General features: G+C 65.2%; 50 protein-coding genes and 1 tRNA gene (1 of these 51 only partly in view). 23 read left to right on the plus strand and 28 right to left on the minus strand.

Translation table 11 applies throughout. The features are described from left to right. Positions 1–76: 76 nt before the first annotated feature. The 3 genes from fecA to POF53_RS10275 all read right to left on the minus strand — a co-directional run bounded on the left by fecA (position 77) and on the right by POF53_RS10275 (position 4,170). A complete protein-coding gene (fecA, locus tag POF53_RS10265) occupies positions 77–2,386 on the minus strand; it encodes a TonB-dependent Fe(3+) dicitrate receptor FecA (protein WP_498967574.1) in 2,310 nt (769 codons plus the stop codon). 148 nt (positions 2,387–2,534) lie between these two features. Then, positions 2,535–3,461, minus strand: coding sequence for a FecR domain-containing protein (locus POF53_RS10270; RefSeq protein ID WP_254464507.1), 927 nt, complete (start codon positions 3,459–3,461; stop codon positions 2,535–2,537). 214 nt (positions 3,462–3,675) lie between these two features. Then, a complete protein-coding gene (locus POF53_RS10275; RefSeq protein WP_232855701.1) occupies positions 3,676–4,170 on the minus strand; it encodes a sigma-70 family RNA polymerase sigma factor in 495 nt (164 codons plus the stop codon). Positions 4,171–4,349: 179 nt separating this feature from the next. On the opposite strand from POF53_RS10275, the gene POF53_RS10280 reads away from it, so the two are divergent. From POF53_RS10280 to POF53_RS10305, 6 genes are all read left to right on the plus strand, one after another. Beyond that, positions 4,350–4,655, plus strand: a complete 306-nt coding sequence (locus POF53_RS10280; protein WP_186712930.1) for a DUF3649 domain-containing protein — start codon at positions 4,350–4,352, stop codon at positions 4,653–4,655. After that, the gene (locus POF53_RS10285; RefSeq protein WP_254464508.1) at positions 4,652–6,214 is read left to right on the plus strand and encodes a PepSY-associated TM helix domain-containing protein; all 1,563 of its coding nucleotides are present in this window, start codon (positions 4,652–4,654) and stop codon (positions 6,212–6,214) included. The genes POF53_RS10280 and POF53_RS10285 overlap by 4 nt, the downstream gene beginning before the upstream one ends. Then, positions 6,214–6,540, plus strand: coding sequence for a DUF3325 domain-containing protein (locus POF53_RS10290; RefSeq protein ID WP_254464509.1), 327 nt, complete (start codon positions 6,214–6,216; stop codon positions 6,538–6,540). The genes POF53_RS10285 and POF53_RS10290 overlap by 1 nt, the downstream gene beginning before the upstream one ends. Before the next feature lie 4 nt (positions 6,541–6,544). Further along, a complete protein-coding gene (locus POF53_RS10295; protein WP_244670957.1) occupies positions 6,545–7,096 on the plus strand; it encodes an RNA polymerase sigma factor in 552 nt (183 codons plus the stop codon). Beyond that, the gene (locus tag POF53_RS10300) at positions 7,093–8,064 is read left to right on the plus strand and encodes a FecR family protein (protein WP_254464510.1); all 972 of its coding nucleotides are present in this window, start codon (positions 7,093–7,095) and stop codon (positions 8,062–8,064) included. Before POF53_RS10295 ends, POF53_RS10300 begins: the two co-directional genes overlap by 4 nt. 180 nt (positions 8,065–8,244) lie before the next feature. Next, complete coding sequence (locus POF53_RS10305) at positions 8,245–10,647, plus strand: TonB-dependent siderophore receptor (RefSeq protein WP_254464511.1); 2,403 nt, start codon at positions 8,245–8,247, stop codon at positions 10,645–10,647. 114 nt (positions 10,648–10,761) lie between these two features. Here the strand turns inward: POF53_RS10305 and POF53_RS10310 are convergent, their stop codons facing one another. After that, a complete protein-coding gene (locus tag POF53_RS10310) occupies positions 10,762–11,637 on the minus strand; it encodes a helix-turn-helix domain-containing protein (protein WP_254464512.1) in 876 nt (291 codons plus the stop codon). A gap of 222 nt (positions 11,638–11,859) precedes the next feature. Between POF53_RS10310 and POF53_RS10315 the strand changes: the two genes are divergently transcribed. After that, positions 11,860–12,762 carry a DMT family transporter gene (locus tag POF53_RS10315; protein ID WP_203650618.1) on the plus strand — a complete coding sequence of 301 codons (903 nt, stop codon included), beginning with the start codon at positions 11,860–11,862 and terminating at the stop codon, positions 12,760–12,762. Positions 12,763–12,874: 112 nt separating this feature from the next. On the opposite strand, the gene POF53_RS10320 is transcribed toward POF53_RS10315, so the two are convergent. Further along, on the minus strand, positions 12,875–13,849 hold the full coding sequence (locus tag POF53_RS10320) for a 2-hydroxyacid dehydrogenase (RefSeq protein WP_254464513.1): 975 nt from the start codon (positions 13,847–13,849) through the stop codon (positions 12,875–12,877). Between the two features lie 225 nt (positions 13,850–14,074). Beyond that, on the minus strand, positions 14,075–15,022 hold the full coding sequence (locus POF53_RS10325; protein WP_028689548.1) for a LysR family transcriptional regulator: 948 nt from the start codon (positions 15,020–15,022) through the stop codon (positions 14,075–14,077). A 180-nt stretch (positions 15,023–15,202) separates the two neighbouring features. Here POF53_RS10325 and POF53_RS10330 point away from each other — a divergent pair, with 180 nt between their 5' ends. Genes POF53_RS10330 through POF53_RS10345 form a run of 4 tightly spaced genes read left to right on the plus strand, consistent with a single transcriptional unit; the run spans position 15,203 to position 19,964 of the window. Further along, complete coding sequence (locus POF53_RS10330; protein ID WP_254464514.1) at positions 15,203–16,729, plus strand: efflux transporter outer membrane subunit; 1,527 nt, start codon at positions 15,203–15,205, stop codon at positions 16,727–16,729. Continuing rightward, positions 16,726–18,903, plus strand: a complete 2,178-nt coding sequence (locus POF53_RS10335) for an FUSC family protein (protein ID WP_254464515.1) — start codon at positions 16,726–16,728, stop codon at positions 18,901–18,903. The genes POF53_RS10330 and POF53_RS10335 overlap by 4 nt, the downstream gene beginning before the upstream one ends. Beyond that, positions 18,893–19,093, plus strand: a complete 201-nt coding sequence (locus tag POF53_RS10340; RefSeq protein ID WP_028689551.1) for a DUF1656 domain-containing protein — start codon at positions 18,893–18,895, stop codon at positions 19,091–19,093. Before POF53_RS10335 ends, POF53_RS10340 begins: the two co-directional genes overlap by 11 nt. A gap of 10 nt (positions 19,094–19,103) precedes the next feature. Further along, complete coding sequence (locus POF53_RS10345) at positions 19,104–19,964, plus strand: efflux RND transporter periplasmic adaptor subunit (protein WP_254464516.1); 861 nt, start codon at positions 19,104–19,106, stop codon at positions 19,962–19,964. A gap of 44 nt (positions 19,965–20,008) precedes the next feature. Here POF53_RS10345 and POF53_RS10350 read toward each other — a convergent pair whose 3' ends face one another. From POF53_RS10350 to POF53_RS10360, 3 genes are all read right to left on the minus strand, one after another. Continuing rightward, positions 20,009–20,506, minus strand: coding sequence for a type II toxin-antitoxin system YhaV family toxin (locus tag POF53_RS10350; protein ID WP_203650632.1), 498 nt, complete (start codon positions 20,504–20,506; stop codon positions 20,009–20,011). After that, on the minus strand, positions 20,503–20,829 hold the full coding sequence (locus tag POF53_RS10355; protein WP_050704328.1) for a type II toxin-antitoxin system PrlF family antitoxin: 327 nt from the start codon (positions 20,827–20,829) through the stop codon (positions 20,503–20,505). Before POF53_RS10355 ends, POF53_RS10350 begins: the two co-directional genes overlap by 4 nt. Before the next feature lie 87 nt (positions 20,830–20,916). After that, complete coding sequence (locus tag POF53_RS10360) at positions 20,917–21,363, minus strand: universal stress protein (protein WP_498967581.1); 447 nt, start codon at positions 21,361–21,363, stop codon at positions 20,917–20,919. A gap of 241 nt (positions 21,364–21,604) precedes the next feature. Between POF53_RS10360 and POF53_RS10365 the strand changes: the two genes are divergently transcribed. From POF53_RS10365 to POF53_RS10380, 4 genes are all read left to right on the plus strand, one after another. Continuing rightward, positions 21,605–22,525 carry a LysR family transcriptional regulator gene (locus POF53_RS10365; RefSeq protein ID WP_498967583.1) on the plus strand — a complete coding sequence of 307 codons (921 nt, stop codon included), beginning with the start codon at positions 21,605–21,607 and terminating at the stop codon, positions 22,523–22,525. Positions 22,526–22,763: 238 nt separating this feature from the next. Further along, positions 22,764–24,287: an MFS transporter gene (locus POF53_RS10370; RefSeq protein WP_203650638.1), complete on the plus strand. Its 1,524-nt coding sequence runs from the start codon at positions 22,764–22,766 to the stop codon at positions 24,285–24,287. 27 nt (positions 24,288–24,314) lie between these two features. Continuing rightward, positions 24,315–25,376, plus strand: coding sequence for an HlyD family secretion protein (locus tag POF53_RS10375; RefSeq protein WP_475859603.1), 1,062 nt, complete (start codon positions 24,315–24,317; stop codon positions 25,374–25,376). A gap of 134 nt (positions 25,377–25,510) precedes the next feature. Beyond that, complete coding sequence (locus POF53_RS10380) at positions 25,511–26,920, plus strand: efflux transporter outer membrane subunit (RefSeq protein ID WP_498967585.1); 1,410 nt, start codon at positions 25,511–25,513, stop codon at positions 26,918–26,920. A gap of 75 nt (positions 26,921–26,995) precedes the next feature. Here the strand turns inward: POF53_RS10380 and POF53_RS10385 are convergent, their stop codons facing one another. The 15 genes from POF53_RS10385 to yaaA form a co-directional block, all read right to left on the minus strand. Next, complete coding sequence (locus POF53_RS10385) at positions 26,996–27,808, minus strand: SDR family oxidoreductase (RefSeq protein ID WP_203650642.1); 813 nt, start codon at positions 27,806–27,808, stop codon at positions 26,996–26,998. A gap of 134 nt (positions 27,809–27,942) precedes the next feature. Next, on the minus strand, positions 27,943–28,407 hold the full coding sequence (locus POF53_RS10390; protein WP_203650644.1) for a multidrug transporter: 465 nt from the start codon (positions 28,405–28,407) through the stop codon (positions 27,943–27,945). A gap of 166 nt (positions 28,408–28,573) precedes the next feature. Next, positions 28,574–30,028, minus strand: coding sequence for a mannose-1-phosphate guanylyltransferase/mannose-6-phosphate isomerase (locus tag POF53_RS10395; RefSeq protein WP_203650646.1), 1,455 nt, complete (start codon positions 30,026–30,028; stop codon positions 28,574–28,576). A 34-nt stretch (positions 30,029–30,062) separates the two neighbouring features. Further along, positions 30,063–30,710, minus strand: coding sequence for an alginate O-acetyltransferase AlgF (locus POF53_RS10400; RefSeq protein WP_203650648.1), 648 nt, complete (start codon positions 30,708–30,710; stop codon positions 30,063–30,065). Between the two features lie 20 nt (positions 30,711–30,730). Then, on the minus strand, positions 30,731–31,882 hold the full coding sequence (locus tag POF53_RS10405; protein WP_203650650.1) for an alginate O-acetyltransferase: 1,152 nt from the start codon (positions 31,880–31,882) through the stop codon (positions 30,731–30,733). 10 nt (positions 31,883–31,892) lie between these two features. Continuing rightward, positions 31,893–33,350, minus strand: coding sequence for an MBOAT family O-acyltransferase (locus tag POF53_RS10410; protein WP_232855685.1), 1,458 nt, complete (start codon positions 33,348–33,350; stop codon positions 31,893–31,895). Positions 33,351–33,528: 178 nt separating this feature from the next. Beyond that, entirely contained in the window at positions 33,529–34,632 is a 1,104-nt protein-coding gene (locus POF53_RS10415) for a mannuronate-specific alginate lyase (RefSeq protein WP_475859599.1), read from the minus strand. A gap of 7 nt (positions 34,633–34,639) precedes the next feature. Further along, the gene (locus POF53_RS10420; RefSeq protein WP_203650669.1) at positions 34,640–36,085 is read right to left on the minus strand and encodes an alginate O-acetyltransferase; all 1,446 of its coding nucleotides are present in this window, start codon (positions 36,083–36,085) and stop codon (positions 34,640–34,642) included. 13 nt (positions 36,086–36,098) lie between these two features. Next, complete coding sequence (algG, locus tag POF53_RS10425) at positions 36,099–37,655, minus strand: mannuronan 5-epimerase AlgG (RefSeq protein WP_186712910.1); 1,557 nt, start codon at positions 37,653–37,655, stop codon at positions 36,099–36,101. Between the two features lie 19 nt (positions 37,656–37,674). Further along, positions 37,675–39,153, minus strand: coding sequence for an alginate export family protein (locus tag POF53_RS10430; RefSeq protein ID WP_203650671.1), 1,479 nt, complete (start codon positions 39,151–39,153; stop codon positions 37,675–37,677). After that, positions 39,150–40,583, minus strand: a complete 1,434-nt coding sequence (algK, locus tag POF53_RS10435) for an alginate biosynthesis TPR repeat lipoprotein AlgK (RefSeq protein WP_498967591.1) — start codon at positions 40,581–40,583, stop codon at positions 39,150–39,152. The genes POF53_RS10430 and algK overlap by 4 nt, the downstream gene beginning before the upstream one ends. A gap of 114 nt (positions 40,584–40,697) precedes the next feature. Next, positions 40,698–41,864 (minus strand): alginate biosynthesis protein Alg44, encoded by a 1,167-nt coding sequence (locus POF53_RS10440; RefSeq protein WP_232855682.1) that lies wholly within the window; start codon positions 41,862–41,864, stop codon positions 40,698–40,700. Positions 41,865–41,898: 34 nt separating this feature from the next. Continuing rightward, positions 41,899–43,380: a glycosyltransferase family 2 protein gene (locus POF53_RS10445; RefSeq protein WP_203650674.1), complete on the minus strand. Its 1,482-nt coding sequence runs from the start codon at positions 43,378–43,380 to the stop codon at positions 41,899–41,901. A 71-nt stretch (positions 43,381–43,451) separates the two neighbouring features. After that, positions 43,452–44,768, minus strand: coding sequence for a nucleotide sugar dehydrogenase (locus POF53_RS10450; RefSeq protein ID WP_050704345.1), 1,317 nt, complete (start codon positions 44,766–44,768; stop codon positions 43,452–43,454). An 861-nt stretch (positions 44,769–45,629) separates the two neighbouring features. Further along, positions 45,630–46,409: a peroxide stress protein YaaA gene (gene yaaA / locus POF53_RS10455; RefSeq protein ID WP_498967594.1), complete on the minus strand. Its 780-nt coding sequence runs from the start codon at positions 46,407–46,409 to the stop codon at positions 45,630–45,632. Positions 46,410–46,558: 149 nt separating this feature from the next. On the opposite strand from yaaA, the gene POF53_RS10460 reads away from it, so the two are divergent. Then, the gene (locus POF53_RS10460; protein ID WP_498967595.1) at positions 46,559–47,677 is read left to right on the plus strand and encodes a polysaccharide deacetylase family protein; all 1,119 of its coding nucleotides are present in this window, start codon (positions 46,559–46,561) and stop codon (positions 47,675–47,677) included. A 411-nt stretch (positions 47,678–48,088) separates the two neighbouring features. Here POF53_RS10460 and POF53_RS10465 read toward each other — a convergent pair whose 3' ends face one another. Then, the gene (locus tag POF53_RS10465) at positions 48,089–48,979 is read right to left on the minus strand and encodes a bestrophin family protein (protein WP_280082702.1); all 891 of its coding nucleotides are present in this window, start codon (positions 48,977–48,979) and stop codon (positions 48,089–48,091) included. A 192-nt stretch (positions 48,980–49,171) separates the two neighbouring features. Between POF53_RS10465 and POF53_RS10470 the strand changes: the two genes are divergently transcribed. Continuing rightward, the gene (locus POF53_RS10470; RefSeq protein ID WP_157763504.1) at positions 49,172–49,333 is read left to right on the plus strand and encodes a helix-turn-helix domain-containing protein; all 162 of its coding nucleotides are present in this window, start codon (positions 49,172–49,174) and stop codon (positions 49,331–49,333) included. Between the two features lie 156 nt (positions 49,334–49,489). Here the strand turns inward: POF53_RS10470 and POF53_RS10475 are convergent, their stop codons facing one another. Together POF53_RS10475 and POF53_RS10480 are read right to left on the minus strand one after the other, a co-directional pair. Then, the gene (locus POF53_RS10475; protein WP_232855677.1) at positions 49,490–49,969 is read right to left on the minus strand and encodes a GNAT family N-acetyltransferase; all 480 of its coding nucleotides are present in this window, start codon (positions 49,967–49,969) and stop codon (positions 49,490–49,492) included. A 417-nt stretch (positions 49,970–50,386) separates the two neighbouring features. After that, positions 50,387–50,471, minus strand: a tRNA-Leu gene (locus tag POF53_RS10480). A gap of 108 nt (positions 50,472–50,579) precedes the next feature. Here POF53_RS10480 and queA point away from each other — a divergent pair. The 6 genes from queA (at position 50,580) to POF53_RS10510 (ending at position 56,652) form a co-directional block, all read left to right on the plus strand. Then, complete coding sequence (gene queA / locus POF53_RS10485) at positions 50,580–51,629, plus strand: tRNA preQ1(34) S-adenosylmethionine ribosyltransferase-isomerase QueA (RefSeq protein WP_498967598.1); 1,050 nt, start codon at positions 50,580–50,582, stop codon at positions 51,627–51,629. After that, the gene (gene tgt, locus POF53_RS10490; RefSeq protein WP_028689580.1) at positions 51,626–52,759 is read left to right on the plus strand and encodes a tRNA guanosine(34) transglycosylase Tgt; all 1,134 of its coding nucleotides are present in this window, start codon (positions 51,626–51,628) and stop codon (positions 52,757–52,759) included. The genes queA and tgt overlap by 4 nt, the downstream gene beginning before the upstream one ends. Positions 52,760–52,802: 43 nt before the next feature. Then, positions 52,803–53,138 carry a preprotein translocase subunit YajC gene (gene yajC, locus POF53_RS10495; protein ID WP_110735801.1) on the plus strand — a complete coding sequence of 112 codons (336 nt, stop codon included), beginning with the start codon at positions 52,803–52,805 and terminating at the stop codon, positions 53,136–53,138. Positions 53,139–53,202: 64 nt separating this feature from the next. Further along, complete coding sequence (secD, locus tag POF53_RS10500) at positions 53,203–55,065, plus strand: protein translocase subunit SecD (RefSeq protein ID WP_203650709.1); 1,863 nt, start codon at positions 53,203–53,205, stop codon at positions 55,063–55,065. Positions 55,066–55,075: 10 nt separating this feature from the next. Further along, positions 55,076–55,984, plus strand: coding sequence for a protein translocase subunit SecF (gene secF / locus POF53_RS10505; protein ID WP_110735797.1), 909 nt, complete (start codon positions 55,076–55,078; stop codon positions 55,982–55,984). Positions 55,985–56,103: 119 nt separating this feature from the next. Beyond that, complete coding sequence (locus tag POF53_RS10510; RefSeq protein WP_050704355.1) at positions 56,104–56,652, plus strand: glycine zipper 2TM domain-containing protein; 549 nt, start codon at positions 56,104–56,106, stop codon at positions 56,650–56,652. A 197-nt stretch (positions 56,653–56,849) separates the two neighbouring features. Here POF53_RS10510 and suhB read toward each other — a convergent pair whose 3' ends face one another. Continuing rightward, positions 56,850–57,048: the final stretch of a type III secretion system regulator SuhB gene (suhB, locus tag POF53_RS10515; RefSeq protein ID WP_110735793.1), read on the minus strand. Its footprint extends 620 nt past the window's final position; 199 of the gene's 819 nt are visible here — the last part of the coding sequence; its start codon lies off the right edge, out of view — the gene reads right to left on this strand; it ends in the stop codon at positions 56,850–56,852.

Here is a 57,048-nt window from a genome sequence, read left to right on the forward strand (position 1 = left end):
CCACGCTGCTCCAGTCAAATCACAGAATTATGTTTTGTTCCATGAGAGCGGCGTCATATACCTCTGCCCTAGGCCGTCAGAACGCTACCGACGTCTGCACATACAGCGTCCGCGGCTCGCCCACGTACTTGCCCTTGTTGTTGTCGTCGAACGAGCGGGTGTAGTACTCGCGGTTGAACAGGTTCTTCACTCCCACCGCCACCTTCAGGTTCGAAAGCGCAGGGCCGAAGTCATAGCCGGCGCGGGTGCTGACCAGCATGTAGCCGGGGATGCGCCCGGTGCTGCCGTCGGCGCTCTCGCCGCCGGTGTTGGCGTTGTCGGCGTACTGGCTGCTCTGGAAGCTGCTGTCCAGGTTCAACTGCCACGGGCCTTCGGTGTAGCCGATCCCCAGCGTGCCCTTGTGGCGGGACGAGAACGGTACCTGGTTGCCCTTGTTCGGGCCGTCCTCGCGGATGGTGGCATCGACGAAGGCGTAGCCGGCGTGCACGTCGAAACCGGCCAGGGCCGGGCTCAGGCCGTCGAGGGCGTAGCGCACGCTGGTTTCGATGCCCTGGTGACGGGTTTCGCCACGGGCGATCACCGAGTCGTTGGTCTGGTTGCTTTCGTACTGGTTATCGAAATTGATCAGGAATGCGCCGATCTCGGCCTGCAGGTCGCCATTGTCGTAGCGAGTGCCGACTTCCCAGGTGCGCGCCTTCTCCGGTTTCACCTCGCCGCTGCTGACCCGGTTGGGCATCTGGCTGTACTGCACGCTGCCGAACGAGCCTTCGGTGTTGGCGTAGAGGTTCCAGTTGTCAGTGAGGTGGTACATCACGTTCAGTGCCGGCAGGGCGGTGTTGTAGCTGCCCTGGTACTGCTGGCCATTGAGCTTGTTGCTCTGCTCGGAGTCGATCATCTCGTAGCGGATGCCCGGGGTGATGGTCCAGCGGCCGATGTCGATGCGGTCGTCCAGGTAGATGGCGTGGGCTTCGGTGCTGCCGCGGGTGTCACGGTCGTTGCGGCTGGCGGTGGTCGGCAGGGCGCCGTTGACCGGCTCGCGGTAGCGCAGTTCATGCCCGGCCTCGTTGACGTAGCGGTAGCCGATACCCAGCTCGTGCCAGCTGTCGCCCAGGGCCACGCCCTGCGAGAAGCGGGTCTCGATACCGCGTACCCAGTACTCGCGTGGCGACAGCGAGACGAAGCTGCCCTGGTCGAGGTAGCCGCTGCGCAGGGTCTTGGTGAAGAAGCTGTTGACGCTGAACTGGCGGTCGTCCTGCTTGTAGTCGTAGCCCAGGTTGAACAGGGTGCGGCGGCCCCAGAACTTGTCCTTCAGGCGGGTCGACTGGTACGGGTCGGCGTCGAAGGCGGCAGTGCTCAGGCCACCGGGCATCTCGGCTTCACCCTCGTAGTACTGGGCCATGGCATGCAGGCTGTTGGCTTCGTCCAGTTGCAGCTTGCCCTTGAGCATCAGGTCGTCGATCTGCGTGTCGCTGTGTTCGCGCCAGTCGCTGCCGCGGGTGCCGGAGTAGAGCAGGGCGCCGCCCAGACCGTTGGCATTGGTGCCGCCGATCAACAGGTTGGCGCTGTTCTTCAGGCCATCCTGGCTGGACGAGGGGCTGATCTGGTTCTGCATCGCCGCCTTGAAGGTGGCTTCTTCAGGGATGGCGCGGGTGACGAAGTTGACGATGCCGCCGACGTTCTGCGGCCCGTAGCGCACCGCGCCGCCGCCGCGCACCACGTCCACGGCGTCCATGTTGCCCAGGCTGATCGGCGCCAGTGACAGCTGCGGCTGGCCGTAGGGGGCGAAGGGCACGGGGATGCCGTCCATCAGCACGGTGGAGCGCGAGGCCAGGCGCGGGTTCAGGCCACGGATGCCGAAGTTCAGCGCCAGGTCATGGCTACCGGTACCGTTGTTTTCCGGGGCGTTAACGCCGGGGATGCGGTTGAGCACTTCGCGGGCGCTGCTGGCACCGCTGCGTTCGAACTCCTCACGGCGCACCACGTCGCGGGCGCCGGCATGTTCGAAGACGTTGTCCTGGCGGGCCTCGGCCAGCCAGTCGCCGACCACGGTCGAGGCGCCCAGCTCGACCGGGGCGTTGCCGCCTATGGCCGGCAGCGGTTGCAGGCTGTAGGCGTTGTCGGTCTCCTGGCGCGCCTGCAGGCCGCTGTCGCGCAGCAGGGCATCGAGCCCCTGGCTGACCTCGTACTGGCCCTCCAGGCCCGGGCTGCTCAGGCCCTGGGTCAGGCCCGGGCTGAACGAGATCAGCGCGCCGCTTTCACGACCGAACTGGTTCAGGGCCTGTTCCAGTGTGCCGGGCGCGATGTGGTAGGCGCGGGGCTCGCCAGCCAGGGCGAGCGGGGCGGCGAGGATCAGGGCGTAGGCTAGGGGGCTGAGGCGCAGGGGCATGTGACGGAGGTCCTGTGACAAGGGGTTCTGTCTTCTCTGTCACGCGAGGTTTGGAAAATGGCTCAACTGATTTGAAATAATTTTGGGTTGGAGCCGATAATCGTGGGAGCGGGCTTGCCCCGCGATGGCCATGTCGGTTGCTTGCCTCTCAACCCGTTGACGCAGCCTCGAGCGACACCCAGTACCGGGTGAACCGCCGCACCTTTACCGGCAGTGTCACTTCCAGCATCTCCAGGATCTGCTCACTGTCTGCCAGCGGATACGATCCGGAAATCCGTAGATCGGCCACCCGCTCGCTGCATCCCAACTGCCCGAGTCGATACCGCGACAGCTCGGCGAGAAAGTCACCCAGGCGCATCTGCGACACCACCAGCATGCCCTCCACCCAGGCCGCCCGGTTAGGGTCCAGCGGTGCGATTGCCTGCCAGCCGCCTTGCGCGAAACGTGCCTGATGCCCGGCCAGCAGCGGTGTGCCGGCCACGCTGGCGCTGCCGCTGAACACCGATATCAGGCTGAAACCGTCGAACTGACGGACGTCGAAGCGTCCGCTGTGCAGATGCAGCTCGCCCTGGGCCGTGGCCAGGCGCAGTGGGCGTGGATCGTTGATCACCTCGAGCAGCAGTTCGCCTTCCTGCAGGCGCACCAGGCGTTGCCGGCCGTCGAAGCGCACATCGGCGGCGCTGCGGGTGTTCAGGTGCAACTGGCTGCCGTCGTCGAGGGTCAGGCGGCGGCGCTGGCCGACCGGGCTGCGGTAGTCGGCCATCAGTCCGGGCAGTGGATTGTGCGGGTGCAGGCCCAGCCCGGCGGCACTGGCCACCCCTGCCAGCAGCAGCGCCTTGAGGGCGCGGCGCCGGGCCGGCGAGGGAGGCGCCTGCAGGGTGGCGTGGACCACCGGGGCGGCGACGCCGCGCAGGCGCTGGTTGACCTGCTGGATATGGGCCCAGGCCCGCTGGTGTTCGCTGTCGGCCTGCAGCCAGCGCTCCAGGGCCTGGTGTTGGTCGAAATTGTCGCTCTGCGACTCGATCAGCCAGTGTACCGCCTGTTCGGCGATCTGCGAGGAAAAGGCAGCGTTCACAGGGGCAGCCCTTCCAAAGTGTTGAAAATTGGCGTCCGGTTTGGATTTGCCGGGGCCGCTGTGCGGCCCTTTCGCGGCGCAAGGCCGCTCCTACAGGTGACCGCGCCCCCTGTAGGAGCGGCCTTGTGCCGCGAAAGGGTCGCAAAGCGACCCCGGCAATCTTGAATTGGAGCGTTCATATCCAAAAAATCGCAAAAACCTCGAAAGGCAGGATTCACAAGGCGAAATAGCAGCGCAAGGCTGCCTTGTGCAGGTAGCGCTTGACCGTCGCCAGGGAAATGCCCAGCTCGCGGGCGATATCCCCCTGGCCCAGGCCATCGACCTGGGCCAGCAGGAAGGCACGCTTGACCAGCGGTGGCAGGCTATCGAGCAGGCGGTCGAGTTCGAGCAGGGTGTCGAGGATGATGGCTTTGTCTTCCTCGCTGGGGACCACCTGCTCGGGTAACTGGGCCAGGGCCTCGAGGTAGGCGCGCTCCAGCTCCTGGCGGCGGAAGTGATTGCACAGCACGCGCTTGGCCACGGTGGTGAGGAAGGCACGGGGTTCGATCAGCTGCGGTGCCTCGCGGGCCTGGAGCAGGCGCAGGTAGGTGTCCTGGGCCAGGTCGGCGGCACTCTGCGGGCAGCCCAGGCGTCGTCGCAGCCAGCCGGTCAGCCAACTGTGATGGGCGTGGTAAAGGCCTTCGACGGTGGAAGAGAGGGCACTGGACACCGATACGACTCCGGCGCCGCAAAGCGCAACTGGAAGTAAGAATTGTTCGCATTGTATTCATGCCACCGGTGTTCGGCAATCGCTGCCGACGCAAGGCATGCCTACCGCTGGCGCCGGCATGCTTTGCTTATGAGAATTGAAATCATTAGTATTGCAACCCCAATTCCCGGACCCTCGCCATGAAGAGCAAAGCCGCCGGCCTTCCCCTGAGCTACCGCCTGGCCGTGACCTCACGCAGCCTGGCCGCGTTGCTGGGCGGTTACCTGCTGGCGTCGATGGCCAGTGTCTGCATAACCCTGCTCGCGCCGATGACCCAGGCCGACGCGACGATGACCGGGATGATGCTGTCGTTCGTCTTCTACCTGATCGCCTTCATCTGGTGCTTCGCCTGCCGCAGTGCCTGGCGCGCCTGGTTGGGCGTGCTGCTGCCAAGCCTGGCCCTGGGGCTGATCAACGCGCTGGCCTACTGGATGAACCTGCCATGAAAGAAGGCTTCCGCCAGGCCATGGCCTGGCTGCATACCTGGACCGGCCTGATCTTCGGCTGGCTGCTGTTCGCCATCTTCCTTACCGGGACGCTGTCGTACTTCAAGGAAGAAATCAGCCACTGGACCCAGCCCGAGGTGCAGAGCCATCCGCTTGACCCGGTGAGCAGCCTCGGGCTGGCCCAGCGTTACCTGGAATCCAATGCCGGCCACGCCAGCACCTGGTTCATCCGCCTGCCCAGCGAGCGCGAGGCGGCGCTGAGCGTCAGCTGGCGCGACCCGAACGGCGGCGGGCGCCGCGGTTTCACCGACAAGGAACTCGACGCCCGCTCCGGCGAGGCGGTCGAGGCCCGTGACAGCCGTGGCGGCGAGTTCTTCTACCGCTTCCACTTCCAGCTGCAGATGCCCCACCCCTGGGGCCGCTGGCTGTCGACCTTCTGCGCCTTCATCATGCTGCTCGGGCTGGTCACCGGGATCATCACCCACAAGAAGATCTTCAAGGAGTTCTTCACCTTCCGCCCGGGCAAGGGCCAGCGTTCCTGGCTCGATGGCCACAACGCCATCGGCGTGCTAGTGCTGCCGTTCCACCTGATGATCAGCTACAGCAGCCTGGTGATCTTCATGTACATGGTCATGCCGGCCAGCATCCTGGCCAGCTACGGCGACAGCAGCGGCTATTTCAACGATGTGTTCGGCCGCGACGAAGTACCCAAGACGGCGGCTCAGGCCGCGCCGTTGGCACCACTGACCGAACTGTACGCCAAGGTCCAGGAACAGGCGCCGGGTGCACGCATGGGCTACATCCAGGTGCACAATCCCGGCGACCGCAACGCCCGGGTCACCTTCACCCGCGCCTCGGCCGACAGCGTCGCCTACCAGCGCAGCGCCATCTGGACCTTCGATGGCGTCAGTGGCGAACTGCTGCGACGTGGCGCGCCGGAAAGCGCGGCGATGACCACCTCCTTCACCTTCGTCGGCCTGCACATGGGCAATTTCGCCGGGCCCTGGCTGCGCTGGCTGTACTTCGTCTTCGGCGTGGCCGGCACGGCGGTGATCGGCACGGGGCTGGTGATGTGGCTGGGCAAGCGACAGCTCAAGCATGCCAAGAGCGAGCGCATGCCTGGCGAGCTGCGCCTGGTCGAAGTGCTGAACATCGCCAGCATGAGCGGCCTGTTGCTGGGCGTGGCGGCGTTCTTCTGGGCCAATCGCCTGCTGCCGCCGGCCATGGACGGGCGGGCCGACTGGGAGATAAACGCCTTCTTCCTGGCCTGGGGCGCGTCATTGCTCCACGCCATGCTACGCAGTGGACGCCGCGCCTGGGGTGAGCAACTGACCCTGGGGGCGCTGGCGTTCGCCGTGCTGCCGGTGCTCAACGCGCTGACCACCGACAAGGGGCTTGATCATTCCATCGCCGCGGGTGACTGGGCGATGGCAGGTTTCGACCTGACGGCGCTGGCCACCGGCCTGTTCCTGGCCTGGGCCGCCGGCAAGATGTTGCGTGCGCCCAAGCCGGTCGCCAAGCGTGCGCCACGCGCCGCCAAGACCGTGGAGGCGAGCTGATGCTGGGTGTCGCGCTGATGGGCTTCGCCGGTTTCGCCAGCCTGTGCCTGGCCATGGAAAAGCACTTCAACGACCTGCTCGGGCGCAAGCCTACGAGCCGGCAACTGCGAGCCCTGAAGGTCGGGGGCTGGGCGTTGTTGTTGCTGTCGTTGATCCTCGCCGTGCACGGGCGCGGCTGGGCCCTGGGCCTGGTGGAGTGGATCGCCGTGCTGATGGCCGGGGTGACGCTGTGGGTGTTCGGCCTGCCTTACCAGCCGCGCCTGCTGCTCGGCGCGGCGCTCGCCAGCCTGGTGCTCGGACCGCTGCTGGCCGTGTTGGCGGTCTAGGCCCTTGAGCGACTCCGAGGCTGGCGGTGGTCGGGCGCGCTTTCTCCAGGTGTTCCTGGCCCAGCGCGCACGCATGGAGGCGCTGGTCAGCCGGCGCGTCGGCTGCCGCGCCACGGCGTCGGACCTGGTCCAGGACCTGTTCCTGCGTTTCTGGCGGCGCCCCGAGGTGAAGGTCGAGGCGCTCGACACCTACCTGCTGCGCAGCGCCAGCAACCTGGCCATCGATTATCTGCGCAGCGAAGGCAGCCGCGACCGGGCCGCCGAAGGCCTGCACGACCCCGAGGAGCCGCAGGGCAGCCAGGCTCCCGAGCAGGCCCTGGAAGTTGACCACGACCTGCAGCGTATCGAGACGGCCCTGCGGGCATTGCCCGAGCGCACGCGGCAGATCTTCCTGCTCAACCGCATCCATGGCTGCACCTACGGTGAGATCGCCAAGGCCATGCAGTTGTCCCAGAGCGCGGTGGAAAAGCATATGATGCGCGCCCTCGAAGCGTGCAAGGCGAGCGTCGCCGAACCCGCGTCCTCACTGCGCCGGCCAGGGAGCGCCCGTCGATGAGTCTTGAACAGCCAATCACTGCTGCACAGTCCCAGGCCGCCCTGCGCTGGCTGGGGCGCATCCAGCAGCAGCCGGCGCAGGCCGAGGGCGCAGCGTTCAAGCGCTGGTTGCTGGAGAGCCCGGCCCATCGCCAGGCCTATGCCGAAGCCCAGGCGTTGTGGCGCCTGAGCGAGGCACCGGCGGCGCGGCTGGCAGTCGAGGAGCGAGAGGGCCTGCAACAGTACCTGGACGCCATGCGCCGACCCGCGCGCAAGAGGCCGTGGCGCGGCCTGGCGGTGGCAGCGTGTCTTGTGCTGGCGCTGGGATGCGCGGCGGGCTGGCAGCCGCAGTTCTGGCTGCAGGACCTGCGTGCCGACTACACCAGCGGCGCGCAGGTGCGGCAGGTGACCCTGGCCGATCATTCGCAGCTGACCCTGGATGCCGGCACAGCCGTGGCGGTGGATTTCGCCCAGGGCGAGCGGCGCGTGCGGTTGTTGCGCGGCGCCGCGTTCTTCGAGGTGACCCATACCGGCGAGCCGTTCCTGGTGGATGCCCAGGGCGGTGAAGTGCGGGTGCTGGGGACCCAGTTCGAGGTACGCGGGCAGGGCGATGGCGCCCAGGTCACCGTGCGCAGCGGCCGCGTGGCGGTGACAGCGGCCGAAGGGCAGGCGGCCCGCGAGCTGACCGCCAACCAGCAACTGGCCTATGCCGACGGTGTGGCTGGTGGGGTCGAGGCGGTAGACAGCGATAGCCGCCTGGCTTGGCGCCAGGGCTGGCTGAACTATTACCAGGTGCCGTTGGCGCAGGTGGTCGAGGACCTTGGGCGTTACTACCCCGGGCGGATCCTGTTGCTTGACGGTGAGCTGGGGCAGCGCAGGGTCAGTGGCAGTTTCCCGGTGGCGGAACCACTGTCCGCGCTGGATTCGCTGGGCAAGGTGATGGGTTTCTCGCGGCAGACGCTGCTGGGGCGGCTGACCGTCTTGCGTTGACCTGAGCCGACGCCATCGCGGGGGTTGCGCGGTCCCTGTAGGAGCGGGCTTGCCCCGCGAAGACGTCGGTGCAGCAAAAATTTTTCGATCAGGTGATGAGGTATCCCCCCACGGCATCCGTGTAGTGAGTGGAAGTGCGATTCATTCGCAAACGATCATCCCTCTCACAGGTCCGCGTCCATGAAGTTCACCCCGCGTTGCGTCCCGCTCTGGTTCGGCCTCTGCTCCCTGCCCGCTATCGCCATCGCGCCCCAGGCCCTGGCCGCGCAGCAGAGCCAGGTCTACAGCTTTGCCCAGCCAAGCCAGCCGCTGGCCCAGGCACTCAACGCCTTCAGCCGCGCCACCGGGCAGAGCGTGGTCTACACCCTGGTCCTGCCGGATGTGCAGGCCCCGGCGCTGAACGGCACCTTCGACGCCGACCAGGCGCTGCAGCAGTTGCTCGGCAACTCGGGCCTGGCCTGGCGCCGCCTCGACGCCCGCACCCTGACCCTGGAGCCGGTCGACAGCTCCGGCGCGCTGAACCTGCAGGCCACCACCATCAACTCGCAGCTGGACGACTACAGCTACCAGCCGCCAGCCAGCGCCTCGATCATGCGTGGCCAGGGCGCGACGCTGGACATCCCCCAGGCCGTCAACGTGGTCCCGGCCCAGGTGATCCGCGACCAGGCGCCGCGCAACCTGGACGATGCCCTGTACAACGTCAGCGGCATCACCCAGGGCAACAACTTCGGCGGTACCGCCGACACCGTGATGAAGCGCGGCTTCGGCGACAACCGCGACGGCTCGATCATGCGTGACGGCATGCCGATCGTGCAGGGCCGCGCCCTCAACGCCAGCACCGAGCGGGTCGAGGTGCTCAAGGGGCCGGCCTCGCTGCTGTATGGCATCCAGGACCCGGGTGGGGTGATCAACGTGGTCAGCAAGCGCCCGCAACTGCAGCAGTACAACGCCCTGACCCTGCGTGGCTCGACCTACGGCAGCGGCAAGAACGGCAGTGGCGGCGGCCTGGACAGCACCGGCGCGCTGGGCGACAGCAACCTGGCCTATCGCCTGATCGTCGATCACGAGGACGAGGACTACTGGCGCAACTACGGCGTGCACCGCGAGTCGCTGGTGGCGCCGTCGCTGGCCTGGTACGGCGAGGACACCCAGGTGGTACTGGCCTATGAGCACCGCGAGTTTCTCTACCCATTCGACCGTGGCACCGCCTTTGGCAGCGACGGCCACCCGTTGAACATTCCCGCCAGCCGTCGCCTCGACGAGCGGTTCAACGACATGGAGGGCCGGTCCGACCTGTACCGCCTGGAGGTCGACCATCGCCTGGCCGATGACTGGAAACTGCACTTCGGCTACAGCTTCAACCGCGAGACCTACGACGCCAGTCAGGTTCGCGTGACCGGCGTGGATGAAAGCAAGGGCACGCTGTCACGCAGCATCGACGGCACCCAGGGCGCCCTGAGCCGCGACCAGTTCGCCACCCTCAGCCTCAACGGCAGCGTTGAGCTGGCGGGCATGCGCCACGACCTGGTGGTCGGTGTCGACCATGAGGACCGCAAGGTCTACCGCGCCGACCTGATCCGCCAGAATAGCCGCTCGACCTTCAGCTACCTGAACCCGGTCTATGGCCGCGAAGTGGAAGGCACCAGCGTGCGCGCCAGCGACAGCGACCAGACCGACAAGCTGCGCACCGATTCGCTGTTCCTGCAGGACGCCTGGCACCTGGACGAGCACTGGATTCTGGTGGCCGGCGGGCGCTTTCAGCAGTACGACCAGTACGCCGGGCGCGGCCGGCCGTTCAACGTCAATACCGACACCAGCGACCAGACCTGGGTGCCCCATGCGGGCGTGGTGTACAAGGTCGATGACCAGCTGTCGTTGTATGCCAGCTACAGTGAGTCGTTCAAGCCCAACTCGACCATCGCCCCGCTGAGCATCGGCGGTGGCCGCACCCTGACCCTGGACTCAGGTATAGCGCCGGAGGAGGGCAAGTCCTGGGAAATCGGGGCCAAGCTCGATGTGCCGGGGGCGCTGACCGGTACGCTGGCGTTGTTCGACATCACCAAGCGCAACGTGCTGGTGGCCGATGGCGACACCCAGCCGGGCACCATTCTCTACAGCAACGCGGGCGAAGTGCGCTCACGCGGCGTCGAGCTGGACCTGACCGGCCAGCTCAGCGAGCGCTGGAGCCTGATCGGCGCCTACGCCTTCACCGACGCCGAGGTGACCAAGGACCCGCAGCTCAAGGGCAATCGCCTGCAGAATGTCGCCCGGCACAGTGGTTCGCTGTCGGCGGTGTATGACTATGGCAGCCTGTTCGGCGGCGATCGCCTGAGACTGGGGGCTGGTGCGCGTTATGTGGGGGAGCGTGCGGGGAACGCCACCAATGATTTCGACCTGCCGGCGTACACCGTGGCCGATGCCTTTGCCAGCTACGAAACGAAGTTGGACGAGCACAAGGTGCGCTTGCAGTTGAACGTGAAGAACCTGTTCGACAAGGTGTATTACAGCTCGGCGGTGAACCGGTATTTCGTCGCGGTGGGGGATGCTCGGCAGGTGAGCTTGTCGAGCACCTTGGAGTTCTAGATCGCCGGGACCGCTTTGCGGTCCTTTCGCGGCACGAGGCCGCTCCTACAAAGTACGCGGTCTCCTGTAGGAGCGGCCTCGTGCCGCGAAAGGGCCGCAACGCGGCCCCAGGATTCAACCGGCAAACGCCGCCCGATACGCCCCCGGCGTCGCCCCCAGCGCCTGGCGGAACCGGTTGCTGAAATGGCTGGCACTGGCAAACCCGCACAACAACGCCACCTCGCCCAGGGGCAACGTGCCCATGCGCAGCAACCGACACGCCCGCTGCAGCCGCCGGGCCAGCAGGTACTGATGCGGCGGCAAGCCGAAACTCGCCCGGAACATCCGCGCGAAGTGGTATTCGGACAGGTTGCAGCGCAGCGCCAGCTCCCCCAGGGTCAGCGGTTGGTCGAGGTTGGCCTCGATATAGTCCACCAGTTGCCGACGCTGGTGCGGTGCCAGTCCGCCCTTGAGTTTCAGCCCCTGGCGCAGGCCGACCTGGTTGAGCACGGCGTGGTCGATGATGTCGTGGGCCAGGCTGCTGGCCAGCAGGCGTTCGCCGGGCTCGGCCCAGTCCAGGCCGATCAGCTCGCGGAAGCGCCGGGCCTGTTGCGGGTCGTCGAGGAAGGTCGCCTCGCGTAGCTGCATCTCCCGCGGCTCGCGGTCCAGCAGGCGGGTGCAGCCAAGGGCGAACTGTTCCTCGCTGATATACAGGTGGGCCAGGCGAATCGTGCCGTTGATCACCCAGTTCGACTCGTGGCCGGCGGGCATCACGCACAGTTTGTCCGGTGCGCCGCGATCGCCAGGGCGCTGGCGACGGAAGGTGCCGGTGCCGTCGGCGATGTAGCACGACAGCGTGTGATGGCTGGGCGCCTGGTAGTCGCGGGCATCGTCGCGGTTGCTCCACAAGGCCGCCGCCAGCCCGTCGCCCAGTTGCGCGCTCAGCTCCAGCCTGGCGTGGGGCGAGGCGTTCAGGACGTTGAAGACCTGCAGGTGATCGAGTGGGGGCATGGGCGGTTCCTCTGCTGGCCATCGTACTGCGCCGGCACCGGGATGGCAGCTACCCGGGGAGGAAAAGCGCAAGTTTATGCAAGCGCCGAACAGCAATGGCGCAAGAAACTGGGCTCATGGGGTTTTCATCGCGGGGCAAGCCCGCTCCCATCGAGGTCGCATGCGCCCTGTGGGAGCGGGCTTGCCCCGCGATAGGCCTGATACCTGTCGAGGGAGTCCATCATGAACCTGTCGCTCTACCTGCTCACCGTCCTGATCTGGGGCACCACCTGGATTGCCTTGAAATGGCAGTTGGGCGAGGTCGCCATCCCGGTGTCGATCGTCTACCGCTTCGCCCTGGCCGGGCTCATCCTGTTCGCCTTCCTGCTGCTCACCCGCCGTCTGCAACCGATGAACCGACGTGGCCACCTGGTGTGCCTGGCCCAGGGGTTGTGCCTGTTCTGCGTCAACTTCATGTGCTTCCTCACTGCCAGCCAGTGGGTCGCCAGCGGCCTGATCGCCGTGGTGTTCTCCACCGCCACCTTGTGGAATGCCATCAATGCACGGATCTTCTTCGGCCAGAAGATCGCCGCCAATGTGCTCGGTGGCGGCGCCCTGGGTCTGCTCGGCCTGGGCCTGCTGTTCTGGCCGGAACTCTCGCACCACGCCGCCAGCCGCGAGACCTTGTACGGCCTGGGGCTGGGCCTGCTCGGCACGCTGTGCTTCTCGGCCGGCAACATGCTCTCCAGCGTGCAGCAGAAGGCCGGGCTCAAGCCGATGACCACCAATGCCTGGGGCATGCTCTATGGCGCCTCGATGCTGGCGGTGTACTGCCTGGCAAAGGGCATCCCCTTCGACATGGAGTGGAGCGCCCGCTACATCGGCTCGCTGTTGTACCTGGTGATCCCGGGTTCGGTGATCGCCTTTACCGCCTACCTGACCCTGGTCGGACGCATGGGGCCGGAGCGGGCAGCCTATTGCACGGTACTGTTCCCGCTGGTGGCGTTGAATGTGTCGGCATTCGCCGAGGGCTACCAATGGACGGCGCCGGCATTGCTGGGCCTGGTGGCGGTGATGGCGGGGAATGTGCTGGTGTTTCGCAAGCCGAAATCCAGGCCGGTCATAATGACGGCCATGGCCAAGTAGGGCGCTAATCTTCACTGTTTTCTTCGCGGGTAAACCCGCTCCCACACGGCTTGCACAGTCCCTGTGGGAGCGGGTTTACCCGCGAAGAGGCAGAACGGTTGGCAGCAACCTTTCAGTGTTTCCACACCTGCGGATTCACCAGATCTCGCGGCCGCTCACCCAGCAACGCCGCCCGCAGGTTGTCCAGCGCACGGTTGGCCATGGCCTCGCGGGTCTCGGCGGTGGCCGAGCCGATGTGCGGCAGGGTCAGGGCGTTGGGCAGTTTGAACAGCGGCGAGTCGGCGAGCGGCTCTTTCTCGTAAACATCCAGCCCGGCGCCGCGGATCGTGCCGTTCTGCAGCGCCTCGACCAGCGCCGCTTCGTCCACCACCGGCCCCCGGGCGATATTGACCAGAAATGCGCTGGGCTTCATCAACTGCAGTTCGCGGGCGCCAATCAGCTTGTGGGTGGCGTCGGACAGCGGCACCACCAGGCAGACGAAATCGGCTTCGCCCAGCAGGGCGTCCAGGCTGCGGAACTGCGCGCCCAGTTCCTGTTCCAGCGCGGTCTTGCGGCTGTTGCCGGTGTACAGCACCTGCATGTTGAAACCGAAGCGGCCACGACGGGCGATGGCCGCGCCGATGTTGCCCATGCCGACGATGCCCAGCTTCTTGCCGTGCACATCGCAGCCGAACTGCGCCGGGCCGACGGTGGCCTGCCAGTGGCCGGCCTTGGTCCAGGCATCCAGCTCGGCGGTGCGCCGGGCACAGCCCATGATCAGGGCGAAGCCCAGGTCGGCGGTGCTTTCGGTGAGCACGTCGGGGGTGTTGGTCAGGGCGATGCCGCGTTCGTTGAAGTAGTCCAGGTCGTAGTTGTCGTAGCCGACCGAGACGCTGGACACCACCTCCAGCTTGCCCGCGCCTTCGAGCTGCGCCCTGCCGAGCTTGCGGCCGACGCCGATCAGACCGTGGGCCTCGGGCAGGGCTTCGTTGAACTGGGCGCTGATGTCGCCGAGTTTCGGGTTCGGCACGATCACGTTGAAGTCTTGTTGCAGGCGTTCGGCCATGGCTGGCGTGATGCGGCTGAAGGCCAGGACGGTCTTTTTCATCGTGCTGCTTCTCTGCAAGGCGTGGGGTGGACTCGGGCAGAAGAGCGGGGCCGCTGTGCGGCCCTTTCGCGGCGCAAGGCCGCTCCTACAAGTGCCGGGTACCCCTGTAGGAGCGGCCTTGTGCCGCGATGGAGGGCGCAGCCCTCCCATGGCCCTGTCTGCCAGACACTGGAATCGATGGTTAGCAACCTACCATTGTCCCCACCCCCAATGCAGCCGCTTTTTTCAGTTGGCGATCAGCAGCTCATGAGTCTTCAGGTCGGCCTCATGGGCGGCAAGAATCTCCGGCAGCGAATTGCGCAGGTACTCGACCCAGGTCTTGATCTTGGCATCCAGGTACTGGCGCGACGGGTAGATCGCGTACAGGTTCAGCTCCTGCAGGCGATACTCCGGCATGATCCGCACCAGGCTGCCGTCGCGCAGGCCGTCGATGGCCGAATAGATCGGCAGCACGCCCACGCCCATGCCGCTGCGGATCGCAGTCTTCATAGCGTCCGCGGAGTTGACCTGGAACGGCGAGGTGGTGATGTTGACCATCTCCTGGCCTTCCGGGCCGTCGAACAGCCACTTCTCCAGCGGGATCACCGGGCTGACCATGCGCAGGCAGGCATGCTTGAGCAGGTCGGCCGGCTTGTGCGCACTGCCGTGGCGGGCCACGTACTCGGGCGAGGCGCAGACGATGCTGTAGGTGATGCCCAGGCGTTGCGAGACGAAGCCCGAGTCCGGCAGCTCGCTGGCCAGCACGATGGACACGTCGTAGCCCTCGTCCAGCAGGTCGGGCACGCGGTTGGCCATGGTCAGGTCGAAGGTCACGTCCGGGTGCGACTCGCGGTAGCGGGCGATGGCATCGACCACGAAGTGCTGGCCGACACCGGTCATCGAATGCACCTTCAACTGCCCGGCGGGGCGGGCGTGGGCGTCGCTGGCCTCGGCCTCGGCTTCTTCCACGTAGGTAAGAATCTGTTCGCAGCGCATCAGGTAGCGCTTGCCGGCCTCGGTCAGCGCGATGCGCCGGGTGGTGCGGTTGAGCAGGCGGGTTTGCAGATGGGCTTCCAGGTTGGAGACCGCCCGCGACACGTTCGCGGTGGTCGTATCCAGTTGCGCCGCGGCAGCGGTGAAGCTGCCGAGCTGGGCCACGCAACTGAAAGCACGCATGTTTTGCAAGGTGTCCATGGGTCACTCTCGGTTTAGAGGACAAAATTGTGACATGAAGTAACGGAGTTTTGCCTCCGACTAAAGCCGGATTATCGCTGTTTTGGTAACAAAGATTCGCAGGATTATGCGCTTATCGCCAGTGCGGGCGGCCCCTAGAATTGCCCGGCCCCTCCACCTCTTCCTCGGGAAATCGCAGCTGTGCCGCGTCGCCACATCAGAGCGCTCCATGCGTTCAGTGCCTGTGCCCTTTGTCTCACCTTGAGCGGCTGTATCGGAACCTGGGGCATCGCCCCGCAAAGCAAGACCCTCCAAGCCAACCAACTGACCACCGACGCCGCGATCCGCGAGGCCGCGCGCGACGCCCACTGGCCGGCCCAGCAATGGTGGCGCGTCTATGGCGACCCGCAGCTCGACGCCTGGATCGCCCAGGCCCTGGCCGGCAGCCCGAGCATGGCCATGGCCGCCGCCCGGGTGCGGGAAGCCAAGGCCATGGCCGGCGTGGTCGAGTCGGCGGAAAAACTGCAGGCCAATGGCAACGCCGCGCTCAAGCGTCACAACTGGCCCGAGGATCAGTTCTACGGCCCGGGCGCGTTGTCCGGCGCCAACACTTGGGACAACAACGCCGCCATCGGCTTCAGCTACGCCCTGGACCTGTGGGGCCGCGAGCGCAATGCCAGCGAGCAGGCCGTGGACCAGGCGCACATGAGCGTCGCCGAGGCGCGCCAGGCCCAGCTGGAACTGGAGAACAACGTGGTGCGCGCCTATATCCAGCTCAGCCTGCATTACGCCCGGCGCGATATCGTCCAGGCGGAGCTTGCGCAGCAGGAGCAGATCGTCGCCCTGGCCAAGCGCCGCCTGGACGGCGGCATCGGCACCCATTTCGAGGTCAGCCAGGCCGAGGCGCCGCTGCCGGAAACCCACCGCCAGATCGACAGCCTCAACGAAGAAATCGCCCTGACTCGTAACCAGCTGGCCGCCCTGGCCGGCAAGGGGCCAGGGGAGGGCGCACAGCTGCAACGCCCGACCCTGACCCTCGGCGCGCCGCTGAAACTGCCGTCGAACCTGCCCGCCGAACTGGTCGGCCAGCGCCCGGACGTGGTTGCCAGCCGCTGGCAGGTGGCGGCCCAGGCCCGTGGCATCGACGTGGCCCACGCCGGTTTCTTCCCCAACGTCGACCTGGTCGGCGGCCTTGGCTTCATGGCCACCGGCGGCGGCCCGCTGGAGTTCCTCACCGGGCGCAAGTTCAACTACAACGTGGGGCCGGCCATCAGCCTGCCGATCTTCGATGGCGGCCGCCTGCGCTCGCAGCTGGGCGTGGCCTCGGCCGGCTATGACGTGGCCGTGGCACGCTACAACCAGACGGTGATCGGCGCGCTGAAAAACATTTCAGACCAGCTGATCCGCCGCGAGTCGATGAAGGAGCAGGCGCACTTCGCCGCCGAAAGCGTGGCCGCCGCGCAGAAGACCTACGACATCGCCACCGTCGCCTTCCAGCGTGGCCTGACCGATTACCTCAACGTGCTCAACGCCCAGACCCTGCTGTTCCGCCAGCAGCAGGTGCAGCAGCAGGTGCAGGCCGCGCGCCTGACCGCCCACGCCGAGCTGGTCACCGCCCTGGGCGGCGGCCTGGAGGCGGGCAAGGATGTCCCTGAGCAAGAGCGCCAGGCTGCACCGAAAACGCCGGCCACCCTGGCCATCTTCGACCAGCCGGACCACGCCGAATGAGCACATCGAGCTTGCCCCTGCGCTGGCTGCGGAGCCTGGAATGGCGCCGGGGGTTCTTCGCCTGGGCGCGCACCGACGGGGTCACCTGGGTCTACATCTTCAAGGTGCTGGCCGCCGCGTTCATCACCCTGTGGCTGGCCATGCGCCTGGAACTGCCGCAGCCGCGCACGGCGATGATCACCGTGTTCATCGTCATGCAGCCGCAGAGCGGCCATGTGTTCGCCAAGAGCTTCTACCGGGTGCTCGGCACCCTGGCCGGCTCGGCGATGATGGTCGCGTTGATGGCAATCTTTCCGCAGAACACCGAGCTGTTCCTGCCCAGCCTGGCGCTGTGGGTCGGCCTGTGCTCGGCGGGTGCCATGCGCTACCGCACCTTCCGCGCCTATGGTTTCGTGCTGGCCGGTTACACGGCGGCGATGATCGGCCTGCCGGTGCTGCAACACCCTGACCAGGCGTTCATGGCAGCAGTGTGGCGGGTGCTGGAGATCGCCCTGGGGATTCTCGTCTCGACCTTCGTCAGTGCCGCGATCCTGCCGCAGTCGGCCAGTGCCGCCATGCGCAACGGCCTGTACCAGCGTTTCGGCGTGTTCGCCGGGGTGGTGGTCGAGGCCCTGCGCGGCGACAGCCAGCGCGACCGCTTCGAGACCAGCAACGTGCGCTTTGTCGCCGAGGCGGTGGGCCTGGAGAGCCTGCGCAACGTCACCGCCTTCGAGGACCCGCACATGCGCCGGCGCTCCGGCCGCCTGGTGCGGATGAACAGTGAGTTCATGGCCATCACCACGCGCTTCAACGCCCTGCACCGGTTGCTCGAACGCCTGCGCGCCCGTGGCCCGTTGCAAATCGTCAGCGCCATCGAGCCCGGCCTGGACACCCTGGCCGAGCTGCTGCAGCCCTATGTCGGTCGGGCTCTGACTGACGCTGATGCCTTGCGCCTGGCACTGGAGCTGGGCACCTACAAGGAAGGCCTGCAGGCTCAGGTGCGTGGCCTGCGCGCCGAGTACCTGGAGACCAACCCCAGCGAGTCCGACCTGCTCGACTTCCATACCGCCTTCGAGCTGCTCTACCGCTTCGTCGACGAGATGTACAGCTACGCCGAGACCCACGCCTCGCTGGCCGTGCACAAGCACGAGCGCGAGCAGTGGGACGAGCCCTACGTGGCCCAGACCAGCTGGCTGGTATCACTGGCGGCCGGCGTGCGCGCCTCGGCGGTGCTGCTGTTGCTGGGCAGCTACTGGCTGCTCAGCGACTGGCCCAGCGGCGCCATGATGACCCTGATCGCCACGGTCACCGTGGGCCTGTCGGCGGCCTCGCCGAACCCCAAGCGCATGTCGTTCCAGATGGCCTGCGGGACGGCGATCGGCGCGTTCATCGGGTTCTTCGAGACGTTCTTCGTGTTCCCCTGGATCGACGGTTTCCCGCTGCTGTGCATGGTGCTGGCGCCGGTGTTCGTGCTCGGCGCGTTCCTCGCCTCGCGCCCGGCCTATGCCGGTTACGGCCTGGGCCTGCTGGTGTTCTTCGCCATCGGTTCGGTGCCGAACAACCTGACTGTTTATAACCCCTACACCTTCATCAACGACTACATCGGCATGGTCATCGGCATGTTCGTCTGCGCCGCGGCCGGGGCGATCATCCTGCCGCCCAACAGCCGCTGGCTGTGGAGCCGCCTGGAGCAGGAGCTGCGCGAGCAGGTGCTGTTCGCCATCGGTGGGCGCCTGCGCGGGTTGGGCTCGGCGTTCGAGAGCCGCACCCGCGACCTGCTGCACCAGGCCTATGGCCTGGCAGCCGGCAAGCCGCAGGTGCAGAGCGAGCTGATGGGCTGGATGTTCACCGTGCTGGAGATCGGCCACGCCATCATCGAGCTGCGCAAGGAGCAGGATCGCGCGCCGATCCACCCGGCCTACGCCGAGTCGCAGCCCTGGCGCCAGGCCATCCGCGTGATGGGCCGGGCCCTGGCGCGGCTGTTCCTGCAACCCAGCGCCAGCAACCACGAGCGCGCGCTGGTGGCGGTGGACCATGCGATCAGCCGCGTGCAGGCCACCGACGAACCCTTCGCCCGGCACTTCGACACCTCGGTGCTGCGCCGGGCGCAGAGCTACCTGCACTTCATACGTTCCTCCCTGCTCGACCCACAGTCGCCGCTGGCACCGGCGAAAGGAATGCACCATGCCCCGTGAGATCGCCTTCCATGGCGTGTACATGCCCACCATGACCTTGATGTTCCTGTTCGCCCTGGGCCTGGCCTGGGGGCTGGACCGGTTCATCGCAAGCGTTGATGGCTATCGCTTCTTCTGGCACCCGGCGCTGCTGCGCCTGTCGCTGTTCGTCTGCCTGTTCGGCGCCCTGGCGCTGTCGCTCTACTGGTGAGAATCCTGCAATGAAAAAGTTCTTCAGCCTGATCGCCACCCTGCTGGTGCTGGTCGCTGCCGTGGCGATCGGCCGTCAGCTGTGGCTGCACTACATGACCACGCCGTGGACCCGTGACGGCCGGGTGCGCGCCGACATCATCAACGTCGCCGCCGATGTGCCGGGCTATGTGGTGGACGTGCCGGTCAAGGACAACCAGCGAGTGAAGAAGGGCGATGTGCTGATCCGCATCGATGCCGAGCACTACCAGTTGGCGGTGGACCAGGCCAAGGCACTGGTGGCCTCGCGCAAGGCCACCTGGGAGATGCGCAAGGTGAATGCCAAGCGCCGTGCCGATCTGGACAACCTGGTGATCTCGAAAGAGAACCGCGACGACGCCAGCAACATCGCCGACTCGGCACTGGCCGACTACCAGCACGCCCAGGCCCAGCTGGCGGCCGCCGAGCTGAACCTCAAGCGCACGCAGATCGTCGCCACCGTCGATGGCTACGTGACCAACCTGAACATCCACAAGGGCGACTACGCCCGCACCGGCGAGGCGGTGATGGCGGTGGTGGATGAGCAGTCGTTCTGGGTGTACGGCTTTTTCGAGGAGACCAAGTTGCCCCATGTGAAGGTGGGCGATGTGGCCGAGCTGCAGATGATGAGCGGCGAGCGGATCAAGGGGCATGTGGAGAGCATCGCCCGGGGCATCTACGACCGCGACAACCCGCAGAGTCGTGAGCTGATCGCCGATGTGAACCCAACCTTCAACTGGGTGCGCCTGGCGCAGCGGGTGCCGGTGCGGATCCATATCGATGAAGTGCCGGAAGGATTCCTGCTGGCGGCTGGGACGACCTGTACGGTGGTGGTTAAACCGAGCGAGGAATGATCCGGTTCTTGCGCTGACGCCGTTGATGGATTGGTGGGCAGGTGTCAGCGCTTGAGGGTGGCGTTGAATCGAGCTGTTGCCGCGGTCGCTTCCTGCAACAGTTGGTCCCAGTCATCAGGAGGGTGTCCGCTGCCCAGCATGCGACGGAACACTCTGTAGGCATCGTCACTGCTTTCGTAAGCGTGTTTGCTGTCGTCATCGTTCACCCACGCCAACACGATGATCTTGCTGGAGGCGTGATAGCGATAAAACAAGCGGTATTGCTGGAAGAACTTTGCACGAAACCAGTGCTTGTGTTCCGCGCCCAGTGTGCCGCCCATTCGATGGTCAGCGTTGCCAGGCGCCTGGGCAATGACGTCGAAGGCCAAGCGTCTGACGGCCTTCAATCGTTTTGCCGCATTTTTCTTTACGTAGCCGACCGGATCCTTCTTCTGAAGCACTTCGACTTCATCGATGAGTGCCTCCAGTTTGTCGAGAAAGAGGGGGTGGGCGAACACGCTCCAGCCATGCACGCAAAGAGGTTTGCGCCTCGTTTCAGTCATTCATCATCCGCCGAGAGAGGTTGATCGAGATCGATTTCAACGTCGCCCACCAGTGCATCCAGGCGAGCGACGAGCTCTGCATCGACAACCTTCAATCGTTGCGGATTCGTGGCGATATCCCGGGCCAGGAAATCCAGGAACTGCCCCACGGCGGGGTCTTCCTCGGCTGTCTCTGCGCGGGTCAGTATTACCGCTCCGTCAGGGCGGATCGAGTAGTGAATCTTGTCACGTTTTTTCAGGCCCAAGGCACGGCGAACGGTTTCGGGGACCGTCGTCTGGTAGCGCTCGGTCAGGGTCGACTCGGCTTCGAAGGTAGTGGCCATGATCGTAGGTCCGCGAGGGGTAATATCGATCAAGGTAATGCGAGTGCATTACCTGGTGTGTCCTGCCTGATCAACGGCTTTCCTGGCTCAAGCGGCCCCAACCAGCACTGGGACTTGTACCCGGTCGATCACCTTGGCACTGATTGACGGATCCAGCAGCCTTCCGACCCGCGACAGGTGGCGGTGGCCAATGATGATCAGCTCGCATTCAAGCTCTCGGGCCTTGGTGATGATCGCCTCCACCGGCTGGCCGGCCACCATGCAGCCCAGGCTGTCGAACCCGGCTTCGCGCAGGGTGCCCACGGCGCTGTTCACGGCGTGCTCGGCCAATTGCTGTTCGTCGCAGGCGGCGGGGTATTCCTCCAGCTCTTCTTCGGTGTAGGCCGTACGGTGGTCGTGCACGGCAAAGGTAGCGTCGATGGCCAGCAGCACGTGCAGGGTGTGTTCGTCAGGGCGGCAGTAGCGACGGGCGAGGTCGAGCAGGGCGTGGCTGGCGGGGGAGGCGTCGATGGCAATCAGGACCGGGCGGGGCATGGGGGTTCCTTGCAGGGCGGTGACATTCTTAAACGCTGGATCTCCCTATCGCGGGGCAAGCCCGCTCCCACGAGTGTTTTACGAATGGCGTGGGAGCGGGCTTGCCCCGCGAGAGGGCCGGTACAGGTTGACGCATCGACCGGCCGGGATAAATGGCCCTCCATGCACGGTGCCATTGCGCCTGACGCAATCCACCAACCTGATACCATCGCGTTTCCCACAGCTGTCACGGAAAACGGCCATGCAACTCCCGGACATGAACCTGCTCGTCGCCCTCGACGCCCTGCTCGACGAAGGCAGCGTGGTCGGCGCTGCCCAGCGCATGAACCTGAGCCCGGCGGCCATGAGCCGCACGCTGGGGCGCATCCGCGAGGCCATGGGCGACCCGATCCTGGTGCGCGCTGGCCGTGGCTTGGTACCGACGCCCCGGGCACTGGCCCTGCGCGACCAGGTACGGGCGCTGGTGGAGCAGGCCGGCCTGGTGTTTCGCAGTGGCGACGAGGTCGACCTGGCGAACCTCGACCGGGCCTTCAACATCCGTACCAACGACCTGTTCATCGCCCTGTACGGTGCGCGCCTGCTGCACATGATGCTCGAACAGGCACCGAACACCGTGCTGCGCTTCGTCCCCGAGCACCAGGGCGACGATGACCTGGTGCTGCGCCACGGGCAGATCGACCTGGTGGTCAGTTCGAGCATCGACATGGGACCGGAGATCAAGGTGCAGAGCCTGTTCGACACCTGGTTCGTCGGGCTGGCGCGGGCCGACCACCCGATCTTCGACGCCGAGATCACCCCACAGCGCTTTGCCCGCTACCCGCAGATCAGTGTGTCGCGGCGCGGGCGGGCCAATGGGCCGATCGACGTGGAGCTGGGCGCCCATGGCGTGCAGCGCAGGGTGGCGCTGATCACGCCGAGCTTTCATTCGGCGATGTTCTCGTTGCCGGAGTCGGACCTGATCCTGCCGATGCCGGCGAACATCCTCGGCAGCGTGACCAAGTTCGGCCTGCCGCTGCGCTCGTTCGAGATCCCGGTGCCGCTGGAGCGGGTGCGGGTGATGCAGGCCTGGCATCCGCGGTTCGACAACGACCCGGCGCATCGCTGGCTGCGCCAGACCATGCGCGCCTGCTGCGCGGGCGAGCCCACGCCAGCTAACCTGTAGGAGCGGCCTTGTGCCGCGAAAGGGGCGCAACGCGGCCCCCGGATGTCGGCGTTAACGCAAAAATCGCCGGGGCTGCTTTGCAGCCCTTTCGCGGCACAAGGCCGCTCCTACAGGTGATGCGCATTTTTCATGGATTGCGTCTGACGCAACATAAACCTGCCAACAAGTCAGTTTTCGTCAGCATTCGACCTTCATAGACTTGCTCCAGCCCTGAATTTGTTGCTGGAGATGTCTATCCATGAGTTCCCTGACCGCGCCTACTGCCGCGCTGGTCGCCCCTGCGCAGACGGCGTTCGGCCTGCGGGTGGTGGTCGGCCTGTTCGGCGTGTTGCTAGCGGTGCTGTGCGCCGGGCTCAACGAGGCGGTGACCAAGATTTCGCTAAGCGACATCCGTGGTGCCATGGGCATCGGCGCTGACGAAGGCGCCTGGCTGCTGGCGGTGTATGCCGCCGCCTCGGTCTCGGCCATGGCCTTCGCGCCCTGGCTGGCCACCACCTTCTCGTTGCGCCGCTTCACCATGAGCGCCGTCGGCCTGTTCGCCGTGCTTGGCCTGATCCAACCCTTCGCCCCCAACCTGCACAGCCTGATGCTGCTGCGCGTGCTGCAAGGCTTCGCCTCGGGCGCCTTGCCGCCGATGCTGATGAGCGTGGCGCTGCGTTTCCTGCCGCCGGGCATCAAGGTCTACGGCCTGGCCTGCTATGCCCTGACCGCCACCTTCGGACCGAACCTGGGCACGCCGTTGGCGGGCCTGTGGACTGAATACGTCGGCTGGCAATGGGCGTTCTGGCAGATCATCCTGCCGTCGCTGCTGGCGATCGCCTGCGTCGGCTGGGGCCTGCCCCAGGACCCGCTGCGCCTCGAGCGCTTCAGGCAACTGGACTGGCGTGGCGTGTTGCTCGGCCTGCCGGCGATCAGCTGCATCGTCCTCGGCCTGTCGCTGGGCGATCGCTGGGGCTGGTTCGATTCGCCGCTGATCTGCTGGCTGCTCGGCGGCGGCGTGTTGCTGCTGGTGCTGTTCATGTTCAACGAATGGTCCGAGCCGCTGCCGTTCTTCCAGTTGCGCATGCTCACGCGGCGCAACCTGAGCTTCGCCCTGGTGACCCTGGCCGGGGTGCTGATCGTGCTTTCGGGGGTGGGCAGCATTCCGTCCGCCTACCTGGCGCAGATCCAGGGCTATCGCCCGGCGCAGACCAGCCCGTTGATGATGCTGGTGGCCATGCCGCAGCTGATCGCCCTGCCGTTGACCGCAGCGCTGTGCAACATCCGCGCGGTGGACTGCCGCTGGGTGCTGGCGACGGGCCTGGCCATGCTGGCGGTCTCGTGCGTGGGCAGCAGCCTGCTGACCTCGCAGTGGATCCGCGGCGATTTCTATCCGTTCTACCTGCTGCAGGTGTTCGGCCAACCCATGGCGGTGCTGCCGCTGCTGATGCTTTCCACCAATGGCATGACCCCGCAGGAAGGCCCGTTCGCCTCCGCCTGGTTCAACACGGTCAAGGGCCTGTCGGCGGTGATCGCCGGCGGTCTGCTCGACGCCCTGGGCACCCTGCGCCGGCATTTTCATTCCAACCACCTGGTCGACAGCCTGGGCAACGCGCCATTGATCGACGACAACACCGTTGGCCTGGCCAAGCGCATCCATGAACAGGCCCTGGTGCTGACCTCGGCCGACCTTTACCTGGTGATGGCGGGCATCGCTGTCGCCCTGATCTGCCTGATCCCCTTCGTGCCTACCCGGATCTTCCCGCCGCGTGCGGTGGCCTGAATCCGTGGATGAATCCGAGACCTTGAAATGACCAACAACCGCAAGACAATCCTTATCGGCTCGGTGCTCGCCGTGGCCGTGCTGGCCGCCATCGTCGGCCCCTGGATGTTCGGCAGCGACCACCGCCAGAGCACCAACGACGCCTACGTGACCGCCGACTACACCGTGGTCGCGCCGAAGGTGGCGGGCTTCATCAAGGAAGTGCTGGTGGAGGACAACCAGCAGGTGAAGGCCGGGCAGTTACTGGCGACCATCGACCCACGGGACTACCAGGCCGCCCTCGACGCGGCCCAGGCCCAGTTGCTGGTGGCCAGGGCGCAGAGCCTGGATGCCCGCGCCACCCTCGAGCGCCAGGCGGCGCTGATCGCCCAGGCCGAGGCCGCGGTGAAGGCGGCCCAGGCCGAGGCCGCGTTCGCCGATCACGAAGTGACCCGCTACAGCCGCCTGGCCGAGCAGGGCGCCGGCACCGTGCAGAACGCCCAGCAGGCGCGTAGCGGCGTTGACCAGGCCCGTGCCCGGCTGGCCAACACCCAGGCGGCGCTGGTGGCGACGCGCAAGCAGGTGGATATCCTCGACGCCCAGGTGGCCAGTGCCGATGGCCAGCTGAAACGGGCCGAGGCCGGCCTGGAGAAAGCCCGGCTGGATCTTTCCTACACCCGCATTGCCGCGCCGGTGGACGGCATGGTCGGTGAGCGCGCCCTGCGCGTCGGCGCCTACGTCAATCCGGGCGCACGACTGTTGTCGGTGGTGCCGCTGGAGCGTGCCTACATCGTCGGCAATTTCCAGGAGACCCAGCTGACCCACGTTCAGCCGGGCCAGCCGGTGAGCATCAGCGTCGATACCTTCTCCGGCGAGAAACTCCACGGCCGCGTCGAGAGCATCGCCCCGGCCACGGGGGTGACCTTCGCGGCGGTGAAGCCGGACAACGCCACCGGCAACTTCACCAAGGTGGTGCAGCGTATTCCGGTGAAGATCGTTTTCGATGACGGCCAACCGTTGCTGGAGCGCCTGCGGGTGGGCATGTCGGTGGAGGCGGTCATCGACACCCAGGGCGACAAGCTGGCCGGTAAAGAGGTGACGGCGCGATGAGCAATGTGGTTGAAAAAATTGAGAGTGCCGGGGCTGCTGTGCAGCCCTTTCGCGGCACAAGGCCGCTCCTACAGGCGACCGCGATCCTTTGTAGGAGCGGCCTTGCGCCGCGAAAGGGGCGCGCAGCGGCCCCCTTGCTGCTGGCCGCGATGCTGGCCGGCTGCACCCTCGGACCGGATTTCCAGAGCCCGTCCAGCGAAGCGCCTCGGGATTGGGCCTCGTTGCAAAGTGAGGCAGCGAGCAGCCAGCCGGTAGCCGAACCGCTGGAACTGCGCTGGTGGGACAGCTTTCACGACGCCCAGCTGAGCGCGTTGATCCAGCAGGTCGCCGAACGCAATCTCGACCTGCAGATGGCCAGCGCCCGCCTGCTGCAAAGCCGCGCCTTGCGCAGCACCGTGGCGGCCGACGAGATGCCTTCGGTGGATGCAAACGCAGGCTACAGCCGGGCGCGTAACAGCGCCGAAGGATTGAACGACCCCTCCGGCAAGGCCGGCAAGTCGGCGTATAACTTGTGGCAAGGCGATCTGGTCGCCGGTTGGGAACTGGACCTGTGGGGGCGTGTGCGCCGTCAAGTCGAGGCCGCCGATGCGACCGTGGCGGTCGCCGAGAACGATCGCCGTGGCGTGCTGCTGGCGCTGCTGTCGGAGACCGCCGGCAACTACATCCAGCTGCGCGCCGTGCAGCACACCCTGGACATCACCCAGGACAACCTCAAGGTTGCCCGGCACAGCCTGAAGCTGTCCGAAGGCCGCCAGGCCGAAGGTGTCGCCACCCGGCTCGACGTCGCCCAGGCCAGCGCCCAGGTGGCGTCGATCGAGGCGCGCCTGCCGACCTTGGAGGCCCGCCGCGACGACCTGATCAATGCCCTGAGCCTGCTTGCCGCCGAACCGCCGCGCAGCTTGCAGTCCCAGCTGCTGCAGGGCGGCGAATTGCCCGCGCCGCAGCAGCGCTTTGCCATCGGCGTGCCGTCGGAGCTGGCCGAGCGCCGTCCGGATATCCGCCAGGCCGAGGCCCGGTTGCATGCGGCCACCGCCAGCATCGGCGTGGCCAAGGCCGATTTCTATCCGAGCATCCGCCTGTCCGGAAGTGTCGGTTTCCAGGCCATGCAGTTGTCCGATTTCGGTGCCTGGGATTCGCGCAGGTTCGCCTTCGGGCCGCAGCTGTCGTTGCCGATCTTCGAGGGCGGACGGCTCAAGGGCCAGTTGGAACTGCGCGAGGCCCAGCAGCAGGAAGCGGCGCTGAACTACCGCAAGGTGGTGCTCGGCGCCTGGCATGAGATCGACGATGTGCTGCGCCTGTACAACGCCAGCCAGTTGCGTCGCGATCACCTGGCCGAGGCGGTGCGGCAGAACCGCATCGCCCTGGAGACCGCGCAGCGCCAGTATGTGGAAGGGGCGGTGGACTTTCTCAACGTGCTGACGGTGCAGTCGGCGTTGCTGGCCAGCGAGGAGCAGTGGATCGACAGCTCGGCGGCGGTGTCGCAGGCGCTGGTGGGGCTGTACAAGGCGCTGGGCGGTGGCTGGCAGGCGTTCGACCAGGCCTGAGCAGCATCGCGGGGCAAGCCCGCTCCCACGGGGGCTTCCAGGTATGCGTGGGAGCGGGCTTGCCCCGCGACGACGTCAGAGCGGTCGCAACAATCCGAAGCGCTTGCGCAATACCCAATCCAGCAGGCGCTGTGGCAACAGCCGGGCCATCAACGGCAGGGCCGTGCTGCCATTGCCGATACGCACCAGTGCAGGCACAGGCGATTTGCGCGTCGCCGCCAGCAACCCCTGGGCGAACACTGCCGCCGACGTCGGTCGATCCTGCGACGCTCGCGCCCGCGCCTGTACCTGTTCGCGCAAGGGCCACCACGGCGAACCGCTCGCCAGTACCTGTTCGGCCTGCTGCTGCGCATTGCTGGCGAACTGCGAGGCGATCGCGCCCGGCTGCACCTCCATGACCCTGATTCCGAAAGGCGCCAGCTCCAGGCGCAGGGCATCGCTCAGCCCGTGCACGGCGGCCTTGGACGCACAATAGGCACCGGCGAAGGGCGTCACCAGCACACCCGACACACTGCCGATGTTCACCACCAGCCCACGGGAACGGCGCAGCAGCGGGAACAGCGCCTGGGTCACGCCGACCAGGGCGAAGACGTTGGTTTCGAACTGCTGGCGCATGGCTGCGACCCCGCCGTCGAGCAGCGGGCCCATGGCGCCGTAGCCGGCGTTGTTGATCAGGATGTCGAGGCTTTGCAGCTCCTCGGCCAGGCGGGCGAGGGCTTCGGCGTCGTTCACGTCCAGTTGCCGGGCATTGAAGCCGGCAGCGGCCAGTTGTTCGACATCCTGTGCCTTGCGGGCGGTGGCCCAGACTTCATGGCCGGCATCGCGGAAGGCGTCGGCCAGGGCGCGGCCGATGCCGCTGGAACAACCGGTGATCAGGACGGTGGGCATGTAAAGGGCCTGTGATCGATAGATGGAATGGGTCGTCTGTGCCGACCTCTTCGCGGGTAAACCCGCTCCCACAGGGATCACCACAACCCTGTGGAAGCGGGTTTACCCGTGAAGAGGCCAGATCGGGCAACGAATCAATTGGCGAATGTACCTTGCAGATGCTCGGCACGAAACTCCAGGGTTTGTGGCCGATAGCCCGAGCGCAGTGGCGGCAATGGCAGGCAATCGCTCCATTCGGCGCCCGGCTGCAATTCGCCGGGGCCACGATAGCGCGGGGCGGCGTAGGTGTTCTCGGCCAGGTTCACGGTATCGCCAGGCGCATAGGCGCCGACGCGCCAGCGCAGTTCGCTGAGCGGGGCCTTGTTGCCGTTCTTCATGCGCACCTGCAGGACGCGGTCGGCGGGGCACTGCTCGGGGGCGTAGGCCAGGCGGATATCGAGGCGGGCCAGTTGCGAGGCTTCGCGGGTGTCCTGCCAGACCACGTAGAGCGCCACCAGCCCCAGGCCACAAACGGCGGCCATGGAAATCGGCAGGGCCTTGGCCGGGTAGCGCAGCAGCAGGACCAGCCAGGTGAGGACGAGCAGGGCGCCGATGATCATGGTGGGGCAGGCCTTGGTGGCGGGGGTTCGATCATCGTAGCGGGAAATGGGTATTGGCTCAAAAGCGGGAGGGCTTTGCCCTCCTTTCGCGGCACAAGGCCGCTCCTACAGAGGGAACGCAACCTCCTGTAGGAGCGGCCTTGTGCCGCGAAGCGGTTCCAACGTTTTACTGCGCGATGGTCTTCACCGAAACCCCACGTTCCACCGGCGTCGAAGTCCGCCCATACACATCCTCGAAGCGCTCGATATCATCCTCGCCCAGGTAGCTCCCGGACTGCACCTCGATGATCTCCAGCGGGATCTTGCCCGGGTTGCGCAGGCGGTGCACCGAGGCGATGGGGATATAGGTCGACTGGTTCTCAGTCAGCAGGAACACATTCTCGTCACACGTCACTTCGGCCGTGCCGGACACCACGATCCAGTGCTCGGCACGGTGATGGTGCATCTGCAGCGACAGGCTGGCGCCCGGCTTGACGGTGATGTGCTTGACCTGGAAGCGCCCGCCCATGTCCACCGAATCGTACGAGCCCCACGGGCGGTACACCTCCAGGTGGTTCTGGGTTTCCGTGCGGCCCTGGGCGTCGAGGGTGTTGACCAGCTGCTTGACCCCCTGAACCTTGTCCTTGTGGGCGATCATCATGGCGTCCTTGGTCTCGACCACCACGATGTTCTCAAGGCCAATCACCGACACCAGCTTGCCGTTGCCGTGGATCATGCAGTTGCGGCTGTCCTGCACCACCACGTCGCCCTTGGTGACGTTGCCGTCGGCGTCCTTCTCGTGCACGTCCCACAGCGACGACCAGCAGCCGACGTCGCTCCAGCCGGCCGACAGCGGCACCACGCAGGCGCGCTGGGTCTTCTCCATCACCGCGTAGTCGATGGAGTTGTCCGGGCAGCAGGCGAAGGTGGCTTCGTCGATGCTCAGCGCATCGGCGTCCTCCTGGCTGCGCTCCAGGGCCAGCAGGCAGGTGTCGTAGATGTCCGGGTCGTGCTTTTTCAGCTCTTCGAGGAAGCGGCTGGCGCGGAACAGGAACATGCCGCTGTTCCAGAAGTAGCCGCCGGCGCGGACAAACTCGTTGGCGCGTTTCTCGTCGGGCTTCTCGACGAACTGCGCGACCCGCGCCACGCCCTCGGGCAGCAGCGCGTCCTGGCTGGAGCGGATATAGCCGTAGCCGGTCTCGGGTTTGGTCGCCGGCACGCCGAACAGCACCATCTCGCCGCGTTCGGCGGCCACGGTGGCCAGGGCCAGGGCGCGCTGCAGGGCCTTCTGGTCCTCGATCACATGGTCGGCCGGCAGTACCAGCATCAGCTCGTCACGGCCTTCGTTGACCAGTTTCATTGCGGTCATGGCCACCGCCGGCGCGGTGTTGCGGCCGAACGGCTCCATGAGGATGGCCTGGGTTTCCAGCTTCAGCGCGTTCAGCTGCTCCTGGACGATGAACTTGTGGTCCTTGTTGCAGACCACGATGGGGGTGTCCATGCCGTCGAACACCAGGCGCTGGATGGTCTGCTGGAACAGCGTATGTTCGCCGGTCAGGGCCAGGAACTGCTTGGGGAACTGCTTGCGCGACAGAGGCCACAGACGCGAACCGCTACCGCCAGAAAGAATTACCGGGATCATGATGTTTCTCCAATAAGGTCGTAAGGGGCAGGAATCAGTTGGTGGCTACGGGACGGGTGACCCACACCGGCGACAGGCTGCTGCCGCTGCCGGTGACGTAGAGCACGGCGGCTTCGCCGCGCGCCAGGGCGACGGGTTTGACGTCGCCGACTTTCTTGTCGCCTTGATACAGGGCCAGGTTGACCTTGACCGGATTGATCTCGCGCTCGCCACGGCCCTTGGCGGCCACGGGGCTGACCACTTCGGTCTTGCCATCGGCGGTCTTCAGGGTCAGCGACTGGTCGCTGAGGTTCTGTACCCGCACCAGGGCCTTCTGCTTGTTCTTGAACGGCGGTTCCTCGATCAGCTGAGGGTTGCCGCTGGCGCTGTTGACCAGGGTGTAGTACTTGTCGGCGGCGAGTTTCACCGGGACGCTCTTGCCGCCTACCTGGGCGGTGTAGTCACCGCCGGGCAGGAAGCTGAAGTCGCTGCTGGCCTGGGCGCCGACCTGCTTGATCTGGGTGTTGCCGACCGACGCGGCGGCGGGGCTGCCGGCGGCGTTGTACAGGCGCACGAAGGTCGAGCCCTTCGGCGCGCTTGGGCCATAGAGGGCGGCATCGGCGCCGGCGAAGGCCTGCAGCGAGGCCAGGGACAGGCCGGCGGCGAGGGTGAGGGCTTTGGCAATGGAAGTCTTGGTGGTCATGTGCGTATTCCTCTCTATCTTCAGTGGTCCGTCCGATTGGACGACAGGGCCAGGTTTTCTTCGGATTGACGGGAGTTCTTCAGCTGCGCGATCCACTGCGGATCGAAAGCGCTGAGGTCGTTCTTCATTGGCAGATACCGTTCGGGGAATTCCCACACCACGACCTGTGGCGGGGCGTTCTTGAAAGCGTCGCTTTGCAGGTACTTGAGCATCGGCAGCAGCGGGCCATGGCCGTCCTCGGCGTAATTGGCGACGTCGCTGCGCAACGCCTGCTGCAGGGCGCCGAGGAAGTTCCAGTGCGGGTTGGCGCTGTAGCTGGTGCCCACCAGCGCCACCGGGATCCGGTTGTCGGCGAACAGCGCGTCATCGCCTTCGGCCTGCACCGGGTGAGTCTTGCGCTGCTGCAGGTTGTCCGGGGACGGCAACAGGTTGCTGAACAGCGGGTCCAGCGGCAGGAAGTTGGTCAGGTCGCCCTTGTACGGCGCGGTGGCGCCGGCCTCGGTGATGAACGCCTGGGGTTCGCTGTCGAGCAGGTTCTGGCGGCTGACTGCCTCGGCGATGGACTGCGCGACCACCTCGGCGCCCATCGGCGTCCAGTGAGTGTCGGTACGCAGGAACACCTGGCCGCGGGCCTTGGCCTGCTCCAGCGGCGCCAGCAGGTCGGGGGCGAACACATTGGCCTGGCGCGCCTGGGCGTGGAAGCGGTTGAACAGCTCGTCGTGCAGGCTGGCCGGCGTCTCCTTGCCGATGTACTCGGCGTACAGGCGCGCCTTGGCCGGCACGATCGCCAGCACCAGCTGGCTGCCGTGGCGTTGCAGGGCGTCGCGGATGCCGCGCACCAACGCCAGGTTGTCCTGCATCAGCTGCTCGGCGCCGGCGGTGGGCTTGAACTCCTCGTCGCTGAACAGCCACTGGTCGCGGCCCAGCACCACGCCGGGACGGCCTTCGTTGAACAGCTTGAAGTCCAGCGCGGCCCACAGGTTGGTGCCCAGACGCTTGATCGGGAACTGCTCGTCGTAGTGGGTCTCGGCGGCCTTGGCCAGCTTGCCGTCGAGCAAGGTCATCTGCCCTGTGCGGTTGAAGCTTTCCAGCCCGCCGAGCGAGGCCACGCCCAGGCCGACCAGCAGGCCCATGAACGACAGCGAATAGGTGATGCGAAGTGTCCGGTTCATGATCGGGGCCTCAGAACTGGAAGTAGAGGAACGGTGAGTAGCTCTGCGCCGAGAGCTTGAGCACCGAGGCGGTGAACAGCAGCAGGACCAGGGCGCGGGTCATGATCCGCGTCCAGTCCAGGCCTACCGAGCCGTCGGCGTTGACCTGCACCGGGGTGGCCTTGGGTGCTGGCGTTGCGTTGCGGTAGAAGTCGCGCAGGCCGAAGAACGCCAGGGTCAGGTAGGCGACGATCAGCGTGGCCACCTGCAGGCCGGTGAGGTTGGCGCGGTTGAGCTCCGACAGCTGCCAGTCGCCGAAGCTGAACATGGCGCCGTACATGCGTGCCGCCACGTGCAGGTTCTCGGCGCGGAAGATCACCCAGCCGACCACCACCAGCAGGAACGTGAAGGCCCATTTCACCGGGTTGAAACGCTGCGGGTTGGTGTCCAGGCCCAACGCCCGCTCGATCGCCAGCCACATGCCGTGCCAGGCGCCCCAGATGATGTAGGTGAAGTTGGCGCCGTGCCACAGCCCGCCCAGCAGCATGGTCAGGAACAGGTTGCGGTAGGTGTTGAAGGTGCCTTTGCGGTTGCCGCCCAGGGTGATGTACAGGTAGTCGCGCAGCCAGGTCGACAGGCTGATGTGCCAGCGCCGCCAGAACTCGGTGATCGACTGGCTGATGTAGGGCTGCTTGAAGTTCTCCATGAAGCGAAAGCCCATCATCAGGCCCAGGCCGATGGCCATGTCGCTGTAGCCGGAGAAGTCGAAGTACAGCTGCGCGGTGTAGGCCAGGGCGCCGAGCCAGGCGTCACCGGTGGTGGGGTTCTCCAGGGCGAAGCAGTGATCGGCGACCACCGCCAGGGTGTCGGCGATGAACACTTTCTTGATGAAGCCCTGCATGAAGCGGGTGCAGCCTTCGGAGAACTTGTCCAGGGTGTGGGTGCGGTTGTTGAACTGGTCGACCAGGTCCTTGAAGCGCAGCACGGGGCCGGCGATCAGGTGCGGGAAGATCGCCACGAAGGCGGCGAAGTCGATCAGGTTGCGGGTGGCCGGGGTGTCGCCGCGGTACACGTCGATGATGTAGCTGATCGACTCGAAGATGTAGAACGAGATGCCGATCGGCAGCAGCACGTGGGTGAGGATGAACGGCTCCAGCCCCATCGAGGTCATGATCGCGTTGAGGCTGTCGACGCCGAAGTTGGCGTACTTGAAGTAGCCGAGGATGCACAGGTCGACACCCACGCCGAGCAGCAGCCAGCGCTGCGCGGGCTTGGTGCGCACGCCGGCGGCGCCGACCTTCAGGCCGATCCAGTAGTTCCACAGGGTGACCCCGGCGAACAGGGCGAGGAAGTCCACCCGCCACCAGGCGTAGAAGATGTAGCTGGCAACCAGCAGCAGCAGGTTGCGATAGCGGTTCCCGCTCACGTAGTACAAGCCGAGGAAAACCGGCAGGAACAGGAACAGGAACACGTTGGACGAGAAGACCATCCCGGTTCTCCTTGTTGTTCACAGCATCCGGGGCACAGCGCCCCCCAAACCCCCCACCAAAAAAGTGGGAGATACCTAGGTCCCTGTGGGAGCGGGTTTACCCGCGAAGAGGCCGGCACAGGCACCGCACATGGCAGGTCTGGCCCTTTCGCGGGTAAACCCGCTCCCACAGGGTTGTCTATTTCTTCAAAGCAGCGCCCGGGTCATAGACCCGCGTCACATCCCCACCCAGCCTGAAACTGTTGAACGGCTGCATGTCGTGCTTGCGCGCCAAGGTGTCGCCAACGCACTGGTACAGTGCGCACCACGGCTCGAGCCAGGCGTACTTGCTGTCGATCTTCAAATCCTTCAGGTCCTGCTTCACGCCGGCGCGGGTGTTGAAATGAACAGGATCGCGGGCACCGGCCAGCACGCCTTCGCCGAGGCGTTGCAGGGCGAAGTTGTTTTCCTTGCGCAGGTCCACGCCGTTGGCCTGGGCGAAGCTGGCGATCATCGCCAGCGGCGGCAGGGCGTAGTTGTGGTAGGCCAGGGCACGCTGGCGGCGCTTGAGCTCGTTGGGCAAAAAGCCCTGCTCATCGACCTGGTTGGCGCCGACCTTGTATTCCTTCACCGCCCAGTCGAAGAGGTCCTGGCGGTCGGTGGCCACCGCGGTGGCCATCACCGACCAGGCCGCCCAGTAGCTGTGGTTGTTGATCTTCTCCAGCGGCAGGTCGCTCCAGTCACGCACGGTCTGCCGGGCCAGGCGCACGAACCATTTCTCGATCTGCTCGGCCTCGGCCCGGTGCGCCGCCAGTGGCTGCGAGTTGGAGAACTTCAGGCGCAGCCACGACCCGCTCATGCTGCCCAGCGCCCATTTGCGCATGGACTTGCCGGTGTGGTTGTAATCGGTGGACATCAGCGCATCGGCGCGCGCCCAGGTGTCGAGCCAGGTCAGTGCGCAGTCCAGTTGCGCCGGGCGGCCATCGCGCATGTACTGGCCGACCATCTTGCTCACGCCCTTCTCGAGGGTGGTGATGTCCTCGGTGGATTTGCGAAAGGCTTTTTCCGAGGCGGCATTGAGCGTCGCCCGGGCCTTGTCCGAGCCTTCGTACTTGCTGCGGAACACCAGCGCGCCGGTATAGGGCTTGGGTGCGGCCTCACAGCGGAAATTGCCGTCGCCGGTCTTGAGTTTCTCGATGCCCTCGTAGTAACCCTGGGGCGGTACCAGCGCGGCCTGCGCCGCACCGCCGAACAGGGCGAGGGCGAGCAAAGCGGGTGCGGTCTTGCGGTGGATGGAAGTCATGCTTGCCTCACTGGCCGGCCTGCGCGGTGTGCTGCGCGGGGCTGGCGAAGTTGTTGCGTTTGCAGAGTTTGGCTTCGACTTTCTGCGTGCCGCTTTCCGGCCCCTGGACCTCCAGGGCGAGCAGGTTCTGGCCTGCCCAGTCTTCGTCCTCGCGCATCTGGAAGACGAAGCGTCCATCGGTGTCGGAGGTCTCGGGCTTCTCGATCTTGATGTCCTCGTGGCGGCCGTTGAGGTACCACAGAGTGGCCTGCAGCACTTTCACCGAGGTGTCCTCGAACTTGATGTCGAGCTGGTGGTTGCGGTTGACCAGGTCCTTGATCACGCCATTCTTGCCGTTGACCATCAGCTCGTTCTTGCCGGGCTTGAGGGTGGCGCTGGCGCTCATCTGCGCGGGACGGTCGTCGCAGCCGTCGTCGAGCAGGCCGAGGATCTGCCGCCAGATGGTTTCCTGGTCCAGGCGGTAGAGCGGGGAGAACTCCCAGACCAGGATCTTCGGCGGGTTGTTCTGGAACTCCTCGCTGCCCAGGTACTGGATCATCGAACCTTCCAGACCGCCCCCGGGGAAGGCGACGTTGAGCACATCGGCGCCAATGTACTGCTCGAGGAAGCCCGAGAAGTTGTAGTTCTTGCCGCTGTGGCTGGTGCCCACCAAGGTGATCTGCGCGTTGCCCGAATCACCGAACAGGTCGTCGCCGCCGCTGGCGCCGCCCTTGGGCTCGGTGGCGAACTGGTCCATGTACTGCACCGCGTAGCTGGTGCCGCACAGCTGGCCGGCGACGTTGTGCAGGGTGCCGGTCTTGCCCATGCGTCCGGACTTCCTGGTCTCGAATTCCTTGCGCGGGATGCCTTCGAAGGCCGGCATCTGGTGCACGGTGTCGGCGACGATTTTCGCCGCGCGCTCGGCGCCGTAGGGCGTCCAGTGCTGGTCGCCGCGGAAGTAGAAGTCCTTGCCCTGGTCGGCCGCGGCCAATTGCTCGTTGGTCAGCGGCGACAGGTCGGGCACGTTGTAGCCCATCTTGGCGAAGCGCTGGAGCATGGCCTGGTAGTTGCGCAGTGCCTTCTGGTAATCGAAGGCGGCCTTTTCCTCGGGGTTGAGCATGTTGCGGTTCACCAGGCCGCGAGTCGGCTGGTACACCACCACCAGCTCGACGCCGCGCTTCTTGAACGCGTCGTGCACCTGCTGCAGGCGCTTGTAGCCGCCCGGGGTGGTGTCGAATTCGGTGCGCAGGTCTTCGCGGGTACGGAACAGCCAGTCGCCCTGGGCCTGCACCAGAGTGGTGAAGTTCTGCTGGTAGCGCGTGGTGTAGCGGCTGGCGTCGTGGGCTTCGGGGCACAGCTGGCAGCAGGGCTCGGCGCTGAAGGTCGGCGCCTTGACCTCGTCGGCGCGCACGCCCTGGCTGATGGCCAGGAGGGCGGCGGACAGGCCCAGCAGTTTCATCAGGTGTGGAGTCATGGTCTGGGCTTCCTTAGTCGATCATTTCGGTCTGGCGTTCGACCGGGTCGATCAGCACGGCCTTCTGCTGGCGCACCAGCAGGTCGAGGATTTCGTCCTGGCGCTCGCCGAGCACGCCGTTGAAGCTGATGCCGTTGGCCTTGCGCGGCATCAGCATCGACACCTTGTACAGCTCCACCGACAGGGGCGAATCGATCGACAGCGGGCCGGAGCCGTTGGCCGCCAGCTCGCCGCCGACCACGATCAGCGACACCTTGGTGTCGAACGGGTCGAGGGCGATGTCGCGGTCGGTGTCGGAGAGGTCCTTGATGTGTCCGTACACGCCCACCAGACCGTTGGCCATGGCGACGTTCTCGTACAGGCGGATGTTCACGCTGTTGCGCACGCGGATGCCGTGGCGGCGGTTGTTGATCAGCTTGTTGCCCCAGATCAGGTTGTCGCCGCTCTCGTACAGGGTGATGCCGTCGGTATGGTTGCGGTAGATCTCGTTGTAGGCGATCAGGTTGTTGACGCTGTTGCGGTCGATCACCACGCCCGAGAGCTTGTTGTCGTAGCTCTTGTTGTTGATGATCCAGCTGTCGTTGACCTCGCGCGAAACGATGATCCCGTGCTTCTTCTTGGTGCCGTACACGGTGTTGCCGGCGATGATCAGGCGGTGCGAACGGTCGTGGGGGTCGATGCCGTAGACGATGTTGTCGCGGTAGGTCGAGTCCTTGATCACGAAGTCCTGGGTCTCGTAGCAGTAGAAGCCGTACCACATGTCGCTGAACTCGGAGCCGATGATCCAGCCGGTGGGTTCCGGGCGGCCCATCTGCTTGGCCATGTTCGGCGTGTACTGCGAGATGCTCACGCCGTACGACTTGGACTTGGCGTAGCCGAAGCTGGCCATCTTGCTGTTGACGATATAGGTCTCGGTGCCGCCCCAGCTGAGCAGGAACGGGCGGAATTCATCGGGCTTGCGGAAGGTTGCCGGGCCGTTGGCCTGCTCGCGCCAGCCGGTCACCCGGGTATCGCTGACGAACAGCTTGCCGTCGTTGACGATGAACGAGCCGGCCTCTTCGGACAGGCGCAGCTCCTTGACCTTGCCGTCGATCTCCAGCACGCCCTTGCGCCCGACCACGATCGGCAGGCGGGCGAGGTAGACCCCCGGCGCGGTCTCGCGCAGGTACTGGTCGGGCACCTTTTTGCTCAGTTCCACCAGGTCGACATGCCCGTCATCGACGAAGATCGCCTGGGGAATGCCGTGCTGGCGCCGCACCCACTCGGCGCCCTTATTGTCGCCGCCGATGAACTCCTTGAGGGTGTCCTCCTGGAGCATGCGGCGCACGCTGACCTTGCCCTTGTGGCGGCGGTCGATCTTCTTCTGCACGGCTTCGGCGGTGTAGCCGGAGAGGTCGGGTAGCTTGGGCGGGTCCATCAGCAGTGGCTCGATCGGCGCACTGGCAACGGTGTAGGTCTTGGCCTGTTGCAGCCCCTTGGCCATTTCCGGCTCGGCGGCCTGGGCCAGGCCTGCGGCCAGCAGCAGGGCGCTGGCCAGCAGGCTGTGGCGAAGGTTCGGGTGCAGGTTCATGTCAAATCCTCTCCCGGCCTCAGTAGCGCCAGATCACGTCGACGAAGGCGCGGTGCATGTACGAGTCGGCCTCTTTGCCATAGGCGTCGCCCGGCTTGAACACGCCGGCGCGCAGGCGCACCAGGGCCGACGGCTCGTCGATCGACTGGCTGATCGAGGCCGGCAGCAGGCCTTGCTTGAAGTACTTGGTGACGACCACGTCCATCTCCTGGCCGAGGTCTTTCTCACCCTGCACCAGCGGACGGTTGATGCCGCCGTCGTCGACCACCGCGTTGATGCCACTGGAGCCGATGTTCTGCTTGCCGTCGACGCGCCAGAACTTGTGGTAGATGAAGCTGGCGTCGTAGTCGTCGCGCAGCTGCCAGGAGGCGAACAGGGTGGCGGCCTGCAGGTTGCCCAGCTCGCCGCGGAACGCTTCGCCGAAGCGGTGCACCCGCGAGCGGGTGCCGGTGAAGTTGGAGCGGTTGCTCTCAAGGCCGGTCTGCTCGAAGTTGTTCGAACCGTCGCTGCCGCCACCGCCGCTGCCCCGGGCATAGGCCGCGCCGACCTGCCATTGCGGGTCCAGGCGCAGGCGGATGCCGAGGTCGGTGGCCCAGGCGTTGACGTCGCCGCTCTGCTTGCCGGTGGCGACCTGGTCGTTGCCCACCGCCTGGCTGCTGAGGGTGTCGCGATCGCCGGTCAGCCAGGTGACGCTGCCCCAGTAGTTGACGGTGTGGTCGTTGCGCCAGTTGTAGGCATCGCTGTTGGCCTCCAGGCCCAGCCAGGTGAGATCGCCCGTGCGAGTCTTGTCGAGGGCGTCGACGGTTTCGCCTGGGCTTTTCAGGCTGCCGCCGTCATGAGTGTGGTGGGCGCGCAGGCCGACCCAGTGGCCGGGTGTCCACTGCGTGGCGACGTTGCCATAGACGTGGGTGCGGTCCTTGTCCTCCGGGGCCAGCTCGGTGAGGTCGGTGCGGTATTCGCTGAAGCGCTGGGCCACGCCCAGGTCGGCCTTGAGCAGGGTGGTGTCGAAGGTCCAGTTCAGCGCCTCGATGTTGGTGTCGCGCCACATGCCGTCGTCGCTGCGCAGGCGCTGGCGGCCGAAGCGCAGCTGCTCGCCGGGGTAGGGGGTCAGGCCGCTGTAGCCGATCCAGAACTCGCGCATGGCCAGGTAGCTCTTGTCCGGCTTGCGGCTGTCGTCGCCGTTGTCGCTGGTGGTGCCGTCGTCGTTCTGGCGCAGAGTGTCGGTCTCGATGATGTCGGTGGCGGCCACCGCCTGGCCCATGGCGAAGGCGCTCCAGTGGCCGCGCTCACCGTACACCCAGGGTCGCAGGTCCAGGCCCAGGCCGTTGACGTCGCCGCCGGAGCGGGTGCCCAGGTCGCGGTCGTCCTCGGACTGGCCGGTGATCTTCACGTCGAGGCCGAAGTTCTTCTGCGCGGTTTCCGCCGCCAGGGTCGGCATCGACCACAGCAGGGCGAAGCCCAGGCCGATGCCGGCTTTCACGAAGGGGTTGAGCGTCATAGCGAATCCTCGGCGTCTACGTCGTCTTTCTCGTCCTGCAGTGCTTCGATGGCCAGGGTGCTGTTGGCGCCCTGGGTCATGCTGCCGCGTGCCCGCTTCTCCTGCGCCAGCAGGTCCTGCGCCTGGTTGCGCTGGTCGGGCGTGAGCTGCTGGTCGAGCTGTTGCAGCAGTTCGGTCGACTGCGGGGTCGGGTTGACCTGTGACAGCTGGGCGAACACCCAGGCATTGGTCGGTGCCGGGCGGATGCCGTGGCCTTCGCTGAACAGCTGGGCCAGGGCGTAGTCGGCGCTGTTCTGGCCGCCGCGGGCGGCGGCGAGCAGGTGGTCCACGGCTTTCTGCGGCTCGACCTGGCCCAGGTAGCCACGGCGGTAGAGCTGGCCGAGGTAGTAGTCGGCGCTGACCTCGCCGGCGTCGGCGGCGGCCTGCAGGTGCTCCTGGGCCTTCTGCGCGTCGGCGGGCACGGTCTTGCCTTCGTAGTAGAGGCGGCCCAGCAGCAGTTCGGCGCGGGGTTGCTCGGCCTCGCGGCCCTTGTCGATGTAGGCCATCAACTGGTCGGTGTCGCCCAGCTCGGGGAAGTCGTAGAGCAGTTGCGCCAGGCTCACCCACGAGGCCGGGTTGGCCGGGGCGATGTGCTCGAGCAGGTCCTTGGCGGTCTTCTCGTCGGTCTGGCCGAGGCTGCGGTCGGCCAGCACCCGGGCGACGCTGTCGACCCGGGTGGCCGGCACGGCGCCACGGGCATGGGCGGCTTTCAGTTGTTCGAGCAGGGCGGCCTGCTGGTCGGGCTGGGCGCGTTTCTGGTAGACGGTGGCCAGCTCGACGTAGCAGATGTCGGTGCTGGTCAGTGCCGCCTTGCAGATCTTCTCCACATCGCCCAGGTGCTGGTCGTAGGTGCCCTCGGTGCGGTACAGCAGGACCTGGGCAAGGCCCGCCTCGGGGTTGCCGGCGGCGCGCCACTGGTCGATCTGCTGCTGGGCGTTGACCTTGGGGAAGCTCTGCGGGTACTGCAGGTAGAGCATCGCCAGCGGGATCAGGGTGTTGCTTTCGCCCTGTTGTGCGGCGTGCTTGAGCAGGGTTTCGGCCTCCTCGCGTTCGGCCTGGGTGCTGTCGGGCTTGGCCACCAGCAGGCGGCCGAGACGCGCCTGGGCACGGGGCGAGGTGGCGGCGGCGGCGCGGTAGGTGGCTTCGGCCTCCTTGAGTTTCGCCGGGTCGCGGGTGGCGACCTGGATATCGGCCAGGCCTACCTGGGCATCGCTGTAGCCGAGGTCGGCCAGGGCCTTGTAGTTGCGCTCGGCGGTGGCGGTGTCGCCGCGCTTGAGCGCTTCATTGGCCAGGCGCTGGTCGGGCAGGCCGGCGCAGCCGGCCAGGGTGATGGCGGCGGCCAGGGCGCACCATGCCAATGGGCGGGCGCTGCGCACCCGATCGCGGGGCAAGCCCGCTCCTACAGGGTGCGGCGCGGTCCCTGTAGGAGCGGCCTTGTGCCGCGATCCAGGCGACGCCACTCCAGCAGGAGAAAAACCATTCAAAGGTTTCATCGTCCGATCCTCTTACAACCCACGAGCCACGGCCTTGTCGATCAGCCAGTTCAGCGACGGACCACGATCACTGTTGACCGCGGCCGGGCGCCCGGCGAGCTCGGCCGGCAGGCCGCCGTCGGGCTTGATCTGCACGCGGATGTCGGAGGCCAGGTTGTCGGTGTCCAGGCTCGAGCTGCCGGTGATCCGCCCGGTGCGCACTTCGTCCTCGCCGGCGATCTGGAAGTTGACCCGGGTACCCGGCTTCACTTCGTCGAACTGGCGATAGCTGAAGCGCGCCTCGATGGTCGGGACGCTGGTGCGCGGGATCAGCGCGAACACCGGCTGGCCCTTGCTGGCGTACTGGCCGTCATCCACCAGCTGACGCGAGACCACGCAGTCGCACGGGCTGGTGAGGGTGCCGGAGAGCTGCTTGCCGAACAGCTCCTCGACCTTGGCCGGCTCCAGCTGCGAGTCGTCCAGGTGGCCCTTGAGCAGGTCGAGCATGCTGGTGTTGAAGGTCGCCAGCGGTGCGCCCTTGGCCACGCTCGCGCCGCTTTCCACCAGGCTCTGCAGACTGCCGTCGCGGGGCATGGTGACGTTGGTGGTGGGCACCGCGACCACGCCGGCCTCGGCATGGCTGACGAAGTACAGGCCGTACAGCGACTTGGCGACGAAGCCGAAGGCCACCAGGCCGACCACGAACACCCCGGCGGTCACGGTGACCGCGCGCAGGCGGCCAAAGGCGGAAAGGCCCGAGCCTCCGTCCTTGTGCTTGCGCGCCTTGGTGAAGTTGTCGCGCTGCAGGGTACTGAGCACGTCGCCGACGCTGATCAGCTCGCCGGACAGGTGGCTGGTGATGATGTGGCGCAGGGTGGCGATGTCGCGCGGCTCGAGGTTCTGGAACTCGGCGCCGGTGCGGGCGGTCTCGCGGCTGCTGGTGCGCACCAGCAGTTCGACGTCCATCGACAGGCCGAGGTTGTCGACCACGAACTGCAGGCGACCGCGCAGCACTTCGCCTTCAGGCAGAGGCTTCTTGGCGTGGAAGGACAGGCCCCCGGCGGACAGGTCGTCAACCTTCACCTCGTGCGCTTCGCGGTTGCCGTCCAGGTAGCGCAGCTTGGCGGGGATGCGCACCCGGGCGTGCTGGCGCTGCGCTTCGGATTCATGCACGACATTGACGTTCACGGCGGTATTCATGGCGATATTCGTTCCTGTTGTCCGATCCGGGGGCTCACACGACCATGAACAGCACGGCGACGAAGATGCTCGCGGCCGAGAAGGTCATGGTCCGCGAGGACCAGGTGTTGAACCATTGTTGAAAACTTGCGAGGTCGCGTTTGAGGGCAGTGGGCTGGCGGGTCCAGGACTGCCTGTCGAGGCGGAAGAACACGTAGATCTTCATCACCGCGCCGACGATCTGGTTGTAATAGAGGATCAGCGGGTAGGCCGGGCCGACGTTGTGACCCGAGCACAGCAGCATGATGGTGAGGATCAGGCGGGTGATGCCGATCCACAGCAGGTACACCAGCAGGAACTGCAGGCCGAACTTGAAGCTGGCGATCACCGCCACGGTCAGGCCCAGCAGGCTGGTCCACATCGACACGCGCTGGTCGAGCAGCACGATGCTGGTGAACAGCCCCAGGCGCTTGAGACCCAGGCCCAGGGCGCGGGAGTTCTGCCGCAGGTTGTTGCCGTACCAGCGGTACATCAGCTTGCGGCTGGCCTTGACGAAGCTCTTCTCTGGCGGGTGCTCGACCGTGTTGATCGCGGCATCGGGCACGTAGAAGGTGTCGTAGCCCAGGCGCATCAGGCTGAACCAGCTGGACTTGTCGTCGCCGGTGAGGAACTTGAAGCGGCCCAGGCGCCAGTGCATCAGCGAGTCGCTTTCGACGTCGGCGATGAACTCGGGGTTGGTCACTACGCTTGCGCGGAACATCGACATGCGCCCGGTCATGGTCAGCACGCGCTTGGACAGGGCCATGGAGCACATGTTGATGTGGCGCTGGGCGAAGCGCAGCTTGTGCCACTCGCTCATGATGTAGCCGCCGCGCACTTCGCAGAACTCGTTGGTGGTCAGGCCACCGACGTTGGGGTACAGGCGGAACCATGGCACGGTCTTGCGCACCACGCCCTCGGCCAGCACGGTGTCGCCGTCGATCACCGCCACCACGGCGTTTTCATCCGGCAGCATCCGCGAGATGGCGCGGAAACCATAGGCCAGGCCGTCACGCTTGCCGGTGCCGGCGATACGCACGATGTCGAGGGTCACGTGGGACGGCGGGTTGTACTTGGCCCACAGGCTTTTCACCAGCAACTCGTCGGACTTCTCCACCAGCGAGCAGACCACGGTGGTGGGGAAGCCGCAGTCGATCGCCTCGCGGATTACCGAGCTGTACACCTGGGCGGTTGTCAGTGCCTCGATGCGAAAGCTGGTGACCATCAGGTACACGTGCGACGGGTCGGCGTCCTTGCCGAGTTTCTGCACCTTGCGGCGCAGGTAGGGGTAGACGATGTACAGGAAGATCATGCCGCGGATGAAATGGGTGGCGCCCATGGAGTAGCGCCAGATGCCGACGGCACCGACCAGGAAGATGAAGTGCTTCGACTGCGAGTCGAAGATATCGCTGGGCAGGGCCAGGGCGATCAGCATGAGCAGGCTCATGTAGAGCAGCCAGCCGGCGCATTGCAGCAGCATGGTCTGGAACCTTTGCATGTTCGGCATCCGTCGAGAATTCGGGGGAGGGCGGGCGGCGCGCTGGGGAGGGACGCGCCGCCCGGCCGGGTTTACCAGCAGATACCTTCGGTGCGGCTGGTGGCGCAGGTCGGCTTGCTCATGAAGCCGACCAGGTCGATCACCTGCTTGCCTTCCGGTGCCTGCTGGGCCAGGGCGCGGAACTGCTCGTCACGGTTGCCCAGGATGATGATCTCGGCGTTGTCCACCACCTGCTCGAAGTTGGCGTTGAGCAAGGAGGAGACGTGGGGGATCTTCGACTCGATGTAGTCCTTGTTGGCGCCGTGGACACGGGCGTACTCGACGTTCTGGTCGTAGATGTCGAGCTGGTAGCCCTTGCCGATCAGGCGTTCGGCCAGCTCCACCAGCGGGCTTTCGCGCAGGTCGTCGGTGCCGGCCTTGAACGAAAGGCCGAGCAGGGCGACCTTGCGCTTGTCGTGGCTCTCGATGATGTCGAAGGCGTTCTGCACCTGGGATTCGTTGCTGCGCATCAGCGAGTCGAGCAGCGGCGCGCGCACGTCGAGGCTGGCGGCGCGGTAGGTGAGGGCGCGCACGTCCTTGGGCAGGCACGAGCCACCGAAGGCGAAGCCCGGGCGCATGTAGTACTGCGACAGGTTCAGCGCCTTGTCCTGGCAGACCACGTCCATCACCTCGCGACCATCGACGCCGACGGCCTTGGCGATGTTGCCGATCTCGTTGGCGAAGGTGACCTTGGTCGCGTGCCAGACGTTGCAGGTGTACTTGATCATCTCGGCCACTTCGACCGGCTTGCGGATGATCGGCGCGTCGAGTTCTTCGTACAGGGCCTGCAGCACGTCGCCGCTGGCGCTGTCCAGTTCGCCGATGACGGTCATCGGTGGCTGGTCGTAGTCCTTGATCGCGGTGCTTTCGCGCAGGAACTCCGGGTTGACCGCGACGCCGAAGTCGACACCGGCCTTCTTGCCCGAACAGTCTTCCAGAATCGGAATGACCACGTTCTTCACGGTGCCCGGCAGCACGGTGCTGCGCACCACCACGGTGTGACGGCTGGCCTTGTCGCGCAGCACGTAGCCGATCTCGCGGCACACCGACTCGATGTATTCCAGGCCCAGGTCGCCGTTTTTCTTGCTTGGCGTGCCGACGCAGATCATCGACACGTCGCTGGCGCGGATGGCTTCGGCGAAGTCGGTGGTGCCGCGCAGGCGGCCGTTGGCGATGCCTTGTTGCAGCAGCTCTTCGAGGCCCGGTTCGACGATGGGCGACTTGCCCTTGTTGATCAGGTCGATCTTGGTGCTGGAAACGTCCACACCAATCACTTCATGGCCTCGTGCCGACAGGCAACCTGCACAGACTGCACCCACATAACCCAAACCAAAGATGCTGATACGCATCGCATTCACCTCGTGTGTTTATCACGCCAGCCCTTCAGCGAAGAGCCGACCGGGTTGATTGACCAGCAGTATTCGGGCGCACGGATCCATGGCGAACTGACACTTCACCGAACGCAGGCATGAATAAATCCGGAGCGCAAAAAGTTATGCACTCAAAGTTGGCAGTCAAAGGCCAGTATTAAAAGTGGCGTGCCCTGAAATGCAGCCGTCTTTATTGCAATTCACCGTTGGTGAAGTGCTGTGCTTGTTTTTTCAAGTGGATAAATCCTTTGAAATCAACCACTAGGACGAATTTTAGGGGCGCTTGTCTCCTGCATGGATCATGGCTTTTGGCACTTCCTGTACCGCCGTTGAAGTTTTTTGGGCCGGTTGAGAATGGCGGCCCTTTGTCATCTGTAAGTCATTTCTCACGCCGGGCGCTTGAAACTCGTTACGGGTGCTATGAGCCATCTCCCTTGGCAGAAGTTCCGGGGGCGGTTTCGTCACGATGAAAGATTTCTAAATATTTTTTCAGAGGGAAATACTTTCAATCTGATAGCACACGGCAGTTTCGTCCCCGTATATAAAGGGCGAAATCGCAGGGGGATGGTTATAGGCCAGCATGCGAAAATTTTTTTCAATTTTCGTCAAAAAACTACGAACGGTCTTATGGCGTTTTGCAATAAGGATAGGGTGGTTGGTTTTTTGGCGTCTGTTATTTGGCGAATTCGAGGGTGAAAGCGTGCCCCGTTGCAGGGCAAGGGTGGGATGGGGCTGCTTCGCAGCCCTTTCGCGGCACAAGGCCGCCCCTACAGAGAACAGCGCGGTCCCTGTAGGAGCGGCCTTGTGCCGCGAAAGGGGCGCAAAGCGCCCCCGGGGCCATCAGCCCTCAGCGTGATCGCGCAGGAACACCAGATGATCCGGCTTCGACTGCTCGGCGCTGTAGTAGTAACCCTGCACATCAAAGCGCTTGAGCTGCTCCGGATCGTTGATCCGCTCCTGGATCACGAAGCGGCTCATCATCCCGCGGGCCTTCTTGGCGTAGAAGCTGATGATCTTGTACTGGCCGTTCTTCAGGTCCTTGAAGTCGACATTGATCACCCGCGCCTTCAGCGCGCTCTTCTTCACCGCGCTGAAGTACTCGTTGCTGGCCAGGTTCAGCAGCACGTCGTCACCCTGGTCGGCCAGGGCCTGGTTCAGCCATTCACTGATGCGCGTGCCCCAGAAGGCATACAGGTCCTTGCCGCGGGCATTGGCCAGCTTGGTGCCCATTTCCAGGCGGTAGGGTTGCATCAGGTCCAGCGGGCGCAGCAGGCCGTACAGGCCCGAGAGCATGCGCAGGTGGTCCTGGGCGTAGCTGAAGTCGTCCTCGCCCAGGCTCTCGGCGTCGAGCCCGGTGTACACGTCGCCCTTGAACGCCAGCAGCGCCTGCTTGGCGTTGGCCGGGGTGAAATCCGGGGTCCAGCTGCCGAAGCGGGCGGCGTTGAGGCCGGCGAGCTTGTCGGAGAGGTGCATCAGCTCGGCGATCTGCGCCGGCGCCAGTTCGCGCAGTTGCACGATCAGTTCCTGGGAGTCGTCCAGGTACTGGGGCAGGGTGTGGCGCTGGGTTACCGGCGGGGTGTCGTAGTCGAGGGTCTTGGCGGGGGAAATCACCGTCAGCATCGGGTCGGCTCCTGGAATCGTCGGGCGAATTCTACGGGGCCGCTGGCACAACGCCAAACTATGGCGACGATAGTCACCGAACATCGCCACATTAAACCGCGGGCGGTCGCGCTATAGTGCGCGCCATGCCTTCAAGGAGATTGCTCATCGTGCGTATCGCGTTTGCCCTGTTCGCCGGGCTGCTCAGCCTGGGCGCGCAGGCGGCCCCGGCGGATTTCGTCAGTTTCGACCGTGAGCTGTGGCCCGAGCAGTTGGACAGCCCGACGCTGTTCGACGTGGCGTCGCGGGCGGAGATCCTGTCGTTCGCCCGGGTGCTGCACGAAAGCGAGATGCTCGACGAGCAGGCGCTCAAGACCCGGCTCGGCTTGCGCCAGATCAACCTGCCCGTCGTGCGGGCCGTACGGGCACGTCTGTGGCAGCGCCTGTGGACAAGTTATCAACAGGCGCAGAAGAGTTGCGAGCAGGATGCCTCGTTCTGCTACCCGGTCGAGTCCATGGCCGATCTACGCACGCAGTCTGCTGTTTTCGCCGAGGATGTCGGCACGTTCTATACCGGATGGGTCGAGCCCAGTCATCAGTTCCACACTCGATACCTGGATGAACAGTTGCGCAAGGCCGCGCTGTTCCCGCAGACCACCAGCGAGGTTGCCAAGCTGTCCAACCGCGAGCGCAATGGCGAGGAGCTCAACGACCGGATGTTCCTCCTGACCTTCGTCGGCGGCCCGGGGCCCCAGGGCGGCAGCACCGATGCGGTGGCTGACTACCTGCGGCGGCAGAAGCTCGACGGGATTTTTTTCGTGCTCGGCAATCGCCTGCAGCAACGGCGCGACGCCGGCCCGGTGAATGAGCTGTATGCCGGCCAGTGCGTGGGTATCCAGGGTTGGGAGTACCGCTCCCACGCCCAGTGGCAGGACTGGCAGGACTCGCTGCGGCGCAGCCAGGCGCGGGTCCAGGCCGACCTGGCGGAGCAGTATGTGCCGTTGTTCCGTCCGCCCTACGGTCAGCGCCGCGCCGATGGCGAGGCATTCATGGACAGCCAGCAGTTGCGGGTATCGTTGTGGGACATCGACGCCCAGGATGACGGACCGCTGACCGCCGAAGCCTCGGCACAGCGGGTGCTGACGCTGATGCTGCTGTGGCGCAAGGGGGTGATCCAGTTCCGCGACAATCAGCCCAAGACGCAGCCGGCGCTGGAGTGGCTGTTGCAGCACACGGCCCAGAGCGGGATCGGTTGGGAGGATTGTCGGGAGTATGTCCGGCGGGGGTAGGCTTAAGAGCGGTGGGGGCGTTGGGGTGTTCGGCGAGATTTCTGCAGCGTCTTTGAGATCGAGCGCCGCCCGCGCGGCGCATCGCGACGCAAGGCCGCTCCTACATCTGTTTCGGGCCAGTCAATCCTGTGCCATCACCTGGTACGCCTTGTTGGTCCGACGCGGTTTCAGTGTGGGCATCACTGGCGCCTCACCTGTCTCAAGACATGTGCCAAGGCGGGCAACCATGGCCTGACAGGTTCGGCACGTTGCAACAAATGTAGGAGCGGCCTTGCGTCGCGATGCGCCGCGCGGGCGGCGCTCGATCTCATAGGCGCTGCAAGGCTATCGTCTGGCACCTGGCAGCCAATATGCGATCAAATTTTTCACCTGCAAAAACCTTGAATAGATTGAAAAGGCGTATCGATCCACTCAATGCACCAACGCCCCACATTGCGCCTCCCGCTGCATCGACTCCAGGTTGCGTTCGATCGTCTCGCAGATCGTGTCCATCGGAATCTGGTGCTCGCTGAAGCGGAACGGGCTCTGCAGGTCCGTGCCGATCCGCTCGATGGCCAGCAGCATGAAGCCGACCACCGTCGAGGCCAGCGGCGTGAACCAGCCCAGCGACTCCACCAGCCCCACCGGCACGATCAGGCAGAACAACGTGATGAACAGCCGCGGGAAGTACACATAAGGGTAGGGCAGCGGCGTATTGGCGATCCGCTCCATCCCGCCCTGGGCGTTGGACATGTCCACCAGGGTCGATTCCAGCCGCGCCAGGCGAATGCTGTCCAGTCGCCCGGCCTGGTACTCCTGGGCCAGCAAGGCCGCCGAGCCGCCGAGGATATCGTTGGCGAAGTTGTTCGAACGATTGCGCCGCTCGAACTCCCCGGGCGGTATGAACGCCATCAGCTCATCCGGGCACTGCTCGCCCTTGAGATGCGCCGCCAGGCAGTTCACGTAGGCGATATGCCGACGCAGCAAGGTCGCCTTCACCGGGTTCGGCCCGTCGGCCGGATCGTCGACCAGCGTCAGCACCTGCCGGGCGAAGCTGCGTGAACTGTTCACCAGCGCGCCCCACAGCGTGCGCGCCTCCCACCAGCGGTTGTAGGCGCTGCTGTTGCGAAAGCTCACCAGCACCACCAGCGCCGAGCCCAGCAGGGTGAGCGGGATCAGCGGCAGGCTGAACTTGCTGTTGAAGAACAGCATGAAGTCGATGGTGACCAGCACATCCCAGATCAGCAGCCAGAACAGCGACCAGCCGATGTAGCCGAAGGTCTTGACCACCAGGCGGTATTTGCGGGCGAGGAGGGCTTTCACGTGGGGGGAACCTCGATGCGGGGGATGCAGGTTCCGACGTCGCGGGAAGGGCAAGGTTCGGTGGGATTTGACGCAGGGTGTTACGTGGTTTTTCTGGTCGGCAGTAAAGAAGAGGCCTACAGCAAGCGGTAAAGCTTCCCTCAGGGCTATGGTTTAGGCTCGTCACACATTCACATTGCGAGGTAGTCGAGCATGGCCAGTGAACTGACGCCATTCAAGATTGCGGATCTACTGGATTCCGAGGCAGCGATTCAGGAATACCTGTTACAGGTAGCGGCCGAAGGTGACGCTGATGAAATCATTCGAGCACAGTCCCATGTCCAGGCCGCGCGCTTGCGCAATACAGAAGGCTAGTCCAGCCAGATCCCCTGTCACCCGGCGCTTTGTGCTGCGCTGTCGCATGATGAGCAGAGTCGCAAGCATCGCCAGCGTGGGAGCGGGCTTGCCCCGCGATGGGCTGCAACGCAGCCCAACCCAGGCCACACCGCACACACGTAAATCACCTCAACCTCAGCTCAACACCTGCTTCATCTGCACCAGCGCGATCCGGCTTCCATCCGGTGCCTGTCGCTCCTCGATCCCGAACGGCACAAAACCGAGCTGTGGATAAAGCAGCAGCCCTGCGGTGTTGTGATTGAAACACGACACCCAGACCTCCCGCGCCGCGAAATCTTCGCGAGCCAGAGCGATCATGCATTGCACAAGGTAGCGCGCCACACCCTGGCCTCGCGCGGTCGGGGCCACCACCACATTACCCAGCGCGCAGACACCGTCATATTCAGCCTTATAGAAATTAGCGAAGCCAACGATCGCCCCGTCAGCCTCGATCACCGTCGAACCGCTGCGCTGGGCGATGGCTTCGCTTAGTTGTGCGGGTGTAAGCGGGTGAGTTGCTTTGGGGAACATATAGAAGAGTTCGTCCGCGCTTTGAGGGAAGCTACAGAGCGTGGCGATGTCGGCAGGTTGGACAGGGCGATGGCTTAGTGGCACGGGGAATGTTCCGATGGGGCTAGAAGCTACTTACCCTGTGCGGCCGGTAACATGAAGTCAATGCTGTGGCTCTACAGTAAATTGCACCAAGTGTGATTTTCTGTGCAGTCAGGAGAGTCGCCAAAGGCTTGGCTAGGTTTGGGAAATGGACTGCAGGGAGTGGGAAAAGCCTTAAAGTACTGGGCTTGAAACGAGCTCGAAGTCCGCCAGGCTTGCACGTTTTTTGTAGGAGCGGCCTTGTGCCGCGAAAGGGCTGCGCAGCAGGTTCAGGATCTCGGGCATGGCGCAAAACGTCGGGGCTGTGTTGCAGCCCTTTCGCGGCACAAGGCCGCTCCTACAGGGATCGCGCAGGTAGAGGCATAGGCTAATCGACAGGCACAAAAAAACCGACCATAAGGTCGGTTTTTTTCTGGATCTTGGTGCCCCGAGGGAGACTCGAACTCCCACTCCTTTCGAAAACGGATTTTGAATCCGCCGCGTCTACCAATTCCGCCATCAGGGCTTGTGGCGCCGCAGTATAGAGAGGTGCCTTGGGTCGGTCAATCGGCTTTCATGGTCAATTTTCACGCATTGGGCTAAACTTTGCGGCCCTGTCGAACCGAACATCATCATGCGCGTCGCCGATTTTTCTTTCGAACTCCCCGATTCCCTGATCGCCCGCCATCCGCTGGCCGAGCGCCATGGCAGCCGCCTGCTGGTGCTCGATGGCCCCAGCGGCACGCTGGCCCACAAGCAGTTCACCGACCTGCTCGAGTACCTGCGCCCGGGCGACCTGATGGTGTTCAACAACACCCGGGTGATCCCGGCGCGCCTGTTCGGCCAGAAAGCCTCCGGCGGCAAGCTGGAAGTGCTGGTCGAGCGCGTGCTCGACAGACACCGCGTGCTGGCCCACGTGCGCGCCAGCAAGGCGCCTAAGGAAGGCGCGCAGATCCTCATCGACGGCGGTGGCGAGGCCGAGATGGTGGCCCGCCACGACACGCTGTTCGAACTGCGCTTCAGTGAAGAGGTGCTGCCGCTGCTCGAGCGCGTCGGCCACATGCCGCTGCCACCGTACATCGACCGCCCCGACGAGGGCGCCGACCGCGAGCGCTACCAGACCGTCTACGCCGAGCGCGCCGGCGCCGTGGCCGCGCCCACCGCCGGCCTGCATTTCGACGAAGCGCTGCTGGCGAAGATCGCCGCCAAGGGCGTCGAGCGCGCCTTCGTCACCTTGCACGTGGGCGCCGGCACCTTCCAGCCGGTGCGGGTCGACAAGATCGAAGACCACACCATGCATAAAGAGTGGCTCGAAGTGAGCCAGGACGTGGTCGACGCCGTCGCCGCGTGCCGCGCCCGTGGCGGCCGGGTGATCGCCGTGGGCACCACAAGCGTGCGCTCGCTGGAAAGCGCGGCGCGCGATGGCGAGCTCAAGGCCTTCAGCGGCGACACCGACATCTTCATCTTCCCGGGCCGGCCGTTCCATGTGGTCGATTGCCTGGTCACCAACTTCCACCTGCCGGAGTCCACGCTGCTGATGCTGGTCTCGGCCTTCGCCGGTTACCCCGAGACCATGGCCGCCTACGCGGCGGCGGTCGAGAACGGGTACCGCTTCTTCAGTTACGGTGATGCCATGTTCATCACCCGCAATCCGGCGCCACGCGGCCCAGAGGATCAAGCATGAGTCGCACCTGTCGAATGTCGTTCGAACTGCTGGCCACCGACGGCAAGGCCCGTCGTGGCCGGCTGACCTTCCCCCGTGGCACCGTCGAGACCCCGGCCTTCATGCCGGTGGGCACCTACGGCACGGTCAAGGGCATGCTGCCGCGTGACATCGAGGCCATCGGCGCCGAGATCATCCTCGGCAACACCTTCCACCTGTGGCTGCGCCCGGGCACCGAGGTCATCAAGAAGCACAACGGCCTGCACGACTTCATGCAATGGAAAGGCCCTATCCTCACTGATTCCGGTGGTTTCCAGGTGTTCAGCCTGGGCGCCATGCGCAAGATCAAGGAGGAAGGCGTGACCTTCGCATCGCCAGTGGACGGTTCCAAGGTGTTCATGGGTCCCGAGGAGTCCATGCAGGTCCAGCGCGACCTGGGCTCGGACATCGTGATGATCTTCGACGAGTGCACCCCGTATCCGGCCGAGCACGACGTGGCGCGCACCTCCATGGAGCTGTCGCTGCGCTGGGCCCAGCGCTCGAAGAACGCCCACGGCGACAACACCGCGGCGCTGTTCGGCATCGTCCAGGGCGGCATGTACCAGGACCTGCGCATGCGCTCGCTGGAAGCGCTGGTCAACATCGACTTCGATGGCCTGGCCATCGGCGGCCTGTCGGTGGGCGAGCCCAAGCACGAGATGATCAAGGTGCTGGACTACCTGCCGGCGCAAATGCCTGCTGACAAACCTCGTTACCTTATGGGGGTAGGCAAGCCGGAAGATCTTGTAGAGGGTGTGCGCCGCGGCGTCGACATGTTCGACTGCGTGATGCCCACGCGCAATGCGCGCAACGGCCATCTGTTCGTCGACACCGGGGTGATCAAGATCCGCAACGCGTTCCATCGCCATGATGAATCGCCGCTGGATCCGACCTGCGATTGCTATACCTGCACCAACTTCTCCCGCGCTTATCTGCATCACCTGGACAAGTGCGGCGAAATGTTGAGCAGCATGCTGAATACCATCCACAACTTGCGCCATTACCAGCGCTTGATGGCCGGTTTACGCGAGGCTATTCAACAGGGTAAATTGGCCGCCTTTGTCGACGCCTTCTACGCCAAGCGCGGGCTTCCTGTGCCGCCCTTGGACTGACTGTTCGCATCCATTATTAGAAAACATTCATTAGGAGTGCCCAATGAGCTTCTTGATTCCCGCCGCCTACGCGGACGCAGCAGCCCCAGCCGCCGGCCCAGCCGGTACCGGCTTCGAGTGGATCTTCCTGGTCGGTTTCCTGGTCATCTTCTACCTGATGATCTGGCGCCCGCAGGCCAAGCGTGCCAAAGAGCAGAAAAACCTGCTGAGCAACCTGCAAAAAGGTGACGAAGTGGTCACCAACGGCGGCATCGCCGGCAAGATCGTCAAGGTCGCCGACGACTTCGTGGTCCTGGAAGTGTCCGACAACGTCGAACTGAAGTTCCAGAAGGGCGCCATTGCCGCGACCCTGCCGAAAGGTACGCTCAAGGCTATCTGAGTTACCGGTTTCATTTTTCCAGTCGGGGCGCGCAAAGCGCCCCGCGTCTTGAACGGGCGGCGTGATGCTGAACAAATACCCTCTGTGGAAATACCTGCTGATCGTGGTGGTACTGGCGGTCGGCTTCATTTATTCCGCACCCAACCTCTACCCGGATGATCCGGCGGTGCAGATCAGCGGCGCCAGTTCCGCCCTGCATGTCAGCCAGGCCGACCTCGATCGCGTGACCAAGGCGCTGACCGATGCCGGCATCGCCGTCAAAGGCAGCAACCTGGGCGAGAAGGGCAGTGCGCTGGTGCGCCTGACCAACCAGGAAGCACAGCTGCCAGCCAAGGATGTGGCGCGCAAGGCCCTCGGCGACGACTATGTCGTGGCCCTGAACCTGGCCCAGACCACCCCGCAGTGGCTGCGCAACCTGGGTGCCAGCCCGATGAAGCTGGGCCTGGACCTGTCCGGTGGTGTGCACTTCCTGCTGGAAGTGGACATGGACAAGGCCATGACCGCTCGCATGAAAGTCTACGAAGGCGAGGTCAAGACCTTGCTGCGCAAAGAGCGCGTCCGCTACCGCAGCCTGCCCCAGCAGGACGGCGGCATCATGCTGGGCTTCGCCGACGATGCTACCCGCGAACAGGCCCGCAGCCTGATCCGCAAGAATTTCAATGACTTCGACCTGACCACCACCGAGCGCAACGAGCTCGCCGTGCTGCGTCTGGCGCTGACCCAGGCGAAAGTCGCCGAGATCCGCGAATACTCGATCAAGCAGAACCTGACCACCGTGCGTAACCGGGTCAACGAGCTGGGCGTGGCCGAGCCGCTGGTCCAGCGCCAGGGTGCCAACCGCATCGTGGTCGAGCTGCCGGGCGTGCAGGACACCGCCGAAGCCAAGCGTATCCTCGGCAAGACCGCCAACCTGGAGTTCCGCTTCGGCGCCGAGCCGGGTGCGTCCAAGGCTACCACCGAGGTGTTCGAGTTCCGCGAAGGCGGCCGCTCCGCCCCGGTCGAGCGCGGCCTGATCATCACCGGTGACCAGGTCACCGACGCCCAGGCCAGCTTCGACGAGCACGGTCGCCCGCAGGTGAACATCCGCCTCGACGGCCACGGTGGCGAGCTGATGAGCCGCGCCACCCGCACCAACGTCGGGCGCAGCATGGCGGTGATCTTCATCGAGCAGAAGCCGGTCACCCGCTACCAGAAGCAGATGGTCGATGGCGTCGAGAAAGAAGTCGCGGTGCAGACCTTCCAGGAAGAGAAGAAGATCATCAGCCTGGCGACCATCCAGTCGCCGCTGGGCAGCCAGTTCCGCATCACCGGCCTGAACGGCCAGGGCGAGTCGTCCGAGCTGGCCCTGCTGCTGCGTGCCGGTGGTCTGGCCGCGCCGATGTACTTCGCTGAAGAACGTACTATCGGCCCAAGCCTGGGTGCCGACAACATCACCAAGGGTATCGACGCGTCCCTGTGGGGCATGCTGTTCGTCTCGCTGTTCATCATCGCCATCTACCGCGCCTTCGGTGTGCTGGCGACCATCGCCCTGGCGGGCAACATGGTGCTGCTGCTGGCGTTGATGTCGCTGCTGGGCGCCACCCTGACCCTGCCAGGTATCGCTGGTATCGTGCTGACCATGGGCATGGCGGTGGACGCCAACGTGCTGATCTTCTCGCGTATCCGCGAAGAGATCGCCGCCGGCATGTCGGTGCAGCGCGCCATCCACGAAGGTTTCAACCGCGCCTACTCGGCGATCGTCGACGCCAACCTGACCACTCTGCTGGTCGGCGGCATCCTGTTCGCCATGGGTACCGGCCCGGTCAAGGGCTTCGCGGTCACCATGTCCCTCGGGATTTTCACCTCGATGTTCACCGCCGTCATGGTGACCCGCGCACTGGTCAACCTGACCTGCGGCGGGCGTGACATCAAGAAGCTGTGGGTTTGAGGGAGCTGCGATGAAAACCATCAACTTCATGGGCGTGCGCAATGTCGCGTTCGCCATCACCGTGCTCCTCACCGTGCTGGCGCTGTTCAGCTGGTGGCACAAGGGTCTGAACTTCGGCCTGGACTTCACCGGTGGCACGCTGATCGAGCTCACCTACGAGCGTCCGGCGGACCTGGAAAAGGTCCGTACCGAACTGGTCGGTTCCGGCTTCCACGACGCCGTGGTGCAGAGCTTCGGCGCCACTACCGACCTGCTGGTGCGCATGCCGGGCGATGACCCGCAGCTGGGCAACCGCGTGGCCGAGGCGCTGCAGAAGATCGGCGGCGACAACCCGGCCACGGTCAAGCGCGTTGAGTTCGTTGGCCCGCAGGTGGGCGAGGAGCTGCGTGACCAGGGCGGCCTCGGCATGCTCCTGGCCCTGGGCGGCATCCTCATCTACCTGGCCTTCCGCTTCCAGTGGAAGTTCGCCGTGGGCGCGATCATCTCGCTGATCCACGACGTGGTGGTCACCCTGGGCATCCTGTCGTTCTTCCAGATCACCTTCGACCTGACGGTGCTGGCGGCGGTGCTGGCGATCATCGGCTACTCGCTCAACGACACCATCGTCGTGTTCGATCGGGTGCGCGAGAACTTCCGCGTGCTGCGCAAGGCCTCGCTGATCGAGAACATCAACATCTCGACCACCCAGACCCTGCTGCGGACCGTCGCCACCTCGGTGTCGACCTTGCTGGCCATCGCCGCGCTGCTGTTTTTCGGCGGCGACAACCTGTTCGGCTTCTCCCTGGCGCTGTTCATCGGTGTCATGGCGGGTACCTACTCGTCGATCTACATCGCCAACGTGGTGCTGATCTGGCTGAACCTGAGCAGCGAAGACCTGATCCCGCCGGTCAAGACCGAGGGTGTGGACGAGCGTCCGTAAGGCTTGTTCCGCGCCATTTGGCGTAAAGAGAGGCGCGAGTGTTGAACTCGCGCCTTTTTTTTTGCTCCAAGGCAGGGAGAAGGCGGGCCGGAGCCCGCGGGTACGATCAGGAGGTTCACGTGAACAAATCAATGCTGGTGGGTGCGGTTCTGGGTGCTGTCGGTGTGACTGCCGGAGGTGCTGTGGCGACCTACAGCTTGGTGAACAAAGGGCCTGAGTACGCCCAGGTCACCGACGTGCAGCCGATCAAGCAGCAAGTGAAGACGCCGCGTGAGGTCTGCAAGGATGTCACTGTGACGCGCCAGGCGCCGGTCAAGGACCAGCACCAGATTGCCGGTACGGTGGTCGGTGCCATCGCTGGTGGCCTGCTGGGCAACCAGATTGGCGGCGGTACCGGCAAGAAGATCGCCACCGTGGCCGGTGCGGTCGGTGGCGGCTATGCCGGCAACAAGGTGCAGGAAGGCATGCAGGAGCGTGATACCTACACCACCACGCAAACCCGCTGCAACACGGTCAATGACATCAGCGACAAGGTGGTGGGTTACAACGTGACCTATTCCATCGGTGACCAGGTGGGCAAGGTGAAGATGGATCACGAGCCGGGCTCGACCATCCCGCTGGACAAGAATGGCAAGTTGGTCCTGGGGCAGAACCAGCCGGGGCAGTAAGCGGCAAGTGCCCCCCCTGTAGGAGCGGCCTTGTGCCGCGAAAGGGGCGCGAAGCGGCCCCGGGATCTTCGGCATATATCAAGATTGCCGGGGCTGCTTCGCAGCCCTTTCGCGGTACAAGGCCGCTCCTGCAGGTCATCGTGCAGGCACAAAAAAAGCACCTCGAGAGGTGCTTTTTTGTGCTCGGCAATCGGTGCTTAGCGCTTCATGTGCTCCGGCAGGTGCGGCTGGATAGCAGTCAGCACAGCCTTGAAGCACTTGATGTTGCCCGCGACGATGTGGCCCTTCTCGAGGAAGTCGTGGCCACCGTTGAAGTCGCTCACCAGGCCACCGGCTTCCTGGATCAGCAGCACGCCTGCGGCCATGTCCCACTCGGACAGGCCCGACTCCCAGAAG

Source organism: Mitsuaria sp. RG (assembly GCF_028369275.1).
Classification (GTDB): domain Bacteria; phylum Pseudomonadota; class Gammaproteobacteria; order Pseudomonadales; family Pseudomonadaceae; genus Aquipseudomonas; species Aquipseudomonas peradeniyensis.

What these genes read in the sequence shown, in the direction of transcription:
- POF53_RS10345 (WP_254464516.1), top strand. Translation starts at nt 19,104, where the DNA reads ATGAAAAAGTTCTTCAGCCTGATCGCCACCCTGCTGGTGCTGGTCGCT.
- POF53_RS10290 (WP_254464509.1), top strand. Translation starts at nt 6,214, where the DNA reads ATGCTGGGTGTCGCGCTGATGGGCTTCGCCGGTTTCGCCAGCCTGTGC.
- yajC (WP_110735801.1), top strand. Translation starts at nt 52,803, where the DNA reads ATGAGCTTCTTGATTCCCGCCGCCTACGCGGACGCAGCAGCCCCAGCC.
- POF53_RS10325 (WP_028689548.1), bottom strand. Translation starts at nt 15,022, where the DNA reads ATGGACACCTTGCAAAACATGCGTGCTTTCAGTTGCGTGGCCCAGCTC.
- POF53_RS10310 (WP_254464512.1), bottom strand. Translation starts at nt 11,637, where the DNA reads ATGCCCCCACTCGATCACCTGCAGGTCTTCAACGTCCTGAACGCCTCG.
- POF53_RS10385 (WP_203650642.1), bottom strand. Translation starts at nt 27,808, where the DNA reads ATGCCCACCGTCCTGATCACCGGTTGTTCCAGCGGCATCGGCCGCGCC.
- POF53_RS10360 (WP_498967581.1), bottom strand. Translation starts at nt 21,363, where the DNA reads ATGCCCCGCCCGGTCCTGATTGCCATCGACGCCTCCCCCGCCAGCCAC.
- algG (WP_186712910.1), bottom strand. Translation starts at nt 37,655, where the DNA reads ATGAACCTGCACCCGAACCTTCGCCACAGCCTGCTGGCCAGCGCCCTG.
- POF53_RS10315 (WP_203650618.1), top strand. Translation starts at nt 11,860, where the DNA reads ATGAACCTGTCGCTCTACCTGCTCACCGTCCTGATCTGGGGCACCACC.
- POF53_RS10375 (WP_475859603.1), top strand. Translation starts at nt 24,315, where the DNA reads ATGACCAACAACCGCAAGACAATCCTTATCGGCTCGGTGCTCGCCGTG.
- yaaA (WP_498967594.1), bottom strand. Translation starts at nt 46,409, where the DNA reads ATGCTGACGGTGATTTCCCCCGCCAAGACCCTCGACTACGACACCCCG.
- POF53_RS10450 (WP_050704345.1), bottom strand. Translation starts at nt 44,768, where the DNA reads ATGCGTATCAGCATCTTTGGTTTGGGTTATGTGGGTGCAGTCTGTGCA.
- POF53_RS10405 (WP_203650650.1), bottom strand. Translation starts at nt 31,882, where the DNA reads ATGAACCGGACACTTCGCATCACCTATTCGCTGTCGTTCATGGGCCTG.
- POF53_RS10355 (WP_050704328.1), bottom strand. Translation starts at nt 20,829, where the DNA reads ATGGCCACTACCTTCGAAGCCGAGTCGACCCTGACCGAGCGCTACCAG.
- POF53_RS10430 (WP_203650671.1), bottom strand. Translation starts at nt 39,153, where the DNA reads ATGACGCTCAACCCCTTCGTGAAAGCCGGCATCGGCCTGGGCTTCGCC.
- POF53_RS10300 (WP_254464510.1), top strand. Translation starts at nt 7,093, where the DNA reads ATGAGTCTTGAACAGCCAATCACTGCTGCACAGTCCCAGGCCGCCCTG.
- POF53_RS10440 (WP_232855682.1), bottom strand. Translation starts at nt 41,864, where the DNA reads ATGAATACCGCCGTGAACGTCAATGTCGTGCATGAATCCGAAGCGCAG.
- POF53_RS10445 (WP_203650674.1), bottom strand. Translation starts at nt 43,380, where the DNA reads ATGCAAAGGTTCCAGACCATGCTGCTGCAATGCGCCGGCTGGCTGCTC.
- POF53_RS10320 (WP_254464513.1), bottom strand. Translation starts at nt 13,849, where the DNA reads ATGAAAAAGACCGTCCTGGCCTTCAGCCGCATCACGCCAGCCATGGCC.
- POF53_RS10395 (WP_203650646.1), bottom strand. Translation starts at nt 30,028, where the DNA reads ATGATCCCGGTAATTCTTTCTGGCGGTAGCGGTTCGCGTCTGTGGCCT.
- POF53_RS10390 (WP_203650644.1), bottom strand. Translation starts at nt 28,407, where the DNA reads ATGATCATCGGCGCCCTGCTCGTCCTCACCTGGCTGGTCCTGCTGCTG.
- POF53_RS10420 (WP_203650669.1), bottom strand. Translation starts at nt 36,085, where the DNA reads ATGACTCCACACCTGATGAAACTGCTGGGCCTGTCCGCCGCCCTCCTG.
- POF53_RS10285 (WP_254464508.1), top strand. Translation starts at nt 4,652, where the DNA reads ATGAAAGAAGGCTTCCGCCAGGCCATGGCCTGGCTGCATACCTGGACC.
- tgt (WP_028689580.1), top strand. Translation starts at nt 51,626, where the DNA reads ATGAGTCGCACCTGTCGAATGTCGTTCGAACTGCTGGCCACCGACGGC.
- POF53_RS10280 (WP_186712930.1), top strand. Translation starts at nt 4,350, where the DNA reads ATGAAGAGCAAAGCCGCCGGCCTTCCCCTGAGCTACCGCCTGGCCGTG.
- POF53_RS10365 (WP_498967583.1), top strand. Translation starts at nt 21,605, where the DNA reads ATGCAACTCCCGGACATGAACCTGCTCGTCGCCCTCGACGCCCTGCTC.
- POF53_RS10350 (WP_203650632.1), bottom strand. Translation starts at nt 20,506, where the DNA reads ATGACTGAAACGAGGCGCAAACCTCTTTGCGTGCATGGCTGGAGCGTG.
- fecA (WP_498967574.1), bottom strand. Translation starts at nt 2,386, where the DNA reads ATGCCCCTGCGCCTCAGCCCCCTAGCCTACGCCCTGATCCTCGCCGCC.
- POF53_RS10335 (WP_254464515.1), top strand. Translation starts at nt 16,726, where the DNA reads ATGAGCACATCGAGCTTGCCCCTGCGCTGGCTGCGGAGCCTGGAATGG.
- queA (WP_498967598.1), top strand. Translation starts at nt 50,580, where the DNA reads ATGCGCGTCGCCGATTTTTCTTTCGAACTCCCCGATTCCCTGATCGCC.
- POF53_RS10370 (WP_203650638.1), top strand. Translation starts at nt 22,764, where the DNA reads ATGAGTTCCCTGACCGCGCCTACTGCCGCGCTGGTCGCCCCTGCGCAG.
- secD (WP_203650709.1), top strand. Translation starts at nt 53,203, where the DNA reads ATGCTGAACAAATACCCTCTGTGGAAATACCTGCTGATCGTGGTGGTA.
- POF53_RS10400 (WP_203650648.1), bottom strand. Translation starts at nt 30,710, where the DNA reads ATGACCACCAAGACTTCCATTGCCAAAGCCCTCACCCTCGCCGCCGGC.
- POF53_RS10305 (WP_254464511.1), top strand. Translation starts at nt 8,245, where the DNA reads ATGAAGTTCACCCCGCGTTGCGTCCCGCTCTGGTTCGGCCTCTGCTCC.
- POF53_RS10470 (WP_157763504.1), top strand. Translation starts at nt 49,172, where the DNA reads ATGGCCAGTGAACTGACGCCATTCAAGATTGCGGATCTACTGGATTCC.
- secF (WP_110735797.1), top strand. Translation starts at nt 55,076, where the DNA reads ATGAAAACCATCAACTTCATGGGCGTGCGCAATGTCGCGTTCGCCATC.
- POF53_RS10340 (WP_028689551.1), top strand. Translation starts at nt 18,893, where the DNA reads ATGCCCCGTGAGATCGCCTTCCATGGCGTGTACATGCCCACCATGACC.
- POF53_RS10415 (WP_475859599.1), bottom strand. Translation starts at nt 34,632, where the DNA reads ATGACTTCCATCCACCGCAAGACCGCACCCGCTTTGCTCGCCCTCGCC.
- POF53_RS10410 (WP_232855685.1), bottom strand. Translation starts at nt 33,350, where the DNA reads ATGGTCTTCTCGTCCAACGTGTTCCTGTTCCTGTTCCTGCCGGTTTTC.